We start from the raw sequence: 57,671 nt of genomic DNA on the forward strand, positions 1-57,671 counted from the left end.
TCGTATCTGGACAACATCACCCTCTACGAATACACCAGCGGCACCGGCGCCAACATGAGCATGGTGCCGATCAGCATCGGCGACATGCTCGGCGCGCTGATCATCATCGGCATCACCTTCGCGCTGGCGCGCAACTTGCCCGGTCTGCTCGAAGTGTTCGTGCTGTCCAAACTCAATCTGGCGCAGGGCAGCGCTTATGCGACAACCACGCTGCTTTCCTACGTGATTGCCGGCGTTGGTTTCGTCACCACCCTGTCGACCCTCGGCGTCAGTTGGGACAAGTTGCAATGGCTGGTGGCGGCGCTGTCGGTAGGCCTCGGTTTCGGTATGCAGGAGATCTTCGCCAACTTCATCTCCGGCATCATGATCCTCTTCGAACGCCCGGTGCGAATCGGCGACACCATCACCATCGGCAACCTCTCGGGCACGGTGAGCAAGATCCGCATCCGCGCCACCACCATCACCGACTTCGACCGCAAGGACATCATTGTCCCGAACAAAACGTTCATTACCGGGCAACTGATCAACTGGTCGCTGACCGACACCATCACCCGCGTCACGCTGAAACTCGGCGTCGATTACGGCTCGGATCTGGACCTGGTCAAGGAACTGCTGCTCAAAGCAGCCCGGGAGAACCCGCGTGTGCTCAAGGAACCGGAGCCGCACGTGTACTTCCTCAACTTCGGCGAAAGCACCCTCGACCACGAACTGCGCATGCATGTGCGCGATCTCGGCGACCGCAACCCGGTGCTGGATGAGGTCAACCGCTTCATCAATCGCGAGTTCAAGAAGCAGCACATCAACATCTCGTTCCGGCAGATGGAGGTTTATCTGAAGAACCTGCACGGTCAGGAATACAAGATGGTGCCTGTGGAACCCGAGAACAAAACCATCGTGCCGATCGTCGACGGGCAGAAACCGTTGCCGGAACCGCCACCGAGCAAACTCGACTAACCGACATGGTCCCAGCAGAATGCTCGGACATTCTGCTGGAGCCGGCCCGTGAAAGCCCTCGACGAACTGACTTTCGACAACCGCTTTGCCCGCCTGGGCGACGCGTTCTCCGCGCACGTGCTGCCCGAACCGATCGACAATCCGCGCTTGGTGGTCGCCAGCCCGGCCGCCCTGGCCTTGCTTGATCTCGATGCGGCCAGCGCCGACACCGAAGAATTCGCGCAGCTGTTCGGCGGCCACAAGCTGTGGGCCGACGCCGAGCCACGGGCGATGGTGTATTCCGGGCATCAGTTCGGCGGCTATACCCCGCAACTGGGTGACGGGCGCGGTCTGCTGCTGGGCGAGGTGTACAACAACGCCGGCGAGCATTGGGACTTGCACCTCAAGGGCGCCGGGCAGACGCCGTTTTCGCGCATGGGCGATGGCCGCGCGGTGCTGCGCTCATCGATTCGCGAGTTTCTCGCTTCCGAGGCGCTGTTTGCGCTGAACATCCCGTCTTCGCGGGCCGCCTGTGTGATTGGCTCCGACACGCCGGTCTGGCGGGAAAAGCAGGAACGCGCGGCGATGGTGCTGCGTCTGGCGCCGAGCCACATCCGCTTCGGCCACTTCGAATATTTCTACTACACCAAGCGCCCCGAGCAGCAGAAACAGCTCGGCGAGCATGTGCTGGCGATGCACTTCCCCGAATGCCTCGAACAACCGGAACCGTATCTGGCGATGTTCCGTGAGATCGTCGAGCGCAACGCCGAGCTGATCGCCAATTGGCAGGCTTATGGCTTCTGCCACGGCGTGATGAACACCGACAACATGTCGATCCTCGGCATCACCTTCGACTTCGGCCCGTTCGCCTTCCTCGATGACTTCGACGCGCATTTCATCTGCAATCACTCCGATGATCAGGGCCGCTACTCGTTCAGCAATCAGGTGCCGGTGGGCCAGTGGAACCTCAGCGCCCTCGCCCAGGCACTGACGCCGTTCATCAGCGTCGAAGCCCTGCGCGAAACCCTTGGCCTGTACCTGCCGCTGTTCCAAGCGCATTACCTCGACCTGATGCGCCGCCGCTTCGGCTTCACCACTGCCGAAGACGATGACCAGAAGCTGCTGGAAGACCTGTTGCAACTGATGCAGAACAGCGGCGTCGACTACACGCTGTTCTTCCGCCGACTTGGCGAAGACTCACCTGAGCAGGCAGTCGCCCGCTTGCGTGATGATTTCGTCGACATCAAAGGTTTTGATGCTTGGGGCGAGCGCTACATCGCCCGGGTTGCCCGCGATGGCTACGCCGATCAAGAGCAGCGCCGAGCGCGGATGCACGCGGTGAATCCGCTGTACATCCTGCGCAATTATCTGGCGCAAAAGGCTATTGATGCGGCGGAACAAGGGGATTATGCCGAGGTACGCCGACTGCATGCGGTGCTGAGCAAACCGTTTGAGGAGCAGCCGGGGATGGAGGGTTACGCCGAGCGGCCACCGGAGTGGGGAAAGCATTTGGAGATCAGTTGTTCTTCGTAGGCGCTTCAGCTTAGCGGGTCGATTGCACTGATTACACGGTCGACGATGTCAGACATTGTCACGTCATCCAGTCGCTCGATGAATTTGGCCGTGCCGTCTCGTACCCGTTGTTCTATGTCAAAACTGCGAACCTGATTACACACCGCTACACCATTGGTTTCGTGGCCAGTAATGGCGACCGCCAAACCCATATTCCGGCTGAAATTCCCACCGCTAGTAACAGGCACCGTCATGCTCACGCCCAATGCGTTGATCTCTCTGGGCGTGATCACCACAAAGCGATGTCTGTTCATCATCTCCCGCCCCGCCACTGGGTTTGGATCAATCCAGTAAACGTCACCCCGCTGAGGGGGCTGTCGGCGCACCATCAACCCAGCTCCCGGCCGACAGAATCACCTTCAAGGGTCTCGCTAGTCTGGGCGTTAAGTTTCTGCAATTCTTCTGCGCCTTCGAGTAGCTCTGACAAACTATAACGCTTACGCGTAGCGGCTACGGCTGGACGAGCAATCAGTTCGCCATCGACCACATTCAGCTCTAGCTGTGCGCCAACCTCCAGATGCAACAGCTTTAAAAGCGTGGGCGGAATCGTAATGACGGCAGCGCCGCCTTGGCGGCGTATCCTGGAAGTTACGGACATTATGTCGCTCCGATTTGATGCATAGGAATCATCGATTCCTGGACTAGTGCAACAAAAGTAGCACGCAGATAAAGACAAAGCGATCTCCTCACGACAAGCGTAAAACGCCGAATTGGTCTTCAGACCAGCCATCGATCCCGGAACGGTTTTGAGAAAAATGTGAGCAGTTGCGACATTGATAAGTTGGCAGATCGACTCCAAATCAGTTCTATAGACTGCCTATCAGAGAACCAATCATGACCACCCCACTCCTCATCCCCTGCCCCACCTGCAACGGCCTCAACCGCATCCCCGCCGAGCGCCTGGCTGACCAGCCCAAATGCGGGCGCTGCAAGTCTGCGGTGTTGTTGAGCAAACCCTTCGAACTCAAGCAGGGCGATTACGCCAGTCAGACCAAGGGCGATCTGCCGTTACTGGTGGATGTCTGGGCGGACTGGTGCGGGCCGTGCAAGTCGTTTGCGCCGGTGTTCGAACAGGCTGCGGCGCAGCTGGCGGGCAAGTGTCGGCTGGCCAAGCTCGACAGCGAAGCGAATCAGCAGTTGTCGGCGCAGTTGGGGATTCGCTCGATTCCGAGCCTGATTCTGTTTAAAAACGGCAGGGAAGTGGCGCGACAGAGCGGTGCGTTGCCATTGCCGCAGTTGATGGCATGGCTGCGTAGCCAAGGCATCTGACCCAACACAGACCACCCTGTGGGAGCGAGCCTGCTCGCGAAGGCGGTCGATCATTCAGCGCCGATGTTGAATGTGCCGGCCTCTTCGCGAGCAGGCTCGCTCCCACAGGATTTGCGTGTGAGTGGGAAATCAGTGGTCTTCCAGCAGATTGTGCAGTTCCACAAACTGCTGGGTCAGCTTGTGCCGTGGATCGAGGTGGATCAGCGGCATGCTGGCCTGGTGCGACTCGCGCATACGCACCGAACTGCTCAGGTACACCGGCAATACCGGCAAGCCTTCGGCAATCAGCTCATCGAGCATCTGCTGTGGCAGGCTGGCCCGCGCCTGAAACTGATTGACCACAATGCCTTCGACTTCCAACCCTTCGTTGTGGTCATCCTTCAACTCTTCGATCTCGGCGATCAGGCCGTACAGCGCCTGACGTGAAAAGCTGTCGCAGTCAAAGGGGATCAATACCCGATCCGCAGCAATCAGCGCCGATACCGCGTAGAAATTCAACGCAGGCGGGGTGTCGAGATAGATTCGGTCGTAGTCCTCGGACAATTCGTCGAGCAACTTGCGCAGCTTGTTGATCTTGTGTTTCGCCTCGAGCTTGGGCTGCAGGTCGGCCAACTCGGCGGTGGCGGTAATGATGTGCAGGTTGTCGAACGGCGTTTCATAGATGTCCGCCTGATTCTTTTTCGAGAACGGCCCGGAGGACAGCGTCTGTTTGAAGAAGTCAGCGATACCCATCGGGATATCGTCGCCGGTGAGACCGGTCAAATACTGAGTGGAATTGGCCTGGGCATCGAGGTCGACCAACAACGTGCGATAACCCTCGCTGGCGCTGACCGCCGCCAGATTGCAGGCGATGCTGGATTTGCCCACGCCACCTTTCTGATTGAACACCACGCGCCGCATGACCAAACCTCCGTGTATCAAAGAATGACCGAGTGTAGTTGGCGGTGACCGCGCTTCGCTACCTTCACGGACATGGACTACGTCGTCCGGTGTAAAAATCGACGCCCAGGCATGGAAAAAACCGCCAGCCATCCCAGAGACACCTGACAGACACGCCGCGTCAAATCTGGATAATGGCCAAGTGATAGCCATGCAGCGAACCGCTCGGTACATTTTGTTGGGCAAAATGTAACCAACATTTGCTACACACCCGTCGCACCGGGATAATGCGCGCCACCCGGCGCCCTACGCCAAGCCAAGCCTGCTGCGGCGCTGGCGACTCAACGCGTCAACGAAAGCCCGCAGGGGCGGGATGAATGTCCGTGATCAACTTCAACATCGCCCAATGGCGCGCGTGGGCCCCGGGGCTCGACAGCGTGGACGCCTGGCAGGCCTGGAGCCGACAACCGGTCGTGCTGCAGAGCAGTGATGCCGCGCCCGATGTGTCGTTTCTGCCGGCCATGCAACGCCGTCGCCTCAGCCGCCTGGCGCGGATGGCCTTCAGCGTTGGCTGGCCGCTGGCCGAAGGCCGGGACCATCTGCCACTGGTGTTCGTCTCGCGGCACGGCGAAACCCCACGCACGTTTGAAATCCTCCGCGATCTGGCCACCGAACAGCCCTTGTCGCCGACCCAATTCAGCCTTTCAGTGCATAACGCGATCATCGGTTTGTGGTCGATCATGCGCGGTGAAACCAGCGAAATGACCGCCCTCGCGGCGGCTGGCGATGGCCTTGAACACGGCATGCTCGAAGCGGCGGCACTGCTTGATGAAGGCGCCCCGGCCGTGCTGCTGGTGATCACCGAAGAGCAACCGCCCGAGGCGTACTCGCAGTGGGTCGATGACGTGCCATTCCCTTACGCGCTGGGTTTATTGCTCACGCCCGGTACCGACTGGCGGCTGACCCTGAACAGCAGCACCGAAACCCGGTCCAAGGCGCACTGGCCGCACGCGCTCAACCTGCTGCGAACCCTGCTCGGCCAGCAACCTGACTGCCAACATGCGTGGAAAAATCGTGTATGGACCTGGCATCGCAACCCGTGACGGCCAAACACCGCGACGCCTACTACTGGCGGCTGCTGGCCACTGCTGCGAGCTTCGCCTTGTTCGGGCTCGGCGGGCTGTGTCTGCGCCTGCTGGTATTTCCGCTGCTCGGCTGCCTGCCCGGTGACGCGCTGGTACATCGCCTGCGCGCGCGGCGTACGGTCAGTCGGTTGTTCTGGTTTTTCGTGCGTTTCATGGCCCGCACCGGCGTGCTCACTTACGACATCGAAGGTGCCGAGCGCCTCGGCCGGCCGGGGCAGATGATCATCGCCAACCACCCGTCGCTGATCGATGTGGTGTTTCTCATCGGTCTGGTGCGCCACGCCAATTGCGTAGTGAAGAAAACCCTTTGGGAAAACCCGTTCACTCGTGGCCCGCTGCGCAGCACCGAGTACATCAGCAACGACGGCAGCATGGACATGCTCGACGCCGCCGCGCAGTCGTTGCAGGACGGCCAGACCCTGATCATCTTCCCCGAAGGCACCCGCACCCAGCCGGGGCAGGCGCCGGCCTTTCATCGGGGGGCGGCGGCAATTGCCCTGCGCGGTGCGAAAATCGTTACCCCGGTGATCATCAAGGTCAGCCCGACCACCCTGACCAAAGCCGAGCCGTGGTATCGCATCCCCCATCGCCGCGTGCACTTCAGTTTTCGCGTGGGGGCCGATATAGACCCACAGACCTTCGCCGCGCAAGGCCCCGCACCGCAGGCCTCGCGCAAGCTCAACGATTATTTGCATGACTATTTCATTAAGGAGCTCGCCGCAGATGAGCGATCAGAACACCGCTAGCCTGGTGCGTGACATCAAACTGCTGATCATCGACGCCTTGGGCCTCGAAGACATCAGCCCCGAGGACATCGGCGACGAGCAGACACTGTTCGGCGAAGGCCTCGGCCTGGATTCGGTGGACGCGCTCGAACTGGGCCTGGCGATCCAGAAAAAATACGGCATCAAGATCGACGCCGATGCCAAAGACACCCGCAACCATTTCACCAACGTGGCCAGCCTTGCGGCATTCGTCACGGCAAAACAGGCAGCTTGAGACCGGACCATGCAAACTCGTGACGATATTTTCAACACCCTGCGCGATGCCCTGGTCGAGCTGTTCGAGCTGGATCCGGCCCGCGTAAGCATGGACGCCAATCTGTATCAGGACCTGGAAATCGACAGCATCGATGCGGTCGACCTGATTGATCACATCAAACGCCAGACTGGCAAGAAAATCGCCGCCGAAGAGTTCAAATCGGTGCGCACCGTCGGTGACGTGGTCGAGGCGGTGTTCCGTCTGGTTCAACCGGCCGCATGAGCCGACTGATCGGCCTGGGCCTGCTGCTGGCCGGTCTGCTGTACCCCTTTGCGGTGTATTTCGGCATGGAGCATTTCGCCCCGTGGCAATTTGCACTGCTGCTGGGCAGCCTGTGGCTGGCGCGCGCTCTGACCGGCGAACGCAAGCCCGGCAGCCTGTGGATGGCGTGCGTGGCGATGGTGTTCTGCCTGCTGCTGGCGGTGTTCGACAGCCCGCAGCTGCTGCGCTGGTACCCGGTGCTGATCAGCGCATTCATGCTGGTGCTGTTCGGCGCCAGCCTGAAATACGGCCCGCCAATGGTCGAGCGTCTGGCGCGCTTGCGCGAGCCGGAACTGCCGCAGGTTGCCATTCGCTACACGCGCAAGGTGACGCTGGCCTGGAGCGTGTTTTTCTTCTGCAACGGTTTGTGCGCCGCCCTCCTCACCCTGTGGGCGCCGCTGGATTGGTGGATGTTGTACACCGGCCTGATCTCCTATGGATTGATCGGCCTGATGTTTGCCATTGAATGGCTGATACGACAACGGGTAAGAGGCCGTACATGAATTGGATAAAACTTGAGCAGCTGTTGCTCAAGGCACTGCCGGCACGGGCGATCTGCCAGGCGCCGGCACTCGATCACACTCAACTGCGAGCGCAGGCCTTGAGCGTCGCCGCGGGTCTGCAAAGCCGAGGCGTGAAAAGGCTGGCCGTGCATCTGGAAGATGCCGCCGACCTTGCCATCGCCCTGCTCGGTGCCTGGCGTGCCGGCGTCAGCGTGTTGCTGCCGGCGGATCTGCAAGCGCAGACGCGTCAGCGCTGGTCGCAGGAAGTCGATCTATGGCTGACCGACCAACCCGGCGACGCCCAGTTGCACAACTTCACTCAGCCCGGCCTACCCGGTGCACAACTGGATCTCGATCAATGCCGCCTGAGCCTGTGCACTTCCGGCTCCAGCGGCGAACCCAAGCGCATCGACAAGACCTTGCGCCAATTGGCCAACGAGGTCGAAGCGCTGGAGCTGTTGTGGGGCGCAGACCTCGGCGAAGCCTGCATCATCGGCAGCGTCGCCACGCAACACATCTATGGTCTGCTATTTCGCGTGCTATGGCCGTTGTGCGCCGGACGTCCGTTCGTGCGCCGGCAACTGGCGTTCTCCGAAGACTTGCAGCGCGCCAGCCGCGAACATCCGGCCTTTGCCTGGGTCGCCAGCCCGGCGCTGCTAAAGCGCATGGGCGACAACCTCGACTGGCAAGCCTTGAGCGCAGTGCGGCGGGTGTTTTCATCCGGTGGCGCGTTGCCGCTGGAGGCCGCGCATAGCCTGCAACAGCGCTTGCAGCAATGGCCGACAGAAATCCTCGGCAGCTCGGAAACCGGCGGCATTGCCTGGCGTCAGGGCGAGTCGTTGTGGCAACCGTTCGCTGGCGTCGAACTGAGTCAGGACAGCGACGGCGCCCTGCTGATCGCCTCGCCTTACCTGCCTGCCGGCCATGTCGAACACAGCGCCGATGCCGCGCGCATTGCCGCCGATGGTCGCTTCGAACTGCTGGGGCGACTGGACCGGATCGTCAAACTCGAAGAAAAACGGATCTCGCTGCCAATGCTCGAACAGGCTCTGGTCGATCACGACTGGGTCGCCGAAGCGCGCCTCGGTGTCGTGCAGGAGAACCGCGCCTCGCTCGGTGCGCTGCTGGTGCTCAGCGAATCGGGCCTGTTCGCTCTGCGCGAGCACGGCCGCCGTGGTCTGACCGAAACCCTGCGCAAACATCTGAGCCAACATTGCGAAGCCCTCGCCCTGCCCCGACGGTGGCGCCTGCTGCGGCAAATGCCGTTGAACAGCCAGGGCAAACTGGCGCAAGCCGACGTCGAAGCGCTGCTGCTGGCCGCACGGCCGAAAGCCCCCGAAGTGCTGGAGCAAAGCGAAACCAACGGCGAATGGAGCCTGCAACTCAGCGTGCCGCCGGATCTGGCCTACTTCAGCGGACACTTTCCCAAGGCACCGGTGTTGCCCGGCGTAGTGCAGGTGGAGTGGGCGCTGAATCTGGGTCGGCAGTTGCTGAGGCTGGACGGCGCGTTTGCCGGAATGGAAGTGCTGAAATTCCAGCAACTGGTGCGCCCGGGTGATGAAATCCAGTTGCATCTGCGTTTCGATGCCGAGCGCGGCAAGTTGTATTTCGCTTATCGCAACGACACGGCGACGTGTTCCAGCGGACGCATTCTCCTGGGGCCTGCCCATGCATAACCCCTGCGCCGTAATCCCGGTGTACAACCACGAAACCGCGATCACGACCGTGGTCGATGCCCTGCTCGCACAAGGTCTGCCGTGCATTCTGGTGGACGATGCCAGCGAGCCGTCCTGCGCACGGGTGCTCGACGCACTCGCCGAGCGCGACAGGGTTTTCCTGGTGCGTCTCACAGCCAATCAGGGCAAGGGCGGCGCGGTGATGACCGGTCTGCGTGAAGCCTCGCGTCTGGGTTACAGCCATGCTTTGCAGGTCGATGCCGACGGCCAGCACGATTTGCACGACGTCGCGCGCTTCGTCGGCGAATCCCGCGCCCATCCCGAGGCGATGATCTGCGGCTATCCGCTGTTCGACGAGAGCGTGCCGAAAGGGCGTTTGTACGCGCGCTACCTGACCCACGTGATGGTGTGGATCAACACTCTGTCGTTGCAGATTCGCGATTCGATGTGCGGCTTCCGTGTTTATCCGTTGGCGCCGACTCTGGCGGTGATTGACTCGGCGAAAGTCGGCAAACGCATGGATTTCGACTCGGACATTCTCGTGCGTCTGGCCTGGCGCAATCAGCCGATGCGCTGGCTGCAGACCAGCGTGCATTACCCGTTGGACGGTGTATCGCACTTTCGCCTGTTCCACGACAACGCGCTGATTTCCAGCATGCACACGCGGCTGTTCTTCGGCATGTTGCTGCGTTGGCCGCTGATCCTCTGGCGGCGGTGGAAACCATGAGCGAAGAAGTCGACAAGAAGCACTGGGCCGACCGCGAAGAGCGCGGCAGTTTCCTGCTGATGAAATTCACCGCGTTCGCTGCCAAAGTCCTCGGCCGCCGCCTGCTCAGTCCGTTGCTTTATGGCATCGTCCTGTATTTCTTTTTGTTCGGCCGCGTCGCCCGGCGCAGTGCCTGGCAGTACCAGCAACGGCTGGCCGCGTGGAGCCGGCGCGACGACCTGCGTCCGAGCCACTGGCGGGTGTTCGGCCAATTCATGACCTTTGCCGATTCGCTGCTCGACAAGCTCGACGTGTGGAACGGCAAGCTGAGCATCGAGCAGATCGAAATCATCGATCCGGCGCTGCTGCGCAAGCAGTTGCGCGGCAGTCGCGGGCAACTGCTGGTCGGCGCGCATCTGGGCAATCTCGAAGTGTGCCGGGCGCTGGCGGAGATCGGCGAAAAGGTCACCATGAATGTGTTGGTGCACACCAAGCACGCCGAACAATTCAACCGCTTGCTTGGCGAGGCCGGGGCGACCAATCTGCGCCTGATCCAGGTCAGCGAACTCGACCCGGTGATCATGCTGCAACTGCACGAACGGCTGGAACGCGGCGAGTGGCTGGCGATTGCCGGCGACCGCGTGCCACTGCATGGCGGGCGCAGCGTGACGGTGGATTTTCTCGGCCATCCGGCGCCGTTTCCGCAAGGCCCGTGGTTGCTGGCCGGCCTGCTCAAGTGCCCGGTCAACCTGCTGATGTGCCTCAAGCAACCCGACGGCCACTATCGCCTGACTCTCGAACCGTTCGCCGACGCGGTGGTGTGGACGCGCCGCGAGCGCGAGCAGGTCATTCATCAGTGGGCCACTCGCTACGCGCAGCGCCTGAGTCACTATTGCCTCGAAGCCCCGCAGCAATGGTTCAACTTTTACCCTTTCTGGAAGACCGATGACGACGCCAACCCATGAGCCGGTAACCTTCGGCGAACGCCCTTTGCGCATCGAAGACGTGCTGGCCCTGGCCAACCGTCAGGCGCCCGTGCAGTTGCAGGCTGACGCCGACTATCGCGAGCGCATCGCCAAGGGCGCGCGTTTTCTCGATTCGCTGCTGGACAAGGAAGGCGTGATCTACGGGGTCACCACCGGTTACGGCGATTCCTGCGTGGTCGCGGTGCCGCTGCATCACGTCGAAGCCTTGCCGCGTCATCTCTACACCTTTCATGGTTGCGGCCTGGGCAAACTGCTCGACGCGCAGGCCACTCGCGCGGTGCTGGCAGCGCGTTTGCAGTCGTTGTGTCACGGCGTCTCCGGGGTGCGCGTCGAACTGCTCGAGCGTCTGCATGCGTTTCTCGAATACGACATCCTGCCGTTGATTCCCGAAGAGGGTTCGGTGGGTGCCAGCGGCGATCTGACGCCGCTGTCCTATGTCGCCGCAACCCTGTCCGGCGAGCGCGAAGTGCTGTTCCGTGGCGAACGTCGTCAGGCTGCCGACGTGCATCGCGAGCTCGGCTGGACGCCGCTGGTGCTGCGCCCGAAAGAGGCGCTGGCGCTGATGAACGGCACGGCGGTGATGACCGGCCTCGCCTGCCTCGCTTTCGCCCGCGCCGATTATTTGCTGCAACTGGCCACGCGCATCACCGCGCTCAACGTCGTCGCGCTGCAAGGCAACCCGGAGCACTTCGACGAACGCCTGTTCGCCGCCAAGCCGCATCCGGGACAGATGCAGGTCGCCACGTGGCTGCGCAAGGATCTGGCGATCGACGCGCCGACCGCACCACTGCATCGCCTGCAGGATCGTTATTCGCTGCGTTGCGCGCCGCATGTGCTCGGCGTATTGGCCGACAGCCTGAACTGGCTGCGCGGCTTCATCGAGACCGAGCTGAACAGCGCCAACGACAACCCGATCATCGACGCCGAAGCCGAGCGCGTTCTGCATGGCGGACACTTCTACGGCGGGCACATTGCGTTCGCCATGGACAGCCTGAAAAACCTCGTGGCCAACGTCGCCGATCTGCTCGATCGGCAACTGGCGTTGCTGGTCGACGAGCGCTACAACCACGACTTGCCGAGCAACCTCTCCGGCGCCCCGGCTGATCGGGCGATGATCAACCATGGCTTCAAAGCGGTGCAGATCGGCACCAGCGCCTGGACCGCCGAAGCGCTGAAAAACACCATGCCGGCCAGCGTGTTCTCGCGCTCCACCGAGTGCCACAACCAGGACAAGGTGAGCATGGGCACCATCGCCGCCCGTGATGCGATTCGCGTGCTGGAGCTGACCGAACAGGTCGCCGCCGCCACGCTGCTCGCCGCCAATCAGGGCGTGTGGCTGCGCGCTCAAGCCGCCGATGCGCGCCCGCTGCCGCCGGCACTGGCAGCGATGCACGAAGAGCTGGCCAAGGACTTCCCGCCGGTCATCGAAGACCGCGCGCTGGAAGGCGAACTGCGCCTGTGCCTGCAACGCATCGCCGCGCAACACTGGAGGCTGCATGCGTAGTGCCGGAGTGCTTCACGCCGATAGCGAAATTCTCGTGCCGTTTTTCGACGTCGACACCATGCACGTGGTCTGGCACGGCCATTACGTCAAATACCTCGAAGTGGCGCGCTGTGCGCTGCTGGACAAGATCGGCCATAACTACACGCACATGGTCGAGTCGGGTTACGCCTGGCCGATCATCGACCTGCAACTGCGCTACGTGCGCAGCGCGGTGTTCGGCCAACGGCTGAACGTGCGCGCCAGTCTGGTCGAGTGGGAAAACCGTCTGAAGATCAACTATCTGATCAGCGACCTGCAGACCGGCGAACGCCTGACCCGCGCAAGCTCCGTGCAGGTCGCTGTCGAAGTCAGCAGCCGCGAGATGCAACTGGCTTCACCCAAAGTCTTCACCGATGCCGTGGAAAGGATGCTGCGATGAATGTGTTTTACAGAAGCCTCGGCGCGTTGACGCTGCTGGCCGTGTCGTCATGGGCCAATGCCTTCGAACTGCAACAACTGAGTGAACAACTGGCGAAACCGGATGTTATCCACGGCCAGTTCATCCAGGAAAAACACCTGCGCGCCCTGCCGCAGCCGCTGATCAGCAAGGGCAGCTTCGTCCTCGCTAAAAATCATGGCCTGCTGTGGCTGTTGAAAACTCCGCTGCAACAGGATTACCGCATCACCGCCAATGGCATCGCCCGCCGTGACACCAACGGCTGGCAACTGCTGCCGAACAAGAGCGCCGGCGCCGAGCAGAACCGTTTGTTCCTCGCCGTGCTGCAAGGTGACAGCAGCGGTTTGCAGCGCGATTTCGAACTGGCCCTGAGCGGCACGGCGCAGCAGTGGCAACTGACTCTGACGCCGCGTTCGATGCTGCTCAAGCAAGTGTTCAAGCAGATCAATATCGATGGCGGCGCCCTTGTGCAAACCATCGAGCTGCTGGAAACCCAAGGCGACAGCACCCTGCTGCGCATGCAGGACAGCACGGCCGAGCAACCCCTGAGCGAAGCGGAGCAACATGACTTTGCCGAGTGAACGCAGGCTGCCCTGGCTGTTTCTGAGCCTGCTGCTGGCCGTCGTCGCGCTGGCTGCCTGGCAGTGGCGCGACGGTGCGCCGCTGTCGGCCAATCTCATGGAGCTGGTACCCGGGACCAGTCCCGATGCGCTGGAAGTGCGCGCCGAACAGCGCATGCAAGAACCGCTCAATCGCGAAATGCTGGTGCTGGTCGGTCACGCCGATCGCCAGCAAGCACTGAACATGGCTCAGCAACTGGGCGAACAATGGCAGGCCAGCGGTCTGTTCGAAACCGTGCAATGGAACCTGCAAGCCGACTTGCCGGCGCTGCGCAAGCAATTGCTGCAAGGGCGTTTGGCGATGCTCTCGGCGGATGATCGGCAGCTACTCAGCGAGCACCCCGACGCGTTCATCCAGCAGCGGGTGCAGGCGCTGTTCGATCCGTTCAACGGCTTCACCCTGGTGCCGAGCCAGGACGACTGGCTCGGCCTGACCGGGCGCATCCAGAACAGCCAGCCGAAACATGGCGCAGTGCAACTGGACATTGGCAGCGGCGCACTGGTCGCCGAGGCCGACGGCAAGAGCTGGGTGATGCTGCGTGCGCGCACCACCGGCAATGCCTTCGACATGAACCTGCCGTTGCAAGTGGCAGAGCTGCTCCAGCACAGCCGCGAACAAGCGGCGAAAAGCGACGTGCAGTTGCTCGCCGCCAGTGGCCTGCTCTACGCCGCCAACGGCCAGCAACAAGCCACCCGCGAAATGACCTGGGTCGGCGGTGGCGCGACGGTTGGCATTCTGCTGTTGCTGCTGTTGGCGTTTCGCCGCTGGCGCGTGCTGCTGGCGTTTGTTCCGGTGCTGGTCGGCATGCTGTTCGGCGCGGTGGCCTGTGTGGCACTGTTCGGTCACATGCATGTGATGACGCTGGTGCTCGGTTCGAGTCTGATCGGCGTTGCCGTGGATTACCCGCTGCACTATCTGTCCAAGAGCTGGAGTCTCAAGCCCTGGCGCAGCTGGCCGGCCCTGCGCTTGACCTTGCCGGGGTTGACCCTGAGCCTGATCACCAGCGTTATCGGCTATCTGGCGCTGGCGTGGACGCCGTTCCCGGCATTGACGCAGATCGCCGTGTTCTCCGCCGCCGGCTTGCTCGGTGCCTATCTTTCTGCCGTTTGTCTGCTGCCGGCGCTGCTGAAAAATGTCCAACTGCGCCCGGCGCAATGGCCGCTGCGCCTGGCCGAACGTTTGATTCATCTGCGTGAGGCGCTGCTCGGTTGCATGCGCACGCCCGTGCTGCTGGCGCTGCTGATCGCCTTCTGCGTCGGCGGCCTGATGCAACTGCAGAGCAAAAACGACATCCGCCAATGGGTCGGCGCGCCGCAGCATCTGACCGACGAAGCGCAGACCATCGCGCGCATCACCGGGTATCAACCGACCAGCCAGTTCTTCCTGATCCGCGCGGCCAATCAGGAGCAATTGCTTGAGCGCCAGGCAGCGCTGAGCGAACGGCTGCAGCAACTGGTCAACCTCGACAAACTGCAAGGCTATCTGGCCCTCGATCAACTGGTCAGCGCGCCGAGTCAGCAACAGCAAGTGCGCGAATCACTGAACAAGCTGCCGTCGTTCTGGCAACCGCTGCTCAATCTCGGCGTGCCGGCGGCGGCTTTGCAAAACGAATTGCAGCAGTTGCAGACCCTGCCCGCCGAAGACATCGACGCCGCGCTGGCCGGACCGCTCGGTGAGCCGTATCGGACACTGTGGCTTGGACCGACTGAAGACGGCGTCGCAGCGATGACCAGTTTGCAGGGCTTGAACAATCCGTCGTTGCTGCGCGTGCAGGCACTCGATTTGCCGGGAGTGGTGCTGATCGATCGCCTCGGTGACCTGAACAAGGTCTTTGCCGCCACGCAGATCAGCGCCGCCGAACTGAAACTGGCCTCCTGCGTGTTGATCGTGCTGGTGCTGATGCTGCCGTTCGGCCTGACTGGCGCACTGCGCATCGTCGCCCTGCCACTGCTGGCGGCGCTGTGCAGTCTGGCCAGCCTTGGCTGGCTCGGTCAGCCACTGACCTTGTTCAGCCTTTTCGGCCTGTTGCTGGTGACGGCGATCAGCGTCGATTACGCAATCCTCATGCGCGAACAGGTGGGCGGCGCGGCGGTAAGTCTGCTCGGCACCTTGCTCGCCGCCGTCACCACATGGCTATCGTTCGGCCTGCTGGCGGTCTCCAGTACGCCGGCGGTGAGTAATTTCGGCCTGTCGGTAAGCCTCGGTCTGGCGTTCAGCTTCATGCTCGCGCCGTGGGCCGGACGCCATGAACCGGTTGCGGAGCCAGCGGCATGATGGTCTTCGGCTTCTGGTTGCTGGCCTTGGCGCTGTTTGCCCTGGCGACCCGGGTCGGCCGTCACTTCGGCCTGATTCCGATCGTCAGTCAGTTGCTGCTGGCGAGCTTCGGCTTGCCGTTGCTGATGTACTTCTGGATCGAACCGGGCTGGCAGCTCAGCGGCGCGCAACTGATAGCTCCGGACTGGCTGAAAGATCTCTACAGCCTGAGCTTCGCCTTGCTGCTCGGGCACATCCTCAGCGATGTCATCGATCTGCGTCTGGATCGCCAGAGCGTGAAAATAGCTGTGCCGAGTTTTGCCGTGCCGTTCGCTTGCGGGCTGGCGGTTGCGTATTGGTTGCTGCCGTCGCAGCCGTGGCTCAACGCACTGGCCATCGGATTGGTCTTCGCCATAACGGCGATCCCGGTGTTGTACCTGTATTTGCGTCACATCGATTACCCGCCCACTGCCACGCGGCGGCTGGTGCAAACCGCGATCCTTATCGATCTGACCTGCTGGGCGCTGTTCGGCCTAGCCCAAGGCAGCCTGCACCTGAGCAGCCTGCTGCTGCCCGTGGCCATGGCCGGCGCGCCGCTGCTTTTGCACCTGCTGCGCGTGCGTCGCCCGCTGACCTACAGCCTCGGCTTCTTCGCGTTGCTGGTGATGGCCGAGCATTACAAACTCAACGCGCTGATTTTCGGCATCGGCTATCTGCTGTGCATGGCGCTGCTGAAAGTGCCGTTGGTGCTGCCGTTGCCGGCACGCTGGATGAGCCGCTTGCAGACGTGGATCGCGATCCCGCTGATCCTCACGTTCGGCATCGTCCAGATCGACGTCCACAGCGCCCTCGCCAGCCTCGACGCCGGGCAGTGGGCGGCGCTGCTGCTGTTGCCGATTGCCAGTAAACTGCTGGGCAACTGGCTTGGCCTCGGTTGGGCGGGCGCCTCGTTCGCTGGCGCCAGCCGCTGGCGCGAAAGCGTGCTGCTGAACATTCGCGGCCTGAGCGAAATCGTCTTTCTCAATCTGCTATTGCAACAACAGCTCATCACCCCGGCGCTGTATTTCGCACTGATGCTGATGGGCCTGATCGCGACGCTGCTGCCGGCCCTTATCGGTCTGCATCGCGCGCCCCTGAATCTGAACAGTCCCTTGCCCCGGAGCTCACGTGCCAATCGTTGAAATGGAATCCCGTCAGGTCGTGATCATCGGTGCCGGCCCGTCCGGTGCTATCGCCGCCGCCCTGCTCAAGCGCAAGGGCCACGATGTGCTGGTGCTCGAGCGCCAGCACTTCCCGCGCTTCTCCATAGGCGAAAGCCTGCTCAGCCATTGCCTGGATTTCGTCGAAGAAGCCGGCATGCTCGACGCCGTCAACGCCGCCGGTTTCCAGCGCAAGACCGGCGCGGCGTTTGCCTGGGGCGAGCGCTACAGCGCTTTCGATTTTGGCGACACTTTCACCGCCGGCAAGCCGACCACGTTCCAGGTGCAGCGCGCCGATTTCGACAAGTTGCTGGCCGATCAAGCAGCATTGCAAGGTGCGGAAATCCGTTATGGCGATGCGATCGTCAGCGTCGATTTCGATCAGACGAAACCACTCCTTGACGTGCGCCGCGAAGATGGCAGCGAGTACCGCGTCGAAGCCGATTTCGTCCTGGACGCCAGCGGCTACGGCCGCGTGCTGTCGCGCTTGCTCGACCTCGAAGCGCCTTCGAATTTCCCGGTGCGCCAGGCGGTGTTCACCCATGTCGAAGATCACATCGACAACCCGGCGTTCGACCGTGAAAAGATCCTCGTCACCACCCATCCCGAGCATCGCGATGTGTGGTTCTGGACCATCCCGTTCAGCAACGGCCGCTGCTCGGTGGGCGTGGTCGCGGCTGAGGAACATTTCCGGGGGCGCGATAGCGACCTCGATGTCTGCCTGCGCAGCTTCATCGCCGAGACGCCAAGCCTCGCCGGGGTTCTGAACAACGCGGTCTGGGACACTCCGGCGCGCACCCTCGGCGGCTACGCGGCCAATGTGAAAACCCTGCATGGCCCGGGCTTCGCGCTGCTGGGCAACGCCGCAGAATTCCTCGATCCGGTGTTCTCCTCCGGCGTGACCATCGCCATGCGTTCGGCGAGCATGGCTGCCGGCGTGCTGCACCGTCAGTTGCAGGGTGAAACGGTGGACTGGCAAAGCGAATTTGCCGAGCCGTTGAAACGCGGCGTCGACACGTTCCGCTGCTACGTCGAAGGCTGGTACGCCGGCACCTTCCAGGACGTGATTTTCTACGAGGACAGCCAGGCGGAAATTCGCCGGATGATCTGTTCGATCCTCGCCGGTTACGCCTGGGACGAGCGCAACCCGTTTGTCAGCGAAGCGCGGCGCCGGCTGAAGATGATTTCCCAACTCTGCGCGCAGGACGCCTCATGAATTACCTGAGCGACAGCTACGTCGAGGAAACCCGCTTCGGTCTCTGGTTCCTGCGCAGCCACACCTGGCAGCACCACGTGCTGCGCGTGGCGATCAATGATCTGCGTGGATTATTCAGTGAGCCGCTGCCGGAACGTCCGGTGCTGCTGGACGCCGGTTGCGGTCAAGGCAAGTCGTTCGGCCACCTGCGCCAGACCTTCGCCCCGCAGCGCCTGATCGGCGTCGACGCCGACCCGCACAGCCTGCAACTCAGCGCCGAAGAGGCCACGCGCCTGGGCATGCCAGTCGAGTTGATCGGCAGCGATTGCGCCACGCTTAACGTCGCCGATGCCAGCGTCGACATGCTGTTCTGTCACCAGACCTTCCACCACTTGGTCGAGCAGGAAAAGGCCTTGGCCGAGTTCTATCGCGTGCTCAAGCCGGGCGGCTATCTGCTGTTCGCCGAGTCCACCGAGGCTTACATTGATACCTGGGTGATTCGCTGGCTGTTCCGCCATCCGATGCACGTACAGAAGAGCGCCGCCGGGTATCTGCAGATGATCCGCGAGCAGGGTTTCGAGTTTGCCGAGCGCAATGTGTCCTACCCGTATCTGTGGTGGAGCCGGTCGAAGGATTTTGGTTTGCTGGAGCGGTTGGGGTTGAGCAAACCCAAGCCATTCGGTGAGCGTGAAGAGACGCTGGTGAATGTCGTCGCGCGCAAGCCATTGCAAGGTGACATCTGATGCACCACTTTCGACCTGAATACATTGGTCCCTGTGGGAGCTGGCTTGCCAGCGATGGCGGTGTGTCAGTCAAAAAAAATGCTGGATGTGCCGACGCCATCGCTGGCAAGCCAGCTCCCACAAGGTTTGTGGTGTGGCTAGTATTGGTGCTATTTGCCTTGCTCAGCGCCTGCGCCAGCCAGCCACCGCTACCAGCGGCCAACCCGACGCTGCCCCTGCCGCTGCAACTGCACATCGAGCGCGAGCAGGCCGGGCAGCGTCAGGACTGGCTGCTGGTGATCCAGCGCGAAGGCGCCGGCACGCGCTGGTCGATGATGGATCCGCTGGGCATTCCCCAGGCCCGTCAGCAACTGATCGACGGGCACTGGCAGGCCGACGGTCTGCTGCCGCCGAACCCGGAAGCGCGGGAGTTGTTCGCCGCATTGCTGTTCGCCCTGACGCCTCCTGCCGAGCTGCTGCGCAACTATCCCGACGCCCGGCAACAGGCCGATCAGCGTTCACTGCCGGCGCGCTGGAACATCCGCTATTCACAACCGTTGAGCTTCCAATTGAATCTGCCTCAAGGCCCGCACTATCGCGTTTCCCAGTTAGGTGAATCGACGCCATGACCGCTTACCTGAATGCCCTCGGCGTGATCTGCGCTTTGGGCCGCGACAAGTCTGAAGTCGCGCGCAATCTGTTTGCCGGCGACTGCTCGGGCATGCGCCGCGAGTCCGGCTGGGTCGCCGAACGTGAACTGCCAGTGGCCGGCGTACACGGTGAATTGGCGCCGATCCCTGCCGAACTGGTCGAGCACAGCAGTCGCAACAATCAGCTGTTGCTGGAAGCCGCGCTGCAGATTCGTGACGACATCGATCGTGCGATCCAGACCTTCGGCCGCGAGCGCATAGGCGTGGTGCTAGGCACCAGCACCTCGGGCATCGACGAGGCCAGCCGGGGTCTGGCGCATTACATCCGCGAACAGCAATTTCCTCCCGAGTACGACTATCGCCAGCAGGAACTCGGCGCCCCGGCGAATTTCCTCGCCGAATGGCTGCAACTGAGCGGCCCGGCCTACGTGATTTCTACCGCTTGCACTTCCAGCGCCCGCGCGCTGATGAGCGCTCAGCGCCTGCTCGATCTGGGCCTGTGCGACGCGGTGCTGTGCGGCGGCGTCGACAGTCTGTGCAAGCTCACGCTGAACGGGTTCTCTTCGCTGGAAGCCGTTTCAGATGAACGCTGCAATCCGTTTTCCGCCAACCGCAACGGCATCAATATCGGCGAGGCAGCGGTACTGTTCGTGATGAGCAAACAGCGCGGCAAGGGCCCGGGAATCGCCCTGCTGGGTGCGGGCGCCAGCTCGGATGCGCACCATATTTCCGCACCGGAGCCGAGCGGTCGCGGCGCCCTGCAAGCGATGCACAAAGCCCTTGGCCGCGCGCATCTGCAAGCCACGCAAATCAACTACCTGAACCTGCACGGCACCGCGACCCAGCACAACGACGCGATGGAAAGTCTGGCCGTCGCGGCACTGTTTCCCCAAGGCGTCGCCTGCTCGTCAACAAAGCCGCTGACCGGTCACACCCTCGGCGCGGCTGGCGCGCTGGAAGCGGCGTTCTGCTGGCTGAGCCTGAGTGCCGAAAACCCTGAACAGGCGTTGCCGCCACACATCTGGGACGGCCAGGCCGATCCCGCGCTGCCGCCACTCAAGTGGGTGACCGCGAGCGAACGCCTGACGTCCATTGCACCGCGCTACCTGATGAGCAACTCGTTTGCCTTCGGCGGCAACAACGTCAGCCTGATTATCGGAGACGCACCATGAGACACTGGCCGCTCGCCGAACTGCTGCCGCATGCCGGCGACATGATCCTGATCGACGCCATCGAGCGCTTCGATGACGAGCAGATTTTCACCCGCCTGACGGTCAAGCACGATGGCCTGTTCAACCTGCCCGACGGCAGCCTGCCGGCGTGGGTCGGCGTCGAGCTGATGGCGCAGAGCGTCGCCGCTTTCGCCGGTTGCCACGCCCGGCAAAAAGGCAATCCGGTGGAGCTGGGCTTTCTCCTCGGCACGCGCAAATTCGAGTGCAACGTCGAAGCCTTTGCGCCCGGCAGCGAGCTGACCATCCACGGCCTGCGCTCACTGGAAGACGATAACGGCATGGGCGTATTCGAATGTCACATCCACGGTGACGGCATTCATGCCAGCGCCCGGCTGAACGTGTTCCGTCCGCCGCAAGCCAATCAATATCTGCAACAGACAAAGGAGTCGCACGATGACTGAATCCGTACTGGTCACCGGCTCCAGCCGTGGCATCGGCCGCGCCATTGCCTTGCGTCTGGCGCAAGCCGGGCACGACATCGTCCTGCATTGCCGCAGCGGCATGACCGAAGCCCAAGCGGTGCAGGCCGAAATCGAAGCACTGGGTCGCCGCGCGCGCATCCTGCAATTCGACGTCGCCGACCGTGAAACCTGTAAAAGCATTCTCGAAGCCGATGTCGAAAATCACGGTGCCTATTACGGCGTGGTGCTCAACGCCGGGCTGACCCGCGACGGCGCGTTTCCGGCGCTGAGCGATGACGATTGGGACGTGGTCCTGCGCACCAACCTCGACGGTTTCTACAACGTTCTGCACCCGGTGATGATGCCGATGATCCGTCGTCGCGCGGCCGGGCGCATCGTCTGCATCACCTCGGTGTCGGGCCTGATCGGCAACCGTGGGCAAGTCAATTACAGCGCCTCGAAGGCCGGCGTGATCGGTGCGGCAAAGGCGTTGGCGATCGAGCTGGGCAAGCGCAAAATCACCGTTAACTGCGTCGCCCCTGGCCTGATCGACACGGCCATGCTCGACGAAAACGTGCCGGTGGAGGAGCTGATGAAAATGATCCCCGCGCAACGCATGGGCACCCCTGAGGAAGTGGCCGCTGCGGTGAATTTCCTGATGTCGGCGGAAGCCTCGTACATCACCCGCCAGGTGCTGGCGGTCAACGGAGGCCTGTGCTGATGAAGCGCGTCGTCGTCACCGGCATGGCCGGCATCACCTCGCTGGGCAGCGACTGGCCGACCATTGCCGGCAATTTCGCGGCCAATCGCAGCGGCATTCGCCGCATGGACGAGTGGGATCGCTTCACTGAGCTGAACACGCGTCTGGCCGGGCCTATCGATGATTTTCTCGTACCCTCGCACTGGACCCGCAAGCAGTTGCGCAGCATGGGCCGGGTTTCGCGCCTGGCGGTCGGCGCGGCGGAAAAAGCCTTGGCTGACGCTGGCCTGCTCGGTGACGAATCGATCAAGGACGGGCGCATGGGCGTCGCTTGTGGCTCGTCCACGGGCAGCACTGACGAGATCAAAGCGTTCGGCAACATGCTCCTTAACTCGGTGGCCGAGGGCCTGAACGCCAACTCCTATGTGCGGATGATGCCGCACACCACCGCCGCCAATATCAGCATTTTCTTCGGCCTCACCGGGCGCCTGATCCCCACCTCCAGCGCCTGCACCAGCGGCAGCCAGGGCATCGGCTACGCCTACGAAGCAATCAAGTTTGGCCGCCTGCCGTTGATGCTCGCCGGCGGCGCCGAAGAACTCTGCCCGACCGAAGCCATGGTGTTCGACGCGCTCTACGCCACCAGCCTGAAAAACGATGCACCCCAGACCAGCCCTCGCCCGTACGATAAGGGCCGCGACGGTCTGGTGATTGGTGAAGGTGGCGGCATGCTGGTGCTTGAGGAGCTGGAACACGCCCTCGCCCGTGGCGCGCACATTCACGCGGAAATCGTCGGTTTCGGCAGCAACGCCGACGGCCAGCACACCACCCGCCCGGAACAGCTCACGATGCGCCGCGCCATGGAGCTGGCCCTGGAAGATGCCGGCCTCACCCCGGACGCCATCGGCTATGTGAACGGCCACGGCACCGCGACTGAACAGGGCGACATCGCCGAAACCCTGGCCACCAGCAGCCTGTTCGGTGAGCACATGCCGATCAGTTCGCAGAAGAGTTTCCTCGGCCACACCCTCGGTGCCTGCGGTGCGCTGGAGTCATGGTTCAGCATCGAGATGCTCAACAGCGACCGCTATGTGCACACCTTCAACCTCGACGAGGTCGACCCGCACTGCGGCAAGCTCGATTACCTGCGCGGCGAATTCCGTCAGATGCATCACGACTACGTGATGAACAACAATTTCGCTTTCGGCGGCGTCAACACCTCGTTGATCTTCCGCCGCTGGGCATAACCGAATCAATTCAGGTCAAGGAGACCTACATGCACTTCAACAAACTCGCCGCTGTCACCCTGCTGCTCTGCGCCCTGCCAGCGGTCAGCCAGGCACGCGACACGGCGGTCTACCTGCCATTCGACAAAGCCGTCGCCGAAGCCACCCGCTCCGGCAAGATCGATGGCAGCGTGAAATTCTATCTGGCCGGCAACACCCCGGCGGGCAAAGTCACCGTGGTCAGCCCCGACGCCGTGACCAACAAGAAAACCAACGCCTTCAACAAGTCCGACGAAGTCGCCTGCGAATGGGTTGCCCAATCGGCAATCATCAGCCTGCACCAGGCCGCGAAAAACGCCGGCGCCAACGCCGTGACCAACATTGTCAGCTTCTACAAGCGCAACGAGCGCAAGGACGCGCAAACCTACGAATGCCACGCCGGCGCGATCATGGCGGGCGTTGCGTTGAAGGGTGATCTGGCGAAGGTTCAATAAACGCCAGCAACGACAAAGGGCGCCGTTTGGCGCCCTTTCACAGACAGGTTGGCTTGTCATCGCCGATTACCTGCCTGGCTCTGCGATGGCTGGTTACCCAGGATCCTCAGAGTCTCACAAGCCCCTTTCGGGATAGTTACCCATAATTTCAAGACGCGCTCGCTTTATGGTTTCACGCGCTTTGACAATGAGGAAACACAAATTAGCGACGATCAGGAATGCCGGCAAGACAGCGGTTTCCTGTACCTGGGTAGGAGACTTCCTAACTTCGCATGATTCAGAAATGATCACTGACCACAGAATGTGCTGCTTCCGGCCTCTTCGCGAGCAGGCTCGCTCCCACAGGAGTTAGGAAACATACGCAAGTTCGATGGGCGCCCAGCTCAACTGTGGGAGCGGGCCTGCGCGAAAGCGCCAGCCGCCTTCACACCGTCAGAGGCTCCACCTTGCGCGTAAGCAGTTCGACAAACGCCTTGGCCATCGGCGATTTCTGATCTTTGCGCTGCACCAGCCACACCGCCGAAATCGCTTCAGGATCGAGCAGCGGGCGGTAGACCACGCCGTCGATGCGCATGCGTTGGTAGGACGCTGGCAGCACCGATACACCCAAGCCCGCCGCCACCAGACCGATGATGGTCATCGCCTCGCCAGCCTCTTGAGCGAAGTGCGGGCTGAAGCCGGCGTCACGGGCCAGACTGAGCAGTTGTGCGTAGAGCCCGCTGCCATAGCTGCGCGGAAAAAACACGAACGGCTCCAGCGCCAGCGCCGAGAGAAACAGGCCTTCGTCGCTGCCTTGGGCCAGTGGATGCTTGGAACTGAGCACCGCCACCAATGGCTCACGCATCAACTCCACAACACTCAGTGAATCCGGCAATCCGAGCGGGCGCATGATGCCCACCTCGATCGACTCGTCCACCAAGGCATCGGCGACCATGGTGCTGCTCATTTCGCGCAGATTCAGATGCACCGCCGGAAAGCGCTGACGAAAGGAAAAAATCGCCTGCGGAATGGTCGAGTTGAACGGTGCCGACGAGGTGAAGCCAATCTTCAACTCACCCAGCTCGCCAAGTTGCGCACGGCGGGCGACGTCCGCGGCCTTGTCGACTTGTGCCAGCACCAGCCGCGCCTCCTGCAGAAACAGCCTGCCCGCCTCGCTCAATTCGACCCGACGATTGGTGCGTTCGAACAATCGCGCGCCGAGCTGTTGCTCCAGCGCCTGAATCTGTTGGCTCAGTGGTGGCTGGGAGATGCCCAGCACCTGTGCGGCGCGGCCAAAATGCAGTTCTTCCGCGACGGCGATGAAGTAACGCAGATGACGCAGTTCCATAGGATTACCATTAGGTCGCTGAGGCTATCAAACAGGTCGAACAATATATTGGATAGAAACATTAGCCAGCTATATGATTTTTTCATTGCCTGCCCGGCTGTGCTTTCCGAGGTCTGAAGTGAAAACTGCTGTCGCGCCCCTTGCCCACGAAATCCCGCCCGCTGCCGACGACGATGCTCTCGCCGAGCTGCAGGAGATCTACATCGAAAAAGGCACGCCGGCCTTCATGCGCACAGTGCTGGCGCTGTTCTGTGGCGGCTTTGCGACGTTCGCGCTGCTCTATTGCGTGCAACCGATGATGCCGCTGCTGTCCCACGAATACGGGATCAACGCGGCGCAGAGCAGCCTGATCCTTTCGGTGGCGACCGGCATGTTGGCCTTCGGTCTGCTGATCACCGGGCCGATCTCCGACCGCATCGGCCGTAAACCGGTGATGGTCGCCGCACTGTTCGCTGCCGCGTTGTGCACCATCGCCAGTTCGATGATGCCGAGCTGGCACGGCGTATTGATCATGCGCGCGCTGATCGGCCTATCATTGAGCGGCCTGGCAGCGGTAGCGATGACCTATCTGAGCGAAGAAATCCATCCACAACACATCGGCCTGGCAATGGGTTTGTACATCGGCGGCAACGCGATCGGCGGGATGAGCGGACGCTTGATCACCGGCGTGCTGATCGACTTCGTCAGCTGGCACACGGCGATGCTGGTGATTGGCGGTCTGGCGCTGGTCGCAGCGGCGGTGTTCTGGAAGATACTCCCGGAGTCGCGCAACTTCCGCGCTCGCTCGCTGCACCCGCGCAGCCTGCTCGACGGCTTCACCATGCACTTTCGCGACGCCGGCCTGCCGCTGCTGTTTCTTGAAGCGTTTGTGCTGATGGGCGCGTTTGTCACGCTGTTCAACTACATCGGCTACCGCTTGCTGGCCGCGCCGTACAACCTCGATCAGGTATTTGTCGGATTGCTCTCGGTGGTCTACCTGTCGGGGATCTACAGCTCGGCGAAAATCGGTTCTTTGGCGGACAAGCTGGGGCGACGCAAAGTGCTCTGGGCGACCATTGCACTGATGTTCGCCGGACTGGCACTGACCATGTTCACTTCGTTGTTGCTGGTGATAGTCGGCATGCTGGTGTTCACCTTCGGCTTCTTCGCCGCGCACTCGGTGGCGAGCAGCTGGATCGGCCGGCGCGCGTTGACCGCCAAGGGTCAGGCGTCGTCGCTGTATCTGTTCAGTTATTACGCCGGTTCGAGCATCGCCGGGACGGCGGGCGGGGTGTTCTGGCATCTGGGCGGGTGGAACGGGATCGGGCTGTTTATTGCTACGTTGTTGCTGATTGCCCTGCTGGTGGCGTTGAAGCTGGCGAAGTTGCCGCCGTTGCAGGGTGTCAAAGCCTGAGATAAAACCCTGTGGGAGCGAGCCTGCTCGCGAATGCATTGTGTCAGGCAACATCAGTGTTGAATGACACACCGCTTTCGCGAGCAGGCTCGCTCCCACAGTTGATTTGGGTACGACATTAGATCGTGCAAAAGAAAACGCCCGGCATTTGGCCGGGCGTTTTTTATTGGGCGCTGATCACTCGTGATACTGCGCCGACAGTTCATGCACCGCACGCAGGAACGCGCCGGCATGTTCTGGATCAACCTCAGGCGTAATGCCGTGGCCAAGGTTGAAAACATGGCCGCTGCCCTTGCCGTAGCTGGCGAGGATGCGCCCGACTTCAGTGCGGATCGCTTCCGGTTTGGCGTAGAGCACGGTCGGGTCCATGTTGCCTTGCAGCGCGACCTTGTCGCCGACGCGGGCGCGGGCGTTGCCGATGTCGCAGGTCCAGTCCAGGCCGAGGGCGTCGGCGCCGGCTTCGGCGATGCTTTCCAGCCACAGGCCGCCGTTCTTGGTGAAGAGGATCACCGGCACTTTGCGTCCATCGTTCTCGCGGATCAGGCCGCTGACGATTTTCTTCATGTAGGCCAGGGAGAATTCCTGATACGCCGCCGCCGACAGGTTGCCGCCCCAGGTATCGAAGATCTGCACCGCTTGCGCACCCGCCATGATCTGGCCGTTGAGGTACGAAGTCACCGACTGCGCCAGTTTATCCAGCAGCAGGTGCATGGCTTGCGGATTGTCGTAGAGCATCGCCTTGGTCTTGCGGAAGTCTTTCGACGAGCCGCCTTCAACCATGTAGGTCGCCAGTGTCCACGGGCTGCCGGAGAAGCCGATCAGCGGCACGCGACCGTTGAGTTCGCGGCGGATAGTGCTGACCGCATCCATGACGTAGCCGAGCTCTTTGTGCGGGTCGGGGATCGGCAGGGCTTCGATGTCAGCGAGGGTGCTGACGACTTTCTTGAAGCGCGGACCTTCACCGGTCTCGAAGTACAGACCCTGGCCCATGGCATCGGGAATGGTGAGAATGTCGGAAAACAGGATCGCCGCGTCCAGTTGCGGGTAGCGGTCGAGCGGTTGCAGGGTGACTTCGCAGGCGAACTCCGGGTTCATGCACAGGCTCATGAAGTCGCCGGCATGCGCGCGGCTGGCGCGGTACTCCGGCAGGTAGCGACCGGCCTGGCGCATCATCCACACTGGGGTGACGTCAACGGGTTGCTTGAGCAGGGCGCGGAGGAAACGGTCGTTCTTCAGGGCAGTCATGTCGGCATCCGGAAAAAAAGTGCGGGCATTTTCTCAGAGCGCGAGGCAAAAGGCACGGATGTGGGTCAGCCTTTTGTCTATCGGGTCAATTTGTCGCGCTGGGACACGATTTTCCGCAACACCCTAAAACAACTGTGGGAGCGAGCCTGCTCGCGAAGAGGCCGGCACATCCAACATTGAAGTTGGCTGACAGACCGCTTTCGCGAGCAGGCTCGCTCCCACAGGAGTATTGCGTTTGGCTCAGGCGCCGGGGTTAGACACCCAGGTAATCGAGGATCCCTTCAGCCGCATTGCGCCCTTCAAAGATCGCCGTCACCACCAGGTCGGAACCGCGCACCATGTCGCCACCGGCGAAGATTTTCGGGTTGCTGGTCTGGTGCTTGTACTGACCTTGCTCAGGCGCAACAACGCGGCCCTGGCTGTCGGTCTGGATCTCGAACTGTTCGAACCACGGTGCCGGGCTCGGACGGAAGCCGAAGGCGATGACCACGGCGTCGGCCGGGATGATCTCTTCGGAACCCGGGATCGGCTCGGGGCTACGACGGCCACGGGCGTCCGGTTCGCCGAGACGGGTCTCGACCACCTTCACGCCTTCGACCTTGTCTTCACCGACGATGGCGATCGGCTGGCGGTTGTAGAGGAATTTCACGCCTTCTTCCTTGGCGTTCTTCACCTCTTTGCGCGAGCCGGGCATGTTCGCTTCGTCACGACGATAAGCGCAGGTCACCGACTTGGCGCCCTGACGGATCGAGGTGCGATTGCAGTCCATCGCCGTGTCGCCGCCGCCGAGCACCACAACCTTCTTGCCTTTCATGTCGACGAAATCTTCCGGCGACTTTTCAAAGCCCAGGTTGCGATTGACGTTGGCGATGAGGAAGTCCAGCGCGTCATAAACGCCTGGCAGATCCTCACCGGCAAAACCGCCCTTCATGTAGGTGTAGGTGCCCATGCCCATGAAGACCGCATCGTACTCGGCGAGCAGTTGTTCCATGGTCACGTCTTTGCCGACTTCGGTGTTGAGACGGAACTCGATGCCCATGCCGGTGAAGACTTCGCGACGATTGCTCAGCACGGTCTTTTCCAGCTTGAACTCGGGGATGCCGAAGGTCAGCAGGCCACCGATTTCCGGGTTCTTGTCGAACACCACCGGAGTTACACCGCCACGCACCAGCACGTCGGCGCAACCCAGACCCGCCGGGCCTGCGCCGATGATCGCGACACGTTTGCCGGTCGGTTTGACCTTGGACATGTCCGGGCGCCAGCCCATGGCGAACGCGGTGTCGGTGATGTACTTCTCGACCGAACCGATGGTCACCGCGCCGAAGCCGTCGTTAAGGGTGCAGGCACCCTCGCACAGACGATCCTGCGGGCACACCCGGCCGCAGACTTCCGGCAGGGTGTTGGTCTGGTGCGACAGCTCGGCGGCCTGAAGGATGTTGCCCTCGGCGACCAATTTGAGCCAGTTTGGAATGAAGTTGTGCACCGGGCACTTCCATTCGCAATACGGGTTGCCGCAACCCAGGCAGCGGTGGGCCTGATCGGCCGACTGCTGGGGTTTGAACGGTTCGTAGATTTCAACGAACTCTTTCTTGCGTTGACGCAACAGTTTCTTCTTCGGATCCTTGCGCCCGACATCGATGAACTGGAAGTCGTTATTCAGACGTTCAGCCATTACTAAAACCTCTTACACGACAGCTCCAAGCTACAAGCTTCAAGCTGCAAGAAAATCACATTAGTCCGGTACAACGCGTACTAGCTTCAGCTTGTCGCTTGAAGCTAGTGGCTTGCAGCTGCGTCGTTACTGCGGACTCGCACGAGTACTGGAGAGCAGAGATTTCAGACTCGCTGCCTTCGGTTTGACCAGCCAGAAACGACGCACGTAATCGTCGAGGTTCTCGGCGAGTTCACGACCCCACTCGCTGTCGGTTTCGGCGACGTACTCGTTCAGCACGTTCTGCAGGTGGCTGCGATAGGCTTCCATCGCCTCGCCGCTGATCCGCTGGATTTCCACCAGTTCGTGATTGACCCGGTCAACGAAGGTGTTGTCCTGATCGAGCACGTAGGCGAAACCACCGGTCATGCCAGAACCGAAGTTGTAACCGGTCTTGCCCAGCACGCAGACGAAACCACCGGTCATGTACTCGCAGCAGTGATCGCCAGTGCCTTCCACAACGGTGTGGGCACCGGAGTTGCGCACGGCGAAACGCTCGCCTGCGGTGCCGGCGGCGAACAACTTGCCGCCAGTGGCGCCGTACAGGCAGGTGTTGCCGATGATGGCGCTTTCCTGAGTCTTGTAGACGCTGCCCTTCGGCGGCACGATGACCAGCTTGCCGCCGGTCATGCCTTTGCCGACGTAGTCGTTGGCGTCGCCTTCCAGGTACATGTTCAGACCGCCGGCGTTCCACACACCGAAGCTCTGACCTGCCGTGCCCTTGAAGCGGAAGGTGATCGGCGCCTTGGCCATGCCCTGGTTGCCGTGCTTGCGCGCGATTTCGCCGGAGATTCGGGCGCCGATCGAACGGTCGCAGTTGCAGATATCCAGCTCGAACTCGGCACCGCTGAGGTCGTTGATCGCCGACGCGGCCAGCTCGACCATCTTCTCCGCCAGCAGACCTTTATCGAACGGCGGGTTGCGCTCGACGCCGCAGAACTGCGGTTTGTCCGCCGGGATGTGATCGCTGCCCAACAGCGGCGTCAGGTCCAGGTGATGTTGCTTGGCAGTCTGGCCTTCGAGGATTTCCAGCAGATCGGTGCGACCGATCAGCTCTTCGAGGGAGCGCACGCCAAGCTTGGCCAGCCACTCACGGGTTTCTTCGGCGACGTAGGTGAAGAAATTCACCACCATGTCGACGGTGCCGATGTAGTGATCCTTGCGCAGTTTCTCGTTCTGCGTCGCGACGCCAGTGGCGCAGTTGTTCAGATGGCAGATGCGCAGGTATTTGCAGCCCAGTGCGATCATCGGCGCGGTACCGAAGCCGAAGCTCTCGGCGCCGAGGATTGCGGCCTTGATCACGTCGAGGCCGGTTTTCAGGCCGCCGTCGGTCTGCACCCGGACTTTGCCGCGCAGGTCGTTGCCGCGCAAAGTCTGGTGGGTTTCAGCCAAGCCGAGTTCCCACGGTGCGCCTGCGTATTTGATCGAGGTCAGCGGCGAAGCACCGGTGCCACCGTCGTAGCCGGAAATGGTGATCAGGTCGGCATAGGCCTTGGCCACACCGGCGGCGATGGTGCCGACGCCCGCTTCTGCTACCAGCTTCACCGAAACCAGCGCCTGCGGGTTGACCTGCTTCAAGTCAAAGATCAACTGCGACAAATCTTCGATCGAATAGATGTCGTGGTGCGGCGGTGGCGAAATCAGGGTCACGCCCGGCACTGCGTAACGCAGCTTGGCGATCAGCCCGTTGACCTTGCCGCCCGGCAGTTGCCCGCCCTCGCCCGGCTTGGCGCCTTGGGCGACCTTGATCTGCAGCACTTCGGCGTTGACCAGGTATTCCGGAGTTACACCGAAACGGCCAGTCGCGACCTGCTTGATTTTCGAACTCTTGATGGTGCCGTAACGCGCCGGATCTTCACCACCTTCGCCGGAGTTGGAACGCGCGCCGAGGCGGTTCATGGCTTCGGCCAGGGCTTCGTGAGCTTCCGGCGACAGTGCGCCCAGCGAGATACCGGCGGAGTCGAAGCGCTTGAGCACCGACTCCAGCGGCTCGACTTCACTGATGTCCAGCGGCGTGTCGAGAGTCTTGACCTTGAACAGGTCACGAATCATCGACACCGGACGGTTGTCTACCAGCGAGGTGTATTCCTTGAACTTGGCGTAGTCGCCCTGCTGCACAGCGGCTTGCAGGGTGTTGACCACGTCCGGGTTGTAGGCGTGATATTCGCCACCGTGGACGAACTTCAGCAGACCGCCCTGCTGGATCGGCTTGCGCGGACTCCAGGCTTCGACGGCGAGGGCTTTCTGCTCGGCTTCGATGTCGACGAAACGCGCGCCCTTGATGCGGCTCGGCACACCACGGAAGCTCAGCTCGCAAACTTCTTCGGACAGGCCGATGGCCTCGAACAGCTGCGCACCACGGTACGAAGCGATGGTCGAGATACCCATCTTCGACAGGATCTTCAGCAGGCCTTTGGTGATGCCCTTGCGGTAGTTCTTGAACACCTCGTAGAGGTCGCCCAGCACTTCACCGGTACGGATCAGGTCACCCAATACTTCGTAGGCCAGGAACGGATACACCGCCGAGGCGCCGAAACCGATCAGCACGGCGAAGTGATGCGGGTCACGGGCGGTCGCGGTTTCAACGAGGATGTTGGAATCGCAACGCAGGCCTTTTTCGGTCAGACGGTGGTGCACGGCACCGGTCGCCAGGGAGGCGTGGATCGGCAGCTTGCCCGGGGCGATATGGCGGTCGCTCAGAACGATCTGGGTACGCCCGGCGCGCACGGCTTCTTCAGCCTGATCGGCAACGTTGCGGATCGCCGCTTCGAGGCCGAGGCTTTCGTCGTAGTTGAGGTCGATGATCGCCCGTTCGAAACCCGGACGGTCGAGGTTCATCAGCGAGCGCCACTTGGCCGGCGAGATCACTGGCGAGCTGAGGATCACGCGCGAGGCGTGTTCCGGCGACTCCTGGAAAATGTTGCGCTCGGCACCGAGGCAGATTTCCAGCGACATCACGATCGCTTCACGCAGCGGGTCGATCGGCGGGTTGGTGACCTGCGCGAACTGCTGACGGAAATAGTCGTACGGCGTGCGTACACGCTGGGACAGCACGGCCATCGGCGTGTCGTCGCCCATCGAGCCCACGGCTTCGTAACCTTGCTCGCCGAGCGGGCGCAGTACCTGATCACGCTCTTCGAACGTGACCTGATACATCTTCATGTACTGCTTGAGCTGGTCGACGTCGTAGAAAGCCGAACCGTGGTCGTTGTCTTCCATGGTCGCCTGAATGCGCAGGGCATTCTTGCGCAGCCACTGCTTGTACGGATGACGGGATTTCAGACGGTTGTCGATCGCATCGGTATCGAGGATCTGCCCGGTTTCGGTGTCCACAGCGAAGATCTGGCCAGGGCCGACACGACCCTTGGCGAGCACGTCTTCGGGCTGGTAGTTCCACACGCCGATTTCCGAGGCGAGGGTGATGAAACCATTCTTGGTGGTGACCCAGCGCGCCGGACGCAGACCGTTACGGTCGAGCAGGCACACTGCGTAGCGACCATCGGTCATCACCACGCCTGCCGGGCCGTCCCACGGTTCCATGTGCATCGAGTTGTACTCGTAGAACGCACGCAGATCCGGGTCCATGGTTTCGACGTTCTGCCACGCTGGCGGAATGATCATCCGCACGCCACGGAACAGGTCGATGCCACCGGTGACCATCAGTTCGAGCATGTTGTCCATGCTCGACGAGTCGGAACCGACGCGGTTGACCAGCGGGCCGAGCTCTTCCAGATCCATCAGATCATTGGTGAACTTGGTCCGCCGGGCCTGCGCCCAGTTGCGGTTACCGGTGATGGTGTTGATTTCGCCGTTGTGGGCGAGGAAGCGGAACGGCTGCGCCAGCGGCCATTTCGGCAGGGTGTTGGTAGAGAAGCGCTGGTGGAACACGCAGATTGCGGTTTGCAGGCGTTCGTCACTCAGGTCCGGATAGAACGCGGCCAGGTCGGCCGGCATCATCAGGCCTTTATAGATGATGGTCTTGTGCGAAAAGCTGCAGATGTAATGGTCGGTGTCAGCGGCGTTGGCCACCGACGAACGGCGACGGGCGCTGAACAGCTTCACGGCCATGTCCTGATCGCTCAGGCCTTCGCCGCCGATGTAGACCTGCTCGATCTGCGGCAGGCGTTCAAGGGCCAGGCGGCCGAGGACGCTGGTGTCGATCGGCACTTTGCGCCAGCCGATCAGTTGCAGGCCTTCAGCAAGGATCTCGCGGTTCATGTTCTCGCGAGCGGCTTCGGCCTTGGCCGGATCCTGATTGAAGAACACCATGCCCACTGCATATTGCTTGGGCATATCGACGCCGAAGCTTTCCTGGGCAATGGCTCGCAGGAAGGCGTCGGGTTTTTGAATCAGCAGACCGCAACCGTCACCGGTCTTGCCGTCGGCATTAATCCCACCGCGGTGGGTCATGCAGGTCAGGGCCTCGATGGCCGTTTGCAAAAGGGTATGACTGGGCTCGCCCTGCATATGAGCTATCAGGCCGAAACCGCAGTTATCCTTGAATTCATCTGGTTGGTACAGACCTGCTTTCATAGACACTTTCTCACCAGGCTGCCTCTACTCGAGGCAAATTTCTTTTCAATTCAACCACTTGCGTTCCGCGCCGAACGTACGCCGGCTTAGCGGGGGCAAAAGGGTGGTCATTGTACACAGCGACACAGAGGCTCACAAATTTGACGACGAACTGTCGCAAATTCATGTCGCATTTGTGAAAGGTTTAAAGCGATCTGCTGTGCTAGTCAAAACTTTTTTAAATTCTGACCGCAACGACTCAAAGACTACTGTGACGCAGACACCACAAGGCACGCGACCTTTTCAGGAAGCGCGCACTCGTGGAGATTTTGAGGTGCCGGGAGAGGCGGCCTGGGTAAGGCCGCCGAATCTTCAGCGAGTTGTTGCCAGTTCCTGTTGGACGCTGGCGACAGTGCGAGGCCAAGGTTTACCAGCCTGAACCTTCGCTGGCAAGGCCTTGATGGCAGAAACGGCCGCATCACGATTGGCAAAGTTGCCGTAGGTGATCACGTAAAGCGGCTTGCCGTTGAGAACTTTCTTGAAATAACGGTACTCGCCGCCCTGCTCCTTGACGAAGTTCTGCGCAGCGGTTTCCGAGCTGGTGCCGAGGATCTGCACGACATAGTTGCTGGTCGGCTGACCGGCGTACCAGCTGCCACCGGCAGCCTTGGCCACGGTAACTGGCTTGTCGGCAGGCTTGGCCGGAGCAGGAGCCGGTTTCGCAGCTGGCGCCGGGGTGGCCGGAGCAGGCTTGGCCGTGGCGATCTGTGTCGGTGCCGGGGTTGGTGCCGGTTTGGCGGCAGGGGTCGGAGCCGGTGTCGGCGCAGGACCGGCCGGAACGCCCGCAGGCGGTGCAGAGGTGGTTACGGTCGGCGGCGTATCGCTGGAGCCTTCCAGCGGCACGCCGTCGTCGCCTTCGGTGATGCCACCGGCGGCTTCCGCTAGCGGGCCACGCATGACCGGCTGCGAGTTGCCGACCAATGGCAGCGGCATCGGCTGGGTGTTACCGGCGAATTCGACGGACGGGTTGGCGCCGTTCGCTGCGCCCTGACCCAATGGCAGTTGCGCCTGTTCATTGGCCGGAGCACCGGTGGTCGGTGCCTTGCTGCGACCCGGCATCAGCCAGGCGGCGGCAACCGCGACCACAACGACGGCGGAAATCGCCAATACGTGTTTCTTCGGCATGTTGAACCCCATACTTGGACGCTTGACCGCGGAGCGGCTGGCAATCATGACTTCGATCAGTGCATCGCGAGCGACCTGGTTGATGTTGCCCGGCCAGCCCTCGGAGCTTTCGTGAATATCAGAGATCTGATCTGCGGTGAAAAGTTCGACACCCCGGCCCGCGCCTTCCAGCCGCTGGTCGAGATATTCGCGGGTCTCTTCTTCGGTGTACGGCTGCAATTCGATGACGTGGAAACGCTCTTCCTCGAGCTGCAACGCCTCGAGCTGAGCGATCAGCGAAGACTCGCCGAACAGGAACACATGCGGACGACCTTCCGGCGTGCCGGCGCCGAGCGCCATCAATGCTTCCAGCGCGGACTCGTCGAGCTGCTCGGCATCGTCCACGAGCAGATAGACTTCCTGCCCGGTCAGACCCAGCTGCACTACCTGCTCGAGAATCGCGCCGACTTCAGCCTGAGCGACATCCAGCGCCTGCGCCACCTGGCGCAGCACGCCGGCCGCATCACCGGCGCCACGGGCGGAAACCACCACGCTTTGCACCGATTGCTTGTTGGTACTGGCAACGAGCGCCTGCCGCAGCAGGGTCTTGCCGCTGCCTTGCGGGCCGGTGACCACCAGCAGCAACTGGCTGTAGCGCGCCAGGTGATGCAGTTGACCCAGCACCGGTTTGCGCTGGGCCGGGAAGAATTTGAAGCCCGGCACCCGTGGCGCGAACGGGTCGTGACTTAACTGGAAATGGCCGAGAAACGCCTCGTCGGCATGCAAACTAGTCATCGGAATCGTTTTAACCTTTAAGCTGAGCCAGGGCGCGGTAATCCGCTCCCAGCGTGGCCTGTAGAACCTCTTTCGGATAATCGTCGGTCACTACCGCTTCGCCCATCCGGCGCAGCAGCACCAGGCGCAGACGACCGTCGATCACTTTTTTATCAATTGCCATGTGTTGGAGAAAATCGGCTTCGTGCATCTCTTCAGGCGGAATGACCGGCAGGCCGGCACGCTGGAACAGACGAATGCCGCGATCACGCTCCTGGTCGCTGATCCAGCCCAGACGCGCGGACATTTCCAGCGCCATCACGGTACCCGCCGCCACCGCTTCGCCATGCAGCCAGACACCATAGCCCATGTGGGTTTCGATGGCGTGGCCGAAGGTATGGCCGAGGTTGAGCGTGGCGCGCACGCCGGTTTCCTTTTCATCGGCACCGACCACCGCAGCCTTGGCCGCGCAGGAACGCTCGATCGCATAGGTCAGCGCGGTCTGGTCCAGCGCGCGCAGGGCGTCGACGTTTTCTTCCAGCCAGGTCAGGAACGGCTCATCGCAGATCAGGCCGTACTTGATGACTTCCGCCAGGCCCGCCGACAACTCGCGCTGGGGCAGGGTTTTCAGCGATGCGGTGTCGATCAGCACGACGTTCGGCTGATAGAACGCGCCGACCATGTTCTTGCCCAGCGGATGGTTGATGCCGGTCTTGCCGCCGACTGAGGAATCGACCTGCGACAACAGCGTGGTAGGAATCTGGATGAAACCGACACCGCGCTGATAGCAGGCGGCAGCGAACCCGGCCATGTCGCCGATCACCCCGCCGCCCAAGGCGATCACGGTGGTACGGCGGTCGTGACGGGCGGTCAGCAGACCGTCGAAAATCAGTTGCAGGGTTTCCCAGTTCTTGAAGGCTTCACCGTCGGGCAACACCACCGAGATCACCGAGAACTGAGACAGGCTGCGGGTCAGACGTTCGAGATAGAGCGGCGCGACGGTTTCGTTGGAGATGATTGCCACCTGCCGCCCGTGGATATGCGGCGCCAGCAGTTCCGGCTGATCCAACAGACCTTCGCCAATATGAATCGGGTAGCTGCGCTCGCCTAAATCGACCTTGAGTGTCTGCATGTGTCCCCACAGTGAAGATGGAAGCAGGCATCCTGCCCTGAAATTATTGGTGTTCTGCGGCCTGTAGCGGTATGACGCCGCTCGCCAGGCATGCGCCACACCCTCGGCGAGCGCTGACCGGACGCCGAGGATAGCGCATTTCGGACGATGCTTTAACGGGGTGGCAACTGCGCAAGGCGGTCGAGAATGTCGAGCACCACCATGCGTGGCGGCCGCTCGTCGGTTTCCACCACCAGATCGGCGATTTCCCGATAAAGCGGATCACGGATCTCGAGCAGGTCGCGCAGGGTTTTCGCCGGATCGGCGGTGCGCAGCAGCGGCCGATTGCGATCGCGGGAGGTGCGGCCCACCTGCTGCTCGACGGAGGCGTGCAGATACACCACGCGCCCGCCGTCATGCAGGGCCTTGCGATTGGCATCACGCATCACCGCGCCGCCGCCGGTCGCCAGCACCACGCCATCGAACGCGCACAGCTCGGCGATCATCGCCTGCTCGCGGTCACGAAAGCCGGGCTCGCCTTCCTTATCGAAGATCCATGGGATATTGGCACCCGTGCGCAGCTCAATTTCCCTGTCGGAATCCTTGAACGGCAGGCGCAGCTCTTTGGCCAGCAATCGGCCGATGGTGCTTTTGCCAGCACCCATCGGTCCTACAAGTATCAAATTTCGCACAGAATCAACGACTCACAGCAATCGCCTGGTTATTCATGATACGCGGAGTGAGAAATACCAGCAGCTCGGATTTTTTCTCCGAAACCACATCACGCCGGAAAAGGCGGCCAAGATACGGCACATCGCCAAGAAATGGCACCTTATCTACGACCTTGCTCTGAGTATTTGAAAAAACACCGCCAATTACGATGGTCTCGCCATCATTTACCAGCACTTTGGCGTTGACCTCGTTTTTCTTGATCGGCGGCACATCCTGCACTTTGTTCAGGTAGTCGGGCTCATCCTTGGTGACCTTGACCTCCATGATAATGCGGTTGTCCGGGGTGATCTGCGGGGTCACTTCCAGGGACAGCGAGGCCTCCTTGAACGACACCGAGGTCGCACCGCTGGAGCTGGCCTCCTGATAGGGGATTTCGGTGCCTTTGAGTATCTTCGCGGTTTCCTTGTCCGAGGTGACCACCTTCGGCTGCGAGACGATTTCGCCGTTGCCGGTCTTTTCCATCGCCGTCAGTTCGAGATCCAGCAACACGTTGTCGGTGATGAACGCGATGCCGATCCCCGAAGTGTTATTGACCGTGCCCATGTCGACGAACGGCGAGTTGGTGCCGGTACTGCCCGGCGTACCGATGGTGCTCGACGAGCCATTGACCCCGGAGGCGTTCCAGTTGCCCTTGTTCTGCACCGAACCGCCCCAGCGCACGCCCAGGCTCTTGTCGTAATCGACGTTGGCCTCGACGATGCGCGCCTCGATCATCACCTGGCGCACCGGAATATCCAGCTGCGCGACGATCCGCCGGAGTTCGTCGAGGCGATCCTGGGTCTGGTAGGCAATGATGTTGTTGGTTCGCTCATCGACGGTAATCGAACCGCGCTCGTCGACCTTGGCCTCGGCACTGGTCACCGACTGGAACAGCTTGGCGATGTCCGCCGCCTTGGCGTAATTGACTTGCAGCAGCTCACGACGCAGGGGCGCCAGCTCGGCGATCTGCTTCTGCGATTCCAGCTCCTGACGCTCGCGAGCGGCAATTTCATCGGCCGGCGCGACCAGCAGCACGTTGCCGATCTTGCGCTTGTCCAGCCCCTTGGTTTTCAGCACCAGATCCAGCGCCTGATCCCACGGCACGTTCTGCAGGCGCAAGGTGATCCCGCCCTGCACCGTATCGCTTGCTACGAGGTTGAGGTTGGTGAAGTCCGCGATCAACTGCAGCACCGAGCGCACGTCGATGTCCTGAAAATTCAGTGACAGCTTGTCGCCGACATAGGCCTGACGGTCGGCGTTGCGCTTTTGCAGGTCGTCGATGCTCATCGGCCGCACGCTGACGGTGAGCTTGTTGTCGGTCTGAAACGTGGAGTAGTCGAAGGTGCCGCTGGGCTCGACGCTGATCACGGTGCGATCGCCGGTGAGCGCTGCGTTGACGAACTGCACCGGCGTGGCGAAGTCCTTGACATCCAGGCGCACGCGCAGTTTTTCCGGCAATTGCGTGCGGGCGAAGCTGAGGATGATCTTGCCATCGTGCTCCTGAATATCCGGGGCGATGGTCGGATCGGAGAGGTCGATGACTACGTTGCCCTCGCCCTCGGTGCCGCGCTGGAAATCGACGCCGCGGATCGCCCTGCTTCGTTGCGCGGCTGGTCTGGCAGGTGCCGCAGCGGCCGTGGCGGCACGCGGTGCCACGGCAGCCGGGCGCGGCGCTGTCGTGGAGGCGCCCTGACCGACCACCACAAACAGATTATTGCCCTCGACCCGCGTGCTGTAAGGCGCCAACTGCGTCAGGCTGACAATCAGCCGCGTGCGATCCTTGGCTTCGGCCACCGTGGCCGTGCGCGCGTTGCCGCTGCCCAGATCAAGATTCTTGTTGGCCAACTGGCTGGTCACGCCCGGCAGATCCAGTGCAATGCGTGCCGGTGACTCGGTTGTGTAGCCCTTGGGCTGTGGTGGCGGGCCGTCGAGCGACAGCTTCAGTTCGACGCGGTCACCCGGCAGCGCGGCAACATCCAGCGCTTTCAGACTGGCCGCCATTACCATCGGTGACACCAGCGCTATCCATAGCGAAAAACCGAGGGTGGAGAAAATCCTGTTCATTGTTCGACTTCCACTATGAGTGCTCTTTCAAAGGAATGGTGCGCGGCCGCTCCAGCCAGGCGCCGGCGCCGTCGGGCACGATCTCGACGACATCGACCTGGGTAGGGCTGATGGCGACGATGCGGCCGTCGTTGCGGCCCAGGTAGTCGCCGACCTTGAGACGATGCACCCCGCCTGCGCCGCGCAGCAGCGCGAACGAGCCCGAGGCATTGGCGATCGTGCCGACCATTTCGAACTGCTCGATGTTGAACCCTTCAAGGTATTGCTTGACCCGGTTGGGGTCGGGTTTGACGTTGCGCGAGCCGTGCTTCTGCCCGGCCAGATCGACCCGCGCCTGCCGCGAAAACGGGCTGCGCAGGTTGGCGGCGCTGTAAGTGAATGTGGGGTAAGACCGGAATGTCGGCGTTGGTTCAATCTTGCCCGCCGGGCGCAGGCGCACTTCGTTGAGGTACGCGTCGAGGTCGCTGAAGTCATCGCCGCCACCGCAACCGCTCAACGCCAGCACCATGGGCAGGACGAAGTAACGAATCGGGGTCATTTCTCCAGCCCCTTGTCGTTATAGCGGTACGTCTTGGCAAGAATACTCATGCGCAGCTTCGTCCCGCCCTCGGGATTGGCCGGCGCCAGTTCGAAATCGTGCAGAGTCACAATCCGTGGCAGGCCGGCGACGCCGCTGACGAAGGTGGCGAGGTCGTGATAGGCGCCGGTCACGGTGATCTGGATCGGCAGTTCGATGTAGAACGGCTGAGTCACTTCCGGCAGCAGCTTGATTTCCTCGAATTCCAGGCCGCTGCCCAGACCGGTGCGGGTGATGTCTTCGAGCAGGCCCGGCACTTCGGTATCGCTGGGCAATTGCCGCAGCAGCACGCCGAAGGTGTTTTCCATTTCCTTCATTTGCTGGGTATAGAGCTCAAGGTTCGCCGACAGCCGCGCCTTGCTGGCGAATTGTTCCTTGAGGGTGATTTCTTCTTCGCGCTTGAGGTCGAGCTGATTTTCCATGTCGCTGATGAAGAAGTAATAGCCAAGCGCGAGAATCAACACCATCACCAGCGCACCGCACAGGGTTTTCACGGCCGGCGGCCAGGAGCCGATGTTGCTGGTGTCGAGGTCGTTGAAATCGATGTTGCGCAGGCTATGCAGCCACTCGGAGGCGTTCATTGCTCGTCCTCCACAACCTTGGGCTGGGTCTGACGAACGGTCAGCTGGAAGACGTTGGCCTGTTCGACCTGATCGGCGCTGGTGGCCTTGACCTCATTCAGGCTCGGCGCGTCGAACCAGTCGGACGCGTCGAGATTGCGCATCAGCTCGGAGACCCGGTTGTTCGACTCCGCCGCGCCACTGATGGACAGGGTCTTGCCGGCCATTTTCACATCGGTGAAATACACGCCGTCCGGCAACGTGCGAGCCAACTGGTCGAAGATTCGCCCGCTGATCTGCCGGTTGCCCTGCAGGTCCTGGATGATGCGCATGCGCTCGACCAATTGCTGGCGGCGCGCCTTGAGCTCGCTGATTTGCTTGATGCGTTCGTCGACCACGGCAATCTGTTTGCCGATGTAATCGTTGCGCGCCATTTGCCGCTCGATGGCCGCGGTGATGATCTGGTCGGCAATCAGCACCGCGCCGATCGAGCCGGCCAGCACGCCGATCAGGACCAGCAGAAAGCGCTTGCGCCGTTCTTCGCGGCGCTCCTCGCGCCAGGGGAGAAGGTTGATCCGCGCCATCAGTCGAAACTCCTGAGCGCGAGCCCGCAGGCAATCATCAAGGCTGGCGCATCACTGGCCAGCGCCCCAGCATTGACCTTGCTGCCTAAAGCCATGTCGGCGAACGGGTTGGCGACCTGCGTCGGCGTGTCCAGACGCTGTTCGATCAGACGGTCCAGGCCGGGCACCGAGGCGGTGCCGCCCGCCAGCAGGATATGGTCGACCGCGTTGTACTGGCCGGAGGCGAAGAAGAACTGCAGCGAGCGCGAGACTTGCTGCACCAGCGCCTCGCGAAATGGCTGCAGGACCTCGCTGACGTAATCGTCAGGCAGCCCGCCCTGCTTTTTCGCCAGGCCCGCCTGTTCGACCGTGAGGCCGTAGCGGCGCTGGATCTCTTCGGTGAGCTGGCGCCCGCCAAACAATTGCTCGCGGGTATAGATGATCTTGCCGTTGTGCAGGACGCTGAGAGTGGTCATGGTCGCGCCAATGTCGACCACCGCCACGGTCAGGCGCTCCTGTGAGGCCGCCAGATGCGTCGCCAGCAGGCCGAACGAGCGCTCCAGCGCGTAGGCCTCGACATCCACCACCCGCGCGGTAAGGCCGGCGAGCGCCAGCGCCGCTTCACGCACCTCGACGTTTTCCTTGCGACAGGCGGCGAGCAGCACGTTGACCCGTTCCGGGTTGCGCGGCGAGACGCCCTGGACTTCAAAGTCGATGGCGACTTCGTCCAGCGGGTAGGGAATGTATTGGTCGGCCTCGATCTTGAGCTGGTTTTCCAGTTCGTCGTCGGACAGCCCGGCGTCCATCTCGATGACCTTGGTGATCACCGCCGAACCCGCCACTGCCACCGCCACGCTCTTGACCCCGGTACGCGCCTTGACCAGCAGGCGGCTCAGTGCCAGGCCAACGCCCTCGAGTTCGGCGATGTTCTTTTCGACCACAGCGTTCGCCGGCAACGGCTCCACCGCGTAGGCCTCGACCCGGTAGCGCTCGCCCTGACGGCTCAGTTCCAGCAGCTTCACCGACGTGGAGCTGATGTCGATCCCCAGTAACGCATTGGTCTTTTTATTGAAGAGTCCCAGCACTACCAATTCCCTATGACTTTCCGTGAGTTACGGACTCTGTAATACGCATTGCGTTCCTTGACCCCCGTCTTGACAGAAGCGCCAATGACGCCTCCGACGGAAAAGTGCTTATAATGCCCAGCGATTTTTTCCGCTTTTTACTGCCCGCGCGGATGGCTCTGTGTGTAACCGCAGCCCCGTGCCAAATTCATTCTTTGCCCTGGATGTCCAAAAGCCTTGATTCGTCTGCTGAAATTTTTCGGTTGGTCCATCGTCGCCGTTTTCTGCGGACTGCTCTTAGGTCTCAGCGGCGCCTTTCTTTACCTTAGTCCGGGTTTGCCGTCTGTGGAGGCGCTGAGAAGCATTCAGTTGCAGATTCCTCTGCGCGTCTACAGCAGCGATAACAAGTTGATCGCAGAATTTGGCGAAATGCGCCGTACGCCGATCCGTTTCGCCGACATTCCGCCCAATTTCATCAATGCGTTACTAAGTGCTGAAGACGACAATTTTGCCAATCACTATGGCGTCGACCCGAGCAGCCTGATGCGTGCGGCAACGCAATTGGTCAAGAGTGGGCACATTCAGTCCGGCGGCAGCACCATCACCATGCAGGTGGCGAAGAACTTCTTCCTCACCAGCGAGCGCAGCTTCTCGCGCAAAACTACGGAAATCCTGCTGGCCCTGCAGATCGAACGGCAGCTGACCAAGGACGAGATCCTGGAGCTGTACGTCAACAAGATCTACCTGGGTAACCGCGCCTACGGCATCGAGGCGGCGGCGCAGGTGTATTACGGCAAATCGATCCGTGACATCAGCCTCGCGCAGATGGCGATGATCGCCGGTCTGCCAAAGGCTCCGTCGCGCTTCAACCCGCTGGCCAACCCGGCGCGCAGCAAAGAACGCCGCGACTGGATCCTCGGGCGCATGTACAAGCTGGGCAAGATCAGCGAAGCCGACTACACCGCGGCGATCAACGAGCCGCTGAACGCCAGCTACCACGTGCCGACCCCAGAAGTGAACGCACCGTACATCGCCGAAATGGCCCGCGCCGAAATGGTCGGCCGTTATGGCAGCGAGGCCTACACCGAAGGCTTCCGCGTCACCACCACAGTGCCAAGCAATCTGCAGGAAATGGCCAACACCGCACTGCACGAAGGCTTGATGACTTACGACCAGCGCCACGGCTACCGTGGCCCCGAGTCGCGCCTGCCGGGCAAGACCCGCGAAGCCTGGGCCAGCGAACTGACCAAGCAACGCACCATCAGCAGTCTCGAACCTGCCATCGTCACCCAAGTCGACAAAACCGGCCTGCAAGTGCTGACCCGCACCGGTGAAGAGCACGTTGCCTGGGACACGATGAAATGGGCGCGACCGTTCCTCAATACCAACAGCATGGGCGCCAACCCGCGCCAGCCGTCGGATGTCGCGCAGGTCGGTGATCTGATCCGCGTGCAGCGCCAGACCGACAATTCACTGAAATTCAGTCAGATTCCGCAGGCTCAGGGCGCACTGGTGTCGCTGGATCCGCAGAACGGCGCGATCCGTTCGCTGGTGGGTGGCTTCGCTTTCGAGCAGAGCAACTACAACCGCGCCATGCAGGCCAAGCGTCAGCCGGGTTCGAGCTTCAAGCCATTCGTTTACAGCGCCGCGCTGGATAACGGCTACACCGCTGCCAGCCTGGTCAACGATGCGCCGATCGTGTTCGTCGACGAGTACCTGGACAAGGTCTGGCGGCCGAAGAACGACACCAACACTTTCCTCGGCCCGATCCGCCTGCGTGAAGCGCTGTACAAGTCGCGCAACCTGGTGTCGATCCGCCTGTTGCAGGCCATGGGCGTGGGCAAGACCATCGACTACATCACCCGCTTCGGCTTCAACAAGCAGGACCTGCCGCCGAACCTGTCGCTGGCACTCGGCACCGCAACGCTGACGCCGATGGAAATCGCCACTGGCTGGAGCACCTTTGCCAACGGCGGCTACAAGATCACCCCGTACATCATCGACAGGATCGAAAGCCGTAACGGCGACACGCTGTTCGTCGCCAACCCGCCGACCGTGCCACAGGGTGGCGCGGCGACCGACGGTATCGCTGCGCCGACTACCGAGTCGTTCACGGTCAATGCCGCTCCGGTAGCCGGTGAAGCGTCGGGCAATCCGGCAGTGCCGCAAGCGCCGGCCGTGGCCGAGCGGATTGTCGATGGACGTACCACCTACATCCTCAACAGCATGCTGCAGGACGTAATCAAACTCGGCACCGGCCGGCGCGCACTGGCCATGGGCCGCAGCGACATCGCCGGCAAGACCGGTACCACCAACGAATCGAAAGATGCCTGGTTCTCCGGTTACAACGCTGATTACGTAACCACGGTGTGGACCGGTTTCGACCAGCCGGAAAGCCTCGGACGCCGTGAGTTCGGCGGCACCGTGGCGCTGCCGATCTGGATGAATTACATGTCGGCCGCGCTGAAAGACAAGCCGCCGCATGTGCAGCCTGAGCCAGAAGGTCTGCTCAGCCTGCGGGTGGATCCGGTCAGCGGCCGTGCAGCGACACCGAGCACACCGGGGGCGTACTTCGAACTGTTCAAGGCCGAAGACACGCCGCCATCTGTGAACGAGCTGGGCAACGGCGTTGTGCCTGGCAGTCCGCTGCCGGCGGATGAACAGGCGCCGATCGATCTGTTCTAGGGAGCAGCTGCAAGCGCCAAGCTACAAGCGGCAAGCAAAAGCGCGAACGATGCACGCTTGTAGCTTGTAGCTTGTAGCTTGTAGCTTGTAGCTTGTAGCTTGTAGCTTGTAGCCCATAAAAAAACCCAGCACCAGGCTGGGTTTTTTTATGGGCGGCTGCTTTTAACCGTTGAACACGTCATCCACGCTTTTCAGCGGGTAGTTCTTCGGATACGGCAGGGTGGCCACGCCGGTCTCGATCGCAGCCTTGGCCACGGCGTCGGAGATCAGGGTGATCAGGCGCTTGTCCATTGGTTTCGGAATGATGTACTCACGGCCGAATTCCAGCGGAGCACCGCCGTAGGCATCGCACACGTCCTGTGGAACAGGCAGTTTGGCCAGTTCGCGCAGGGCGTTGGCGGCGGCGACTTTCATTTCTTCGTTGATGCGCTTGGCGCGAACGTCCAGGGCACCACGGAAGATGAACGGGAAGCCCAGCACGTTGTTGACCTGGTTCGGGTAGTCCGAACGGCCGGTAGCCATGATCACGTCGCTACGGGTGGCGTGCGCCAGTTCCGGGGAGATTTCCGGATCCGGGTTGGAGCAGGCGAAGACGATCGGGTTGGCCGCCATCGACAGCAGGCCTTCGGCGCTCAGCAGGTTCGGACCGGACAGACCAACGAATACGTCAGCGCCTGCCAGTGCGTCTGCCAGGGTGCGCTTCTCGGTAGCGTGAGCGAACACGGCTTTGTACTGGTTCAGGTCGTCACGGCCGGAGTGGATCACGCCGGTACGGTCAACCATGAAGATGTTTTCGATGCGAGCGCCCATGCTCACCAGCAGTTTCATGCAGGAGATGGCGGCAGCGCCGGCGCCGAGGCAGACAATCTTCGCTTCCGGCAGGGTTTTGCCAGCGATTTCCAGGGCGTTGATCATGCCCGCAGCGGTCACGATCGCGGTGCCGTGCTGGTCATCGTGGAACACCGGAATATCGCACTGCTCGATCAGAGCGCGTTCGATCTCAAAGCACTCTGGCGCCTTGATGTCTTCCAGGTTGATGCCACCGAAGGTGATGGAGATGCGCTTGACGGTGTCGATGAAGGCCTGCGGGCTTTCCGAGTCGACTTCGATGTCGAATACATCGATACCGGCGAAGCGCTTGAACAGCACGCCTTTGCCTTCCATTACAGGCTTGGAAGCCAGTGGGCCGAGGTTGCCCAGGCCGAGAATCGCGGTGCCGTCGGAAATGACTGCCACCAGGTTGCCCTTGCCGGTGTATTTGTAGGCCAGTTCAGGATCGCGAGCGATCTCGCGTACTGGTTCAGCTACGCCGGGGCTGTAGGCCAGCGACAGGTCGCGGGCGGTAGCAGTGGCCTTGGTGAGCTCGACACTCAGCTTCCCCGGACGAGGATTGGCGTGGTATTCGAGAGCGGCAGTTTTCAGATCAGACATTTTGGCATTCCGCTTTTTTACTGTTGGACAGACTGGTCAGCGAGGATACGCGCCTCGCAAAGTCCCCACAAGACTGGGCAGTCACCGCTGTCAAGCGCCCTGCCCTACGACTTTGGGCCAAGAGCCACGGCGCACAAGGGCTGGACTGTTCACAATCAGCCGTAAAAATGTCTACAATTTTTCTTCAGCGCGATACTTCCAGCATCGAAGGATCGGTCAACGGCAGCAACCAGCGCGCCTGACCTTTTTGCAGACCACCGCGCCGGGATCGGTCAACCACCCAGCCACGCGCCTCGATCTGCCTGCCTTTCAATGCTTGCAAACCAGCACTGTCAAATTGTCCGACCAGATTGGGTGCAACCCGCAATACAAGCGTGTCCTGCAACTCGATCCAGATTCCGCCGCGATTGCGCTGCACCTTGCTCACCCGACCGCTGACTACGGCAAAGCCCGAACGCTGGATCTGCTGCGCTTTCTGGACCGGCGATTGCCGCCAGAGACCAAGTCCGGCCTGCCGCGCGCTGCGTTCGGCGGTCTGTTGGCAGGCGACCAGATCGACGTTCGGCGCCACCGCAACGTGAAAACCAAGACCATCAGCAAGCATCTGCGCTTCGAGATTGACTCCGCTGACGCTGTAAACATGCGCCAGCGTACGGTCGTAATGGTCTTTCGCCTGCTTGCCGGGCCGCAGACCGACCCGGCCGCCGCTGTCATCGACCAGCGTTTGCAGGCGTTTGCGCGCCGCCACGGCGAACGGTTCGTCGCTGCGGCCCTGCTTGCCCAGCTCCGGCGTATTGAGGCCGATCATGCGCACATTGCGCCCGTCGCTCAGACGCAGGGTGTCGCCATCGACCACCCGCTGCACGGAAACGCTGGCCAGACCTGCGGGTGCCGGACAAAAGGCCTGGGCGGCGGACAGCCAAATCGCAGACACAAAAAAGGCGCCCGCAAGGGACGCCTTTTTCATCAGTCTGGAGAAGTCGAAGCGACCTTCCAAAATGATCAGCCTCAGGCTTTTTTGCCGACGCCGAAAGTAGCGAAACGGTCTGCGAACTTCTGCACACGGCCGCCGGTGTCCAGAGTCTTCTGCTTACCGGTGTAGAACGGGTGGCATTCGTTGCAAACGTCGATCGCCAGGGCTTTGCCGTAGGTCGAACGAGTTTCGAACTTGTTACCGCAGCTGCAGGTAACAGCGATTTCCGGGTAGTTCGGATGGATTTCGGCTTTCATGGTGTCTTCCTCAGGCTAGCGTGCCGCCACCCAACACTATTGTTGAATACCGCACGTAATTAGGCCGCGGATTCTACCAGACCTTTTCAATCGCGCAAGCTGTCACCGAGACCGACCGTCTGCTAGGCTCCCGGCCTTGAACGCATTCCCCTGTGGGAGCGAGCCTGCTCGCGAAGGCGCCATGGCAGTCGACACATGTGTTGCCTGACCCACCGCCTTCGCGAGCAGGCTCGCTCCCACAGGTCATGCATATCCGATCATTTTGCGTATCGAGATCCCCCCGCGTGCCCGACGCCATTCTGCGCCTTGCCCTGCCTTCGCCTTTGCGCCGCCTGTTCGATTACCGGGCGCCGGCCGGGGTGCGGCGCGAGCAATTGCAGCCGGGCATGCGCCTGCGGGTGCCGTTCGGCCGGCGCGAGATGATCGGCATTCTGGTCGAGATCACCGACTCCAGCGAAGTGCCGGCAGAAAAACTCAAGCCGGCGCTGGCCCTGCTCGACACGACTTCGCCACTGCCGCCAGCGCTGTTCAAGCTGTGCCTGTGGACCGCGCAGTATTACCAGCACAGCCTCGGCGACACCTTGAACTGGGCCTTGCCAGTATTGCTGCGTCAGGGCGAGTTGGCCGAGGCCCGGCAGGAACGCTTCTGGTCGATCGCCCCCGGCGCCAGCGTTGACGACCCGCGAGTGGCCCGTGCGCCACGCCAGCGCGAGGCGCTGACCACGCTGGCCCAGCACCCCCACGGCGTCGCCCATCAGTTGTTGAGCAAACTGATGCTGAGCAAGGACAGCCTCGATCTGCTGCTGGCCAAGGGGCTGGTGCAGGTCGAAATCCGCCGCCACGCCCCCGGCGCTCGCCATGAACACTGGCTGGCGCAACCGGAGCTGCCGCTCAACAGTGAACAACGCGCGGCGTATCAAGCGATTCGCGCCAGCTTCGACAGTTATCACGCCTTCCTGTTGGCCGGCGTCACCGGCAGCGGCAAGACCGAAGTCTATCTGCAACTGATTCGCGAGACCCTCGAAGCCGGCAAACAGGCACTGGTGCTGATCCCGGAAATCAACCTCGGCCCGCAGACCCTGGCGCGTTTCGAACAGCGCTTCAACGCGCGCATCGCCCTGCTGCACTCGGCGGTAAATGATCGCGAACGCCTGGAAGCCTGGCTCGCCGCCCGTGATGGCGAGGCCGACATTATTATCGGCACCCGTTCGGCGCTGTTCACGCCAATGAAAAATCCCGGGCTGATCATCATCGATGAAGAGCACGACGGTTCCTATAAACAGCAGGAAGGTCTGCGCTACCACGCTCGCGATCTGGCGCTGGTACGCGCACGGCAGGAAAACATCCCGATCGTGCTCGGCTCCGCCACGCCGTCGCTGGAAAGTCTGCACAACGCTTACACCGGCCGCTACGGCCTGCTGCGCCTGAACGAGCGCGCCGGCGGCGCCAAGCAACCGCGTTTCCTGCGTCTGGACGTGAAAAGCCGTCCGCTCGACAGTGGTATTTCCGGGCCGATGCAGCAAGCCATCGGCCAGACCCTCGCCAACGGCCAGCAGGTGCTGGTGTTCCTCAACCGGCGCGGCTTTGCCCCGACCCTGCTCTGCCACGATTGCGGCTGGATGTCCGAATGCTCGCGCTGCGATGCGCGCATGACCGTGCACCAGCGTTACGGCGAGTTGCGCTGTCACCACTGCGGCAACGTTGAGCGCACACCGCGCCAATGCCCGAAATGCAGCAAGGTCGATCTGCGCCCGGTCGGCGCCGGTACCGAACGCGCCGAAGAACGCTTGGCGATTCTGTTCCCGGATTACCCGGTACTGCGCGTCGATCGCGACAGCACTTCGCGCAAGGACGCGATGAATCAGCTGTTTGCGACGATTCAAAAGGGTCAGCCGTGCATTCTGGTCGGCACGCAGATGTTGGCCAAAGGGCACCATTTCCCAAGGGTGACGCTGGTATCGATTCTGGATGCCGACGGTGGCCTGTTTTCCGGCGACTTCCGCGCCAGCGAGCGCATGGCGCAGTTGATCGTGCAGGTCGCCGGGCGCGCCGGCCGGGCTGAGGAGCCGGGCAAGGTGATCATCCAGACGCATTTGGCCGACCACCCTTTATTGGTGCAACTGACCGAGCAGGGTTATTTCGCCTTCGCCGAACAAGCCTTGAGCGAACGCCGCGCGGCCGGGTTGCCGCCGTTTGCCCATCTGGCGCTGCTGCGCGCCGAAGCGCACAAGCCGGGGCAGGCGGAAGGTTTTCTCGACGAAGCGTGCAGCGCGGCCGAACGCCTGCTGGCCGAATTGAATCTGAGCGGCATCGAGCTGCTCGGGCCGGTGCCGGCACCGATGGAGCGCCGCGCCGGGCGTTATCGCGCGCAACTGTTGTTGCAGGCGACCGCCCGGGCGCCGTTGCATCGCTTGCTGGCGAGCTGGATGCTGGCGCTGGAGCAGATGCCGAGTGGGCGGGCAGTGCGCTGGTCGCTGGATGTTGATCCCGTCGACTTGTACTGATTGATCGATTGCTATCGCTGGCAAGCCAGCTCCCACAGGGACTGCGCCGCTCTTGTGGGAGCTGGCTTGCCAGCGATAACGGTCGAATTGTCACCACAAACCCATAAGCTGCCTGCTAAGGTTGGCAAGCCCGTCTTCGCAACGGATAATGCCCAGTTTTTCCACCCGCGCATCGATGCGCCCGCCGCGCTTGCGGTCGAAAGAGAAGACCATGAAAGACACCATTCGCCAGCTGATCCAGCAAGCCCTCACCCAACTCGTCAACGAAGGTGTGTTGCCTGAAGGCCTGACGCCGGCGATCCAGGTGGAGAACGCCCGCGACAAGACCCACGGCGACTTCGCCAGCAACATCGCCATGATGCTGGCCAAGCCGGCCGGCATGAAGCCGCGCGATCTGGCGGAGAAAATCATCGCCGCCCTGCCCGCTGACGAGAACGTCACCAAGGCCGAGATCGCCGGCCCGGGCTTCATCAATTTCTTCCAGAACACCCAGGCCCTGGCCTCGCGCCTCGACGCCGCGCTGGCCGACGCCCGTTTCGGCGTGCGCAAGGCCGGCCCGGCGCAGCGCACCGTGGTCGATCTGTCGGCGCCGAACCTGGCCAAAGAGATGCACGTCGGCCACTTGCGCTCGACCATCATCGGCGACGGCGTGGCCCGGGTGCTTGAGTTCCTCGGCGACGAGGTGATCCGCCAGAATCACGTCGGCGACTGGGGCACTCAGTTCGGCATGCTGATGGCTTATCTGCAGGAAAACCCGATCACCAGCGACGAGCTGTCCGACCTGGAAAACTTCTACCGTGCGGCCAAGCAGCGTTTCGACGAGTCCGAAGAATTCGCCGACCGCGCCCGTGGCCTGGTGGTCAAGTTGCAGGCTGGCGATGCCGAATGCCTGGCGCTGTGGACCAAGTTCAAGGACATCTCGCTGTCGCACTGCCAGAAGATCTACGAACTGCTCAACGTCAAACTGACCATGGCCGACGTGATGGGCGAAAGTGCCTATAACGATGACCTGATCAATGTGGTCAACGATCTCAAGGCTGCCGGCATGCTGGTCGAGAGCAACGGCGCCCAGTGCGTGTTCCTCGACGAGTTCAAGAACGCCGATGGCGATCCGCTGCCGGTGATCATCGTCAAGGCCGATGGCGGTTACCTGTACGCCACCACTGACCTGGCGGCCGTGCGCTACCGCAGCGGCAAGCTCAAGGCTGATCGCGCGCTGTATTTCGTCGATCAGCGCCAGGCCCTGCACTTCCAGCAAGTCTTCGCTGTTGCGCGCAAGGCCGGTTTCGTCACCCATCCGATGGAAATGGAGCACATGGGGTTCGGCACCATGAACGGCGCCGATGGCCGTCCATTCAAGACCCGTGATGGCGGCACCGTGAAGCTGATCGATCTGCTCACCGAAGCCCAGGAACGCGCCTACAACCTGGTGAAAGAGAAGAACCCGACCCTGGCCGAAGACGAGTTGCGCAACATCGCCAAGGTCGTCGGCATCGGCGCGGTGAAATACGCCGACCTGTCCAAGCATCGCACCAGCGACTACAGCTTCAACTTCGACCTGATGCTCAATTTCGAAGGCAACACCGCGCCGTATCTGCTGTACGCCTACACCCGCGTGGCCGGTGTGTTCCGCAAACTGGGCAAGGACTTCAGCGAAGTCGACGGCCAGATCGTCCTCGAAGCGGCGCACGAGCAAGAGCTGGCGGCGAAGCTGGCGCAGTTCGGCGAAGTGTTGAACAACGTCGCTGAAAAAGGCACGCCGCACATTCTCTGCACCTACCTGTACGACGTCGCCGGCCTGTTCTCCAGCTTCTACGAGAACTGCCCGATCCTCGCCGCCGACACCCCGGCGCAGATGCAGAGCCGTCTGCGTCTGGCCGCACTGACCGGTCGCACCCTCAAGCAAGGCCTGGAGCTGTTGGGTCTGGAAACTCTGGAGCGTATGTAAGTTGGCTGCCAAGAAAAAACCTGCACCCAAACGCGGCGCCAGCCGCTATCAGGCCCCGGCGAAACAACCGATTCCGGGCTGGCTGTGGATGGCCATCGGCCTGACCGTCGGCGCGTTCATCGTGTTTCTGATGAAACTGGAACCGGGCAAGGGCAGCGACACGGTCAAGCGCGAGAAGGTCGAGCAACAGCAGAAAGCGTCGAAGATTGCCGAGGCCAACAAGACCCCGCCGAGCCCGACGCAACCGGTGAAGCCGAAGTACGACTTCTACACCTTGCTGCCGGAATCGGAAGTGATCGTGCCGCCGGACGCGGTACCGGAGAAGACCCTGCCGACGCCGCAAGTGCCGGCCATCCCGACCACGCCGGTGACCCCGGCCGAAGCGGCGAAGATCGACACCGCACGGGCGCAGGCAGCCTTGGCGGGTATCACGCCGCCGCCAGCGCCGCCAGTGAGCAAGGCCGCGCCAGTGACCAAGTTCTTCCTCCAGGCCGGTTCGTTCCGCAAGGAAACCGATGCTGACAAGGTGCGTGCGCAGATCATTCTGCTCGGCCAAGCCGTCGCGGTGGAGTCCGGCACGGTCAAGGATGAAACCTGGTACCGCGTCTTGGTCGGGCCGTTCAGCAACCGTGAACAACTGACCACGGCGCAGAAACAACTGGCTGGTGCGGGCTTCAGTAACCTGTTGTTACAACAACGTCAGAGCCGCTAAGGCTCTCAGAGGTCAGCTGCAACTTGCAGGTGACCTTCAAACTTTGTGGTGAGGGGATTTACCCCCGTTTGGCTGCGAAGCAGCCCTGAAACCAGCCATTGCGGTGCAGCAGGCATACCGCAAATGATGGTTTCGCGACTGCTCCGCAGCCGAACGGGGATAAATCCCCTCGCCACAGTCATCACACACACCATTCGTCTCCCATCGTCCCTGCCGGTTGAAATCCCCTCCAGCACCCCCATATGAATGGGCATAAGGCATTTTCGCCCCGCTGCGTGGAGACTCTTCCCTTGACCACCATCGTTTCAGTCCGCCGCCACGGCAAAGTCGTCATGGGCGGCGACGGCCAGGTTTCTCTCGGCAACACCGTGATGAAAGGCAACGCCAAAAAGGTCCGTCGCCTTTACCACGGCCAGGTCATCGCCGGTTTCGCCGGTGCCACCGCCGACGCCTTTACCCTGTTCGAACGTTTCGAAGGCCAGCTCGAAAAACATCAGGGTCACCTGATCCGCGCCGCTGTCGAACTCGCCAAAGAATGGCGCACCGACCGCTCCCTGAGCCGCCTCGAAGCGATGCTCGCGGTTGCCAACAAGGATGCTTCGCTGATCATCACCGGCAACGGTGACGTGGTCGAACCCGAAGATGGCCTGATCGCCATGGGTTCCGGCGGCGCCTACGCGCAAGCCGCCGCCAGCGCCCTGCTGAAAAAGACCGACCTGTCGGCGCGCGAGATCGTCGAAACCGCTCTCGGCATCGCTGGCGACATCTGTGTATTCACCAACCACACCCAGACCATTGAGGAGCAGGATCTCGCTGAATAAGCCTGTTGCGGCCCGTGTGCCACGGCTTGTTTCTGCTTGAGGACCGTCAATTACTATGTCCATGACTCCCCGCGAAATCGTCCACGAACTCAACCGCCACATCATCGGCCAGGACGATGCCAAGCGCGCCGTCGCGATTGCCCTGCGCAACCGCTGGCGCCGCATGCAGCTGCCTGAAGAGCTGCGCGTTGAGGTGACCCCGAAGAACATCCTGATGATCGGCCCGACCGGTGTCGGTAAAACCGAGATCGCCCGTCGCCTGGCGAAACTGGCCAATGCGCCGTTCATCAAGGTCGAAGCGACCAAATTCACCGAAGTCGGTTATGTCGGCCGTGACGTCGAGTCGATCATCCGTGATCTGGCCGATGCCGCGATCAAGATGCTCCGCGAGCAGGAAATGACCCGCGTACGCCACCGCGCCGAAGACGCCGCCGAGGATCGCATCCTCGACGCGTTGCTGCCGCCGGCACGCATGGGCTTCAGCAACGAAGAAGCGCCGAGCTCCGATTCCAACACGCGTCAGCTATTCCGCAAGCGCCTGCGCGAAGGCCAGTTGGACGACAAGGAAATCGAGATCGAAGTCGCCGAAGTCTCCGGCATCGAAATCGCCACGCCGCCAGGCATGGAAGAGATGACCAACCAGCTGCAATCGCTGTTTGCCAACATGGGCAAGGGCAAGAAGAAGTCGCGCAAGCTCAAGGTCAAGGAAGCGCTGAAACTGGTGCGCGATGAAGAAGCCGGGCGTCTGGTCAACGAAGAAGAGCTGAAGGCCAAGGCGCTGGAAGCGGTCGAGCAGCACGGTATCGTCTTCATCGACGAAATCGACAAGGTCGCCAAGCGCGGCAATGTCGGCGGCGCCGATGTCTCCCGCGAAGGCGTACAGCGCGACCTGCTGCCGCTGATCGAGGGCTGCACCGTCAATACCAAACTGGGCATGGTCAAGACTGACCACATCCTGTTCATCGCCTCCGGTGCGTTCCACCTGAGCAAGCCAAGCGATCTGGTGCCGGAGCTGCAAGGCCGTCTGCCGATCCGCGTCGAGCTCAAGGCGCTGAGCCCGGAAGACTTCGAACGCATCCTCAGCGAACCGCACGCCTCGCTCACCGAGCAATACTGCGCGCTGCTGAAAACCGAAGGCCTGAACATCCAGTTCCAGCCCGAAGGCATCAAGCGTCTGGCGGAGATCGCCTGGCAGGTCAACGAGAAAACCGAGAACATCGGTGCGCGTCGCCTGCACACCCTGCTTGAGCGCCTGCTCGAAGAGGTGTCGTTCAGCGCCGGCGACCTCGCCAGCGCCCACGATGACAAGGCGATTCTGATCGACGCCGACTACGTCAACAGCCACCTCGGCGAATTGGCGCAGAACGAAGATCTGTCCCGCTACATTCTGTAGAGCGGCAAGCTACAAGCTACAAGCGGCAAGCTGAGTTAAGCTTGCAACTTGTAGCTTGCAGCTAAAGGCTGTTTTTCATGATTCCCACCGACATCAAACTGCACAAAGCCTCGAAAACCCTGACGCTCACTTACGCGTCCGGCGAGGAATTCACCCTGCCCGCCGAGTTTCTGCGTGTGCACTCCCCCTCCGCCGAGGTCCAGGGCCACGGCAAACCGATCCTGCAATTCGGCAAGCTCAACGTGGGTCTGAGCAAGCTGGAACCGGCTGGCAACTATGCACTGAAACTGACCTTCGACGACGGTCACGACAGCGGCCTGTTCACTTGGGAATACCTCTACGAGCTCGGCAAGCGCCAGACCGAACTCTGGGACGATTATCTCGCCGAGCTGCAGGCCGCCGGAAAATCCCGCGATCCGGACGAGTCGTTCGTCAAGCTGATGCTCTAGTCCGTGGCTCTTGCTCTTTAGAGGGCATTTTCTAACTTCATCTGTTTGAATGCTCCGCTCACGCAGCCCAGGATGGGCCGCTTGCGAAAAAAATTAAACTCGGGTAACCAATGGAGCTGGCAAGTTCCCTGCAGTGCTCTACGACTGTAAAGCAGCTATGCAGAATCAACGGTCACCCGAGCAGTAGTACCCGGCATTGGCTGTGGAAGCGACAGCGTGAAACCGGGTACTCGTCTCAGGACAATGGAGCGTCGTAGATGAGTGACAAGAATAACGATGACCTGAAGTACCAAGCCTCGGAAAACACCCTGGGGCTTAACCCCGTCGTCGGGCTGCGCGGAAAGGATCTGCTGGCCTCTGCTCGAATGGTGCTGAAACAGGCCATCAGACAACCGATTCACAGCGTCAGGCACGTGACCCATTTCGGGCTCGAACTGAAAAACGTGCTGCTGGGGAAATCCGCGCTGCAACCGGCCGGTGACGACCGCCGTTTCGCCGACCCGGCGTGGAGCCAGAACCCGCTGTACAAACGTTATCTGCAAACCTACCTGGCCTGGCGCAAGGAACTGCATGCCTGGATTGATGACAGCAGCCTGTCCGCCAAGGACATCGCTCGCGGCCATTTCGTCATCAACCTGATGACCGAAGCCATGGCGCCGACCAATACGGCGGCCAATCCGGCGGCGGTCAAACGCTTCTTCGAAACCGGCGGCAAGAGCCTGCTCGATGGCCTCTCGCATCTGGCCAAGGATCTGGTGCACAACGGCGGCATGCCGAGCCAGGTCAACATGGGCGCGTTCGAAGTCGGCAAGAGCCTCGGCGTCACCGAAGGCGCGGTGGTGTTCCGCAATGATGTGCTGGAGCTGATCCAGTACCGGCCGATCACCGAGCAGGTCCATGAGCGCCCGCTGCTGGTAGTGCCGCCGCAGATCAACAAGTTCTACGTTTTCGACTTGAGTCCGGACAAAAGCCTGGCGCGCTTCTGCCTGCGCAACAATGTGCCGACCTTCATCATCAGCTGGCGCAACCCGACCAAGGCCCAGCGCGAGTGGGGCCTGTCGACGTATATCGAAGCGCTGAAGGAAGCGGTCGACGTGGTCACGGCGATCACCGGCAGCAAAGATGTGAACATGCTCGGCGCCTGTTCCGGCGGCATCACCTGTACCGCCCTGCTCGGCCACTACGCCGCGCTCGGCGAGAACAAGGTCAACGCCCTCACCCTGCTGGTCAGCGTGCTCGACACCACTCTGGACAGCGATGTCGCCCTGTTCGTCGATGAGCAGACCCTGGAGACCGCCAAGCGCCACTCCTACCAGGCCGGCGTGCTCGAAGGCAAAGACATGGCCAAGGTCTTCGCCTGGATGCGCCCCAACGATCTGATCTGGAACTACTGGGTCAACAACTACCTGCTCGGCAACGAGCCGCCGGTGTTCGACATCCTGTTCTGGAACAACGACACCACCCGCCTGCCCGCTGCGTTCCACGGCGACCTGATCGAGATGTTCAAAAACAATCCACTGATCCGCCCCAATGCACTGGAAGTGTGCGGCACGCCGATCGACCTCAAGCAGGTCACCGCCGACATCTTCTCGCTGGCCGGCACCAACGATCACATCACGCCGTGGAAGTCCTGCTACAAGTCGGCGCAACTGTTCGGCGGCAAAGTCGAATTCGTGCTGTCGAGCAGCGGCCATATCCAGAGCATCCTCAACCCGCCGGGCAATCCGAAGTCGCGCTACATGACCAGCGAAGAGATGGCGCCGACCGCCGATGACTGGCAGGAAAATTCGACCAAGCACACCGATTCCTGGTGGCTGTACTGGCAGGCATGGCTGGCCGAACGCTCGGGCAACCTGAAAAAGGCCCCGACGAAACTGGGCAACAAAGCGTACCCGGCAGGCGAGGCTTCGCCGGGCACTTATGTTCACGAACGGTAACTGACACCACCCATTGTGGGAGAGGGCCTTGTGGCGAGGGGATTTATCCCCGTTCGGCTGCGAAGCAGTCGTGAATCGACTAGCCGCGATCAGTCTGACAAATCGCGGTTTCAGGATTCGGGGTCGCTTCGCAACCCAACGGGGATAAATCCCCTCACCACAAGGCCCGCTCCTACAGGAA

52 protein-coding genes (1 of these 52 running past the window's edge) are annotated in these 57,671 nt (G+C 61.7%); 33 read left to right on the forward strand and 19 right to left on the reverse strand.

The annotated features are described in order from the left end of the window. A protein-coding gene (gene mscK, locus AB4N47_RS20875; RefSeq protein WP_076565278.1) for a mechanosensitive channel MscK crosses the window boundary here: on the forward strand, positions 1-954 show its 3' end. Its footprint begins 2,400 nt before the window's first position; the window shows 954 of its 3,354 coding nt (coding positions 2,401-3,354); the start codon falls outside the window, past its left edge; it ends in the stop codon at positions 952-954. Between the two features lie 48 nt (positions 955-1,002). After that, complete coding sequence (gene selO, locus AB4N47_RS20880) at positions 1,003-2,466, forward strand: protein adenylyltransferase SelO (RefSeq protein WP_341638438.1); 1,464 nt, start codon at positions 1,003-1,005, stop codon at positions 2,464-2,466. A gap of 5 nt (positions 2,467-2,471) precedes the next feature. Here selO and mazF read toward each other — a convergent pair whose 3' ends face one another. Continuing rightward, complete coding sequence (mazF, locus tag AB4N47_RS20885) at positions 2,472-2,834, reverse strand: type II toxin-antitoxin system toxin MazF (RefSeq protein WP_041477600.1); 363 nt, start codon at positions 2,832-2,834, stop codon at positions 2,472-2,474. After that, entirely contained in the window at positions 2,834-3,103 is a 270-nt protein-coding gene (mazE, locus tag AB4N47_RS20890; RefSeq protein ID WP_122601441.1) for a type II toxin-antitoxin system antitoxin MazE, read from the reverse strand. The genes mazF and mazE overlap by 1 nt, the downstream gene beginning before the upstream one ends. 236 nt (positions 3,104-3,339) lie before the next feature. Between mazE and trxC the strand changes: the two genes are divergently transcribed. After that, a complete protein-coding gene (trxC, locus tag AB4N47_RS20895; RefSeq protein WP_341638437.1) occupies positions 3,340-3,774 on the forward strand; it encodes a thioredoxin TrxC in 435 nt (144 codons plus the stop codon). Between the two features lie 129 nt (positions 3,775-3,903). Here the strand turns inward: trxC and AB4N47_RS20900 are convergent, their stop codons facing one another. Beyond that, positions 3,904-4,674 carry a ParA family protein gene (locus tag AB4N47_RS20900; RefSeq protein ID WP_024011296.1) on the reverse strand — a complete coding sequence of 257 codons (771 nt, stop codon included), beginning with the start codon at positions 4,672-4,674 and terminating at the stop codon, positions 3,904-3,906. Positions 4,675-5,030: 356 nt separating this feature from the next. Here AB4N47_RS20900 and AB4N47_RS20905 point away from each other — a divergent pair, with 356 nt between their 5' ends. The 21 genes from AB4N47_RS20905 to AB4N47_RS21005 are packed head-to-tail and all read left to right on the forward strand — an operon-like array spanning position 5,031 to position 23,604. Then, positions 5,031-5,756 carry a beta-ketoacyl synthase chain length factor gene (locus AB4N47_RS20905; protein ID WP_016772023.1) on the forward strand — a complete coding sequence of 242 codons (726 nt, stop codon included), beginning with the start codon at positions 5,031-5,033 and terminating at the stop codon, positions 5,754-5,756. Beyond that, positions 5,732-6,544 carry a lysophospholipid acyltransferase family protein gene (locus AB4N47_RS20910; RefSeq protein ID WP_341638436.1) on the forward strand — a complete coding sequence of 271 codons (813 nt, stop codon included), beginning with the start codon at positions 5,732-5,734 and terminating at the stop codon, positions 6,542-6,544. Before AB4N47_RS20905 ends, AB4N47_RS20910 begins: the two co-directional genes overlap by 25 nt. Beyond that, positions 6,522-6,797, forward strand: coding sequence for a phosphopantetheine-binding protein (locus AB4N47_RS20915; protein WP_016772025.1), 276 nt, complete (start codon positions 6,522-6,524; stop codon positions 6,795-6,797). Before AB4N47_RS20910 ends, AB4N47_RS20915 begins: the two co-directional genes overlap by 23 nt. A 9-nt stretch (positions 6,798-6,806) precedes the next feature. Continuing rightward, positions 6,807-7,061 (forward strand): acyl carrier protein, encoded by a 255-nt coding sequence (locus tag AB4N47_RS20920; protein ID WP_016772026.1) that lies wholly within the window; start codon positions 6,807-6,809, stop codon positions 7,059-7,061. Continuing rightward, entirely contained in the window at positions 7,058-7,603 is a 546-nt protein-coding gene (locus tag AB4N47_RS20925) for a COG4648 family protein (RefSeq protein ID WP_076565270.1), read from the forward strand. The genes AB4N47_RS20920 and AB4N47_RS20925 overlap by 4 nt, the downstream gene beginning before the upstream one ends. Continuing rightward, positions 7,600-9,279, forward strand: a complete 1,680-nt coding sequence (locus AB4N47_RS20930) for an AMP-binding protein (protein ID WP_341638435.1) — start codon at positions 7,600-7,602, stop codon at positions 9,277-9,279. The genes AB4N47_RS20925 and AB4N47_RS20930 overlap by 4 nt, the downstream gene beginning before the upstream one ends. Then, positions 9,272-10,006, forward strand: a complete 735-nt coding sequence (locus tag AB4N47_RS20935) for a glycosyltransferase family 2 protein (RefSeq protein ID WP_186567494.1) — start codon at positions 9,272-9,274, stop codon at positions 10,004-10,006. The genes AB4N47_RS20930 and AB4N47_RS20935 overlap by 8 nt, the downstream gene beginning before the upstream one ends. Beyond that, the gene (locus AB4N47_RS20940; RefSeq protein WP_252885188.1) at positions 10,003-10,950 is read left to right on the forward strand and encodes an LpxL/LpxP family acyltransferase; all 948 of its coding nucleotides are present in this window, start codon (positions 10,003-10,005) and stop codon (positions 10,948-10,950) included. The genes AB4N47_RS20935 and AB4N47_RS20940 overlap by 4 nt, the downstream gene beginning before the upstream one ends. Next, on the forward strand, positions 10,931-12,475 hold the full coding sequence (locus tag AB4N47_RS20945; RefSeq protein WP_341638433.1) for an HAL/PAL/TAL family ammonia-lyase: 1,545 nt from the start codon (positions 10,931-10,933) through the stop codon (positions 12,473-12,475). The genes AB4N47_RS20940 and AB4N47_RS20945 overlap by 20 nt, the downstream gene beginning before the upstream one ends. Then, positions 12,468-12,893, forward strand: coding sequence for an acyl-CoA thioesterase (locus tag AB4N47_RS20950; RefSeq protein ID WP_122747993.1), 426 nt, complete (start codon positions 12,468-12,470; stop codon positions 12,891-12,893). The genes AB4N47_RS20945 and AB4N47_RS20950 overlap by 8 nt, the downstream gene beginning before the upstream one ends. Further along, positions 12,890-13,492: an outer membrane lipoprotein carrier protein LolA gene (locus AB4N47_RS20955; protein WP_341638432.1), complete on the forward strand. Its 603-nt coding sequence runs from the start codon at positions 12,890-12,892 to the stop codon at positions 13,490-13,492. Before AB4N47_RS20950 ends, AB4N47_RS20955 begins: the two co-directional genes overlap by 4 nt. Continuing rightward, positions 13,476-15,806, forward strand: coding sequence for an MMPL family transporter (locus AB4N47_RS20960; protein ID WP_341638431.1), 2,331 nt, complete (start codon positions 13,476-13,478; stop codon positions 15,804-15,806). Before AB4N47_RS20955 ends, AB4N47_RS20960 begins: the two co-directional genes overlap by 17 nt. Beyond that, a complete protein-coding gene (locus AB4N47_RS20965; RefSeq protein ID WP_341638430.1) occupies positions 15,803-16,966 on the forward strand; it encodes a cation:proton antiporter in 1,164 nt (387 codons plus the stop codon). Before AB4N47_RS20960 ends, AB4N47_RS20965 begins: the two co-directional genes overlap by 4 nt. Further along, entirely contained in the window at positions 16,953-18,200 is a 1,248-nt protein-coding gene (locus AB4N47_RS20970) for an NAD(P)/FAD-dependent oxidoreductase (RefSeq protein WP_123444007.1), read from the forward strand. The genes AB4N47_RS20965 and AB4N47_RS20970 overlap by 14 nt, the downstream gene beginning before the upstream one ends. Continuing rightward, entirely contained in the window at positions 18,197-18,922 is a 726-nt protein-coding gene (locus AB4N47_RS20975) for a class I SAM-dependent methyltransferase (RefSeq protein WP_341638429.1), read from the forward strand. Before AB4N47_RS20970 ends, AB4N47_RS20975 begins: the two co-directional genes overlap by 4 nt. Beyond that, a complete protein-coding gene (locus tag AB4N47_RS20980) occupies positions 18,922-19,530 on the forward strand; it encodes a hypothetical protein (RefSeq protein ID WP_191622363.1) in 609 nt (202 codons plus the stop codon). Before AB4N47_RS20975 ends, AB4N47_RS20980 begins: the two co-directional genes overlap by 1 nt. Then, positions 19,527-20,723, forward strand: coding sequence for a beta-ketoacyl-[acyl-carrier-protein] synthase family protein (locus tag AB4N47_RS20985; protein WP_341638428.1), 1,197 nt, complete (start codon positions 19,527-19,529; stop codon positions 20,721-20,723). The genes AB4N47_RS20980 and AB4N47_RS20985 overlap by 4 nt, the downstream gene beginning before the upstream one ends. After that, positions 20,720-21,184 (forward strand): hotdog family protein, encoded by a 465-nt coding sequence (locus AB4N47_RS20990; protein ID WP_341638427.1) that lies wholly within the window; start codon positions 20,720-20,722, stop codon positions 21,182-21,184. The genes AB4N47_RS20985 and AB4N47_RS20990 overlap by 4 nt, the downstream gene beginning before the upstream one ends. After that, entirely contained in the window at positions 21,177-21,905 is a 729-nt protein-coding gene (gene fabG, locus AB4N47_RS20995) for a 3-oxoacyl-ACP reductase FabG (protein ID WP_016772040.1), read from the forward strand. The genes AB4N47_RS20990 and fabG overlap by 8 nt, the downstream gene beginning before the upstream one ends. After that, positions 21,905-23,131 carry a beta-ketoacyl-ACP synthase gene (locus AB4N47_RS21000; protein ID WP_073471608.1) on the forward strand — a complete coding sequence of 409 codons (1,227 nt, stop codon included), beginning with the start codon at positions 21,905-21,907 and terminating at the stop codon, positions 23,129-23,131. The genes fabG and AB4N47_RS21000 overlap by 1 nt, the downstream gene beginning before the upstream one ends. A 29-nt stretch (positions 23,132-23,160) precedes the next feature. Then, entirely contained in the window at positions 23,161-23,604 is a 444-nt protein-coding gene (locus AB4N47_RS21005) for an excinuclease (RefSeq protein WP_133337302.1), read from the forward strand. A gap of 424 nt (positions 23,605-24,028) precedes the next feature. On the opposite strand, the gene AB4N47_RS21010 is transcribed toward AB4N47_RS21005, so the two are convergent. Next, positions 24,029-24,931 (reverse strand): LysR family transcriptional regulator, encoded by a 903-nt coding sequence (locus AB4N47_RS21010; protein WP_024011277.1) that lies wholly within the window; start codon positions 24,929-24,931, stop codon positions 24,029-24,031. Between the two features lie 118 nt (positions 24,932-25,049). Between AB4N47_RS21010 and AB4N47_RS21015 the strand changes: the two genes are divergently transcribed. Next, on the forward strand, positions 25,050-26,324 hold the full coding sequence (locus AB4N47_RS21015; protein WP_460154332.1) for an MFS transporter: 1,275 nt from the start codon (positions 25,050-25,052) through the stop codon (positions 26,322-26,324). Between the two features lie 177 nt (positions 26,325-26,501). Here AB4N47_RS21015 and hemE read toward each other — a convergent pair whose 3' ends face one another. The 11 genes from hemE to AB4N47_RS21070 all read right to left on the reverse strand — a co-directional run bounded on the left by hemE (position 26,502) and on the right by AB4N47_RS21070 (position 42,401). After that, on the reverse strand, positions 26,502-27,569 hold the full coding sequence (gene hemE, locus AB4N47_RS21020) for a uroporphyrinogen decarboxylase (RefSeq protein WP_341638424.1): 1,068 nt from the start codon (positions 27,567-27,569) through the stop codon (positions 26,502-26,504). Positions 27,570-27,822: 253 nt separating this feature from the next. Further along, positions 27,823-29,241: an FAD-dependent oxidoreductase gene (locus tag AB4N47_RS21025; RefSeq protein ID WP_007909438.1), complete on the reverse strand. Its 1,419-nt coding sequence runs from the start codon at positions 29,239-29,241 to the stop codon at positions 27,823-27,825. Positions 29,242-29,367: 126 nt separating this feature from the next. Further along, complete coding sequence (gene gltB / locus AB4N47_RS21030; RefSeq protein ID WP_341638423.1) at positions 29,368-33,813, reverse strand: glutamate synthase large subunit; 4,446 nt, start codon at positions 33,811-33,813, stop codon at positions 29,368-29,370. Between the two features lie 351 nt (positions 33,814-34,164). Continuing rightward, the gene (locus AB4N47_RS21035) at positions 34,165-35,751 is read right to left on the reverse strand and encodes an AAA family ATPase (RefSeq protein ID WP_056787348.1); all 1,587 of its coding nucleotides are present in this window, start codon (positions 35,749-35,751) and stop codon (positions 34,165-34,167) included. Positions 35,752-35,761: 10 nt separating this feature from the next. Next, entirely contained in the window at positions 35,762-36,862 is a 1,101-nt protein-coding gene (gene aroB, locus AB4N47_RS21040) for a 3-dehydroquinate synthase (protein ID WP_341638422.1), read from the reverse strand. 152 nt (positions 36,863-37,014) lie between these two features. Further along, complete coding sequence (gene aroK / locus AB4N47_RS21045; protein WP_341638421.1) at positions 37,015-37,533, reverse strand: shikimate kinase AroK; 519 nt, start codon at positions 37,531-37,533, stop codon at positions 37,015-37,017. 4 nt (positions 37,534-37,537) lie between these two features. Next, positions 37,538-39,616, reverse strand: a complete 2,079-nt coding sequence (gene pilQ / locus AB4N47_RS21050) for a type IV pilus secretin PilQ (RefSeq protein WP_341638420.1) — start codon at positions 39,614-39,616, stop codon at positions 37,538-37,540. Positions 39,617-39,629: 13 nt separating this feature from the next. After that, positions 39,630-40,154: a pilus assembly protein PilP gene (locus AB4N47_RS21055; RefSeq protein WP_110602600.1), complete on the reverse strand. Its 525-nt coding sequence runs from the start codon at positions 40,152-40,154 to the stop codon at positions 39,630-39,632. After that, positions 40,151-40,774, reverse strand: a complete 624-nt coding sequence (gene pilO, locus AB4N47_RS21060; RefSeq protein ID WP_130887650.1) for a type 4a pilus biogenesis protein PilO — start codon at positions 40,772-40,774, stop codon at positions 40,151-40,153. Before pilO ends, AB4N47_RS21055 begins: the two co-directional genes overlap by 4 nt. Continuing rightward, positions 40,771-41,337 carry a PilN domain-containing protein gene (locus AB4N47_RS21065; RefSeq protein WP_016772051.1) on the reverse strand — a complete coding sequence of 189 codons (567 nt, stop codon included), beginning with the start codon at positions 41,335-41,337 and terminating at the stop codon, positions 40,771-40,773. Before AB4N47_RS21065 ends, pilO begins: the two co-directional genes overlap by 4 nt. Beyond that, on the reverse strand, positions 41,337-42,401 hold the full coding sequence (locus AB4N47_RS21070) for a pilus assembly protein PilM (protein WP_123444016.1): 1,065 nt from the start codon (positions 42,399-42,401) through the stop codon (positions 41,337-41,339). Before AB4N47_RS21070 ends, AB4N47_RS21065 begins: the two co-directional genes overlap by 1 nt. 219 nt (positions 42,402-42,620) lie before the next feature. Between AB4N47_RS21070 and AB4N47_RS21075 the strand changes: the two genes are divergently transcribed. Continuing rightward, the gene (locus tag AB4N47_RS21075; RefSeq protein ID WP_445941207.1) at positions 42,621-45,065 is read left to right on the forward strand and encodes a penicillin-binding protein 1A; all 2,445 of its coding nucleotides are present in this window, start codon (positions 42,621-42,623) and stop codon (positions 45,063-45,065) included. 162 nt (positions 45,066-45,227) lie between these two features. Here AB4N47_RS21075 and AB4N47_RS21080 read toward each other — a convergent pair whose 3' ends face one another. From AB4N47_RS21080 to rpmE, 3 genes are all read right to left on the reverse strand, one after another. After that, a complete protein-coding gene (locus AB4N47_RS21080) occupies positions 45,228-46,496 on the reverse strand; it encodes a malic enzyme-like NAD(P)-binding protein (protein WP_016772053.1) in 1,269 nt (422 codons plus the stop codon). Between the two features lie 184 nt (positions 46,497-46,680). Beyond that, the gene (locus tag AB4N47_RS21085; protein ID WP_341638558.1) at positions 46,681-47,463 is read right to left on the reverse strand and encodes a thermonuclease family protein; all 783 of its coding nucleotides are present in this window, start codon (positions 47,461-47,463) and stop codon (positions 46,681-46,683) included. 41 nt (positions 47,464-47,504) lie between these two features. Beyond that, a complete protein-coding gene (rpmE, locus tag AB4N47_RS21090) occupies positions 47,505-47,726 on the reverse strand; it encodes a 50S ribosomal protein L31 (RefSeq protein WP_016772055.1) in 222 nt (73 codons plus the stop codon). Between the two features lie 284 nt (positions 47,727-48,010). On the opposite strand from rpmE, the gene AB4N47_RS21095 reads away from it, so the two are divergent. Next, positions 48,011-50,230: a primosomal protein N' gene (locus tag AB4N47_RS21095; RefSeq protein ID WP_460154333.1), complete on the forward strand. Its 2,220-nt coding sequence runs from the start codon at positions 48,011-48,013 to the stop codon at positions 50,228-50,230. Between the two features lie 90 nt (positions 50,231-50,320). Here the strand turns inward: AB4N47_RS21095 and AB4N47_RS21100 are convergent, their stop codons facing one another. Beyond that, a complete protein-coding gene (locus AB4N47_RS21100; protein WP_258379936.1) occupies positions 50,321-50,443 on the reverse strand; it encodes a hypothetical protein in 123 nt (40 codons plus the stop codon). On the opposite strand from AB4N47_RS21100, the gene argS reads away from it, so the two are divergent. The 6 genes from argS (at position 50,442) to phaC (ending at position 57,490) form a co-directional block, all read left to right on the forward strand. Continuing rightward, the gene (gene argS / locus AB4N47_RS21105; RefSeq protein WP_341638417.1) at positions 50,442-52,178 is read left to right on the forward strand and encodes an arginine--tRNA ligase; all 1,737 of its coding nucleotides are present in this window, start codon (positions 50,442-50,444) and stop codon (positions 52,176-52,178) included. The two genes, AB4N47_RS21100 and argS, sit on opposite strands and share 2 nt — an antisense overlap. Before the next feature lies 1 nt (position 52,179). Then, positions 52,180-52,890 (forward strand): SPOR domain-containing protein, encoded by a 711-nt coding sequence (locus tag AB4N47_RS21110; protein ID WP_016772059.1) that lies wholly within the window; start codon positions 52,180-52,182, stop codon positions 52,888-52,890. A gap of 290 nt (positions 52,891-53,180) precedes the next feature. Further along, the gene (gene hslV, locus AB4N47_RS21115) at positions 53,181-53,711 is read left to right on the forward strand and encodes an ATP-dependent protease subunit HslV (protein ID WP_007968352.1); all 531 of its coding nucleotides are present in this window, start codon (positions 53,181-53,183) and stop codon (positions 53,709-53,711) included. 55 nt (positions 53,712-53,766) lie between these two features. Further along, entirely contained in the window at positions 53,767-55,104 is a 1,338-nt protein-coding gene (hslU, locus tag AB4N47_RS21120; RefSeq protein ID WP_016772060.1) for an ATP-dependent protease ATPase subunit HslU, read from the forward strand. Between the two features lie 77 nt (positions 55,105-55,181). Next, entirely contained in the window at positions 55,182-55,553 is a 372-nt protein-coding gene (locus tag AB4N47_RS21125) for a gamma-butyrobetaine hydroxylase family protein (RefSeq protein WP_341638416.1), read from the forward strand. A 257-nt stretch (positions 55,554-55,810) separates the two neighbouring features. Continuing rightward, complete coding sequence (gene phaC, locus AB4N47_RS21130) at positions 55,811-57,490, forward strand: class II poly(R)-hydroxyalkanoic acid synthase (RefSeq protein ID WP_341638415.1); 1,680 nt, start codon at positions 55,811-55,813, stop codon at positions 57,488-57,490. The last annotated feature ends 181 nt before the right edge of the window (positions 57,491-57,671 follow it).

The sequence above is a fragment of the Pseudomonas sp. S3_G06 genome, from assembly GCF_054667565.1.

Excerpts from the sequence above, each read along its gene's own strand:
- mazF (WP_041477600.1), bottom strand. The coding sequence starts at position 2,834 with ATGGTGCGCCGACAGCCCCCTCAGCGGGGTGACGTTTACTGGATTGAT.
- mazE (WP_122601441.1), bottom strand. The coding sequence starts at position 3,103 with ATGTCCGTAACTTCCAGGATACGCCGCCAAGGCGGCGCTGCCGTCATT.
- trxC (WP_341638437.1), top strand. The coding sequence starts at position 3,340 with ATGACCACCCCACTCCTCATCCCCTGCCCCACCTGCAACGGCCTCAAC.
- AB4N47_RS20900 (WP_024011296.1), bottom strand. The coding sequence starts at position 4,674 with ATGCGGCGCGTGGTGTTCAATCAGAAAGGTGGCGTGGGCAAATCCAGC.
- AB4N47_RS20905 (WP_016772023.1), top strand. The coding sequence starts at position 5,031 with ATGTCCGTGATCAACTTCAACATCGCCCAATGGCGCGCGTGGGCCCCG.
- AB4N47_RS20910 (WP_341638436.1), top strand. The coding sequence starts at position 5,732 with ATGGACCTGGCATCGCAACCCGTGACGGCCAAACACCGCGACGCCTAC.
- AB4N47_RS20915 (WP_016772025.1), top strand. The coding sequence starts at position 6,522 with ATGAGCGATCAGAACACCGCTAGCCTGGTGCGTGACATCAAACTGCTG.
- AB4N47_RS20920 (WP_016772026.1), top strand. The coding sequence starts at position 6,807 with ATGCAAACTCGTGACGATATTTTCAACACCCTGCGCGATGCCCTGGTC.
- AB4N47_RS20925 (WP_076565270.1), top strand. The coding sequence starts at position 7,058 with ATGAGCCGACTGATCGGCCTGGGCCTGCTGCTGGCCGGTCTGCTGTAC.
- AB4N47_RS20930 (WP_341638435.1), top strand. The coding sequence starts at position 7,600 with ATGAATTGGATAAAACTTGAGCAGCTGTTGCTCAAGGCACTGCCGGCA.
- AB4N47_RS20935 (WP_186567494.1), top strand. The coding sequence starts at position 9,272 with ATGCATAACCCCTGCGCCGTAATCCCGGTGTACAACCACGAAACCGCG.
- AB4N47_RS20940 (WP_252885188.1), top strand. The coding sequence starts at position 10,003 with ATGAGCGAAGAAGTCGACAAGAAGCACTGGGCCGACCGCGAAGAGCGC.
- AB4N47_RS20945 (WP_341638433.1), top strand. The coding sequence starts at position 10,931 with ATGACGACGCCAACCCATGAGCCGGTAACCTTCGGCGAACGCCCTTTG.
- AB4N47_RS20950 (WP_122747993.1), top strand. The coding sequence starts at position 12,468 with ATGCGTAGTGCCGGAGTGCTTCACGCCGATAGCGAAATTCTCGTGCCG.
- AB4N47_RS20955 (WP_341638432.1), top strand. The coding sequence starts at position 12,890 with ATGAATGTGTTTTACAGAAGCCTCGGCGCGTTGACGCTGCTGGCCGTG.
- AB4N47_RS20960 (WP_341638431.1), top strand. The coding sequence starts at position 13,476 with ATGACTTTGCCGAGTGAACGCAGGCTGCCCTGGCTGTTTCTGAGCCTG.
- AB4N47_RS20965 (WP_341638430.1), top strand. The coding sequence starts at position 15,803 with ATGATGGTCTTCGGCTTCTGGTTGCTGGCCTTGGCGCTGTTTGCCCTG.
- AB4N47_RS20975 (WP_341638429.1), top strand. The coding sequence starts at position 18,197 with ATGAATTACCTGAGCGACAGCTACGTCGAGGAAACCCGCTTCGGTCTC.
- AB4N47_RS20980 (WP_191622363.1), top strand. The coding sequence starts at position 18,922 with ATGCACCACTTTCGACCTGAATACATTGGTCCCTGTGGGAGCTGGCTT.
- AB4N47_RS20985 (WP_341638428.1), top strand. The coding sequence starts at position 19,527 with ATGACCGCTTACCTGAATGCCCTCGGCGTGATCTGCGCTTTGGGCCGC.
- AB4N47_RS20990 (WP_341638427.1), top strand. The coding sequence starts at position 20,720 with ATGAGACACTGGCCGCTCGCCGAACTGCTGCCGCATGCCGGCGACATG.
- fabG (WP_016772040.1), top strand. The coding sequence starts at position 21,177 with ATGACTGAATCCGTACTGGTCACCGGCTCCAGCCGTGGCATCGGCCGC.
- AB4N47_RS21000 (WP_073471608.1), top strand. The coding sequence starts at position 21,905 with ATGAAGCGCGTCGTCGTCACCGGCATGGCCGGCATCACCTCGCTGGGC.
- AB4N47_RS21005 (WP_133337302.1), top strand. The coding sequence starts at position 23,161 with ATGCACTTCAACAAACTCGCCGCTGTCACCCTGCTGCTCTGCGCCCTG.
- AB4N47_RS21010 (WP_024011277.1), bottom strand. The coding sequence starts at position 24,931 with ATGGAACTGCGTCATCTGCGTTACTTCATCGCCGTCGCGGAAGAACTG.
- hemE (WP_341638424.1), bottom strand. The coding sequence starts at position 27,569 with ATGACTGCCCTGAAGAACGACCGTTTCCTCCGCGCCCTGCTCAAGCAA.
- AB4N47_RS21025 (WP_007909438.1), bottom strand. The coding sequence starts at position 29,241 with ATGGCTGAACGTCTGAATAACGACTTCCAGTTCATCGATGTCGGGCGC.
- gltB (WP_341638423.1), bottom strand. The coding sequence starts at position 33,813 with ATGAAAGCAGGTCTGTACCAACCAGATGAATTCAAGGATAACTGCGGT.
- AB4N47_RS21035 (WP_056787348.1), bottom strand. The coding sequence starts at position 35,751 with ATGACTAGTTTGCATGCCGACGAGGCGTTTCTCGGCCATTTCCAGTTA.
- aroB (WP_341638422.1), bottom strand. The coding sequence starts at position 36,862 with ATGCAGACACTCAAGGTCGATTTAGGCGAGCGCAGCTACCCGATTCAT.
- pilQ (WP_341638420.1), bottom strand. The coding sequence starts at position 39,616 with ATGAACAGGATTTTCTCCACCCTCGGTTTTTCGCTATGGATAGCGCTG.
- AB4N47_RS21055 (WP_110602600.1), bottom strand. The coding sequence starts at position 40,154 with ATGACCCCGATTCGTTACTTCGTCCTGCCCATGGTGCTGGCGTTGAGC.
- pilO (WP_130887650.1), bottom strand. The coding sequence starts at position 40,774 with ATGAACGCCTCCGAGTGGCTGCATAGCCTGCGCAACATCGATTTCAAC.
- AB4N47_RS21065 (WP_016772051.1), bottom strand. The coding sequence starts at position 41,337 with ATGGCGCGGATCAACCTTCTCCCCTGGCGCGAGGAGCGCCGCGAAGAA.
- AB4N47_RS21080 (WP_016772053.1), bottom strand. The coding sequence starts at position 46,496 with ATGTCTGATCTGAAAACTGCCGCTCTCGAATACCACGCCAATCCTCGT.
- AB4N47_RS21085 (WP_341638558.1), bottom strand. The coding sequence starts at position 47,463 with ATGAAAAAGGCGTCCCTTGCGGGCGCCTTTTTTGTGTCTGCGATTTGG.
- rpmE (WP_016772055.1), bottom strand. The coding sequence starts at position 47,726 with ATGAAAGCCGAAATCCATCCGAACTACCCGGAAATCGCTGTTACCTGC.
- argS (WP_341638417.1), top strand. The coding sequence starts at position 50,442 with ATGAAAGACACCATTCGCCAGCTGATCCAGCAAGCCCTCACCCAACTC.
- AB4N47_RS21100 (WP_258379936.1), bottom strand. The coding sequence starts at position 50,443 with ATGGTCTTCTCTTTCGACCGCAAGCGCGGCGGGCGCATCGATGCGCGG.
- hslU (WP_016772060.1), top strand. The coding sequence starts at position 53,767 with ATGTCCATGACTCCCCGCGAAATCGTCCACGAACTCAACCGCCACATC.
- AB4N47_RS21125 (WP_341638416.1), top strand. The coding sequence starts at position 55,182 with ATGATTCCCACCGACATCAAACTGCACAAAGCCTCGAAAACCCTGACG.
- phaC (WP_341638415.1), top strand. The coding sequence starts at position 55,811 with ATGAGTGACAAGAATAACGATGACCTGAAGTACCAAGCCTCGGAAAAC.